The sequence below is a fragment of the Gluconobacter sp. P5E10 genome, assembly GCF_018812145.1.
GTDB lineage: Bacteria > Pseudomonadota > Alphaproteobacteria > Acetobacterales > Acetobacteraceae > Gluconobacter > Gluconobacter cerinus.
In genome coordinates, this window is the sequence record NZ_JACRVZ010000002.1 from 115,343 (window position 1) to 173,013 (window position 57,671).

A 57,671-nucleotide genomic window follows, 5' to 3' on the forward strand; every position below is an offset into this window, starting at 1 on the left:
GAAGGCGCTGATCTTTTGCGCTTGCACGTCATTTTGGCAAAAGGCGGCTGGTGGATTGATGCGGACCTGCGCATCAAGTCTGATGAAGAATGGCATGCTCTCGCCACCATTCCAACGACTTGCCAGCTATTCACCACTGACAATTACGTCCTTCACAATGATTTTTTTGGAGCGACTGCCTCGCATCCGGTCATCGCCAATGCCCTCATGACGGCTTGGGCCAACATGTTCCGTCATCCCGGCCTCTACATTGCCTTCAAGACCGGCCCAGGCGTTCTGAATCGTGCCGTGAGCCGGGCGCTCTTCCAGAGCCTGGAACTCAAGGCACAGCTTCCCGTGCTTCGGATAGATGACCAAGCCCGTTTCAATGACTTCGTTGAAGAGTATGAGGTGCATTACAAGGGTAACGCATCCTGGCACAGTCAGTAAGAAACTGGCTGTATCGTCAGCGGGGGTGCCCGCTGACGATCTCCTGCACCAGAGCGTCATAACGCTTCAGGTAACCCTGTAGACACAACTCAGCTTCAGCATAGCGGCGCGCATCCTGCCCCAAACGACGCGCCTGCTTGCGGTCTTCGAGCAGTTCCAGAACAACATCCGCAATACGATCCGGCTCAAGGAACGGTACTAGCCGCCCTGTCAGGCCATCTGTGATAAACTCACTGACAGGTGCTGTATCACTTCCAACAATCGGACAGCCCGTTGCCATAGCCTCTCTCAGGGACCAGGACGCAACGAATGGATATGTCAGATATAGATGCGCGTCTGAGCGCTTCAACAGAGCTCGGAAATCGTCATAGGCAACCTTGCCCACGAAATGAACTCTGCTGAGGTCCAGTTGGCCCTCAAGCTCCTTGAGCAGGATTTCACGCCAGCTTCCCCGTCCTGGCGGAGGAGCGCCATAGCTTACCTGATCACCGCCCACCATAATGATATGAGCATCTTTACGTTCAGCAAGAATACGAGGCAGGGCACGCATTACAGAGTGAAAACCGCGATACGGCTCCAGATTACGCGCGACATACGTAATAAGAGCATCCCTTGGACCGATCTTGACGCCATTAATGACGAGATTGCGCTTCCGAGCTTGTGGCTCTGGCTTGCAAAGATCGAGGTTTACACCTTCGCGAAGAAGCGAAATTTTCTCCTGTGCCCAAGCCGGATAAGTTGATCGCTGAAACTGCGTTGGCGTCTGACCGTAGCCATTGGTCTGGGAAAGAGCTTGTAGATTGATCGAATTCTTGATTCGTACCGCAGCCGCAAGGTCCGGGCTGGACGGAAATTCAGGGTCGAACCCAACATCGTTCCGGTCGGCGTGATAGAAAAACTCGAAATATCCGAGTATTGGACACCCTGGAAAAACATCTCCAAGGTTCAGGAGCTCCCCCCAGCCGTGGTGCCCGATGATGATGTCAGGCTCGTACCCCAACTGCTTGAGGGTTTTAGCAGCAGTCGCAACGGCTTCTGCTCGGAGTATCCCGTATTCAAATTCTCTGAGATGGGGATGCGTGGATGAGGATGGCAAACGAGGCACCCGATAGATGACGCGCCTGACTCCAGGCACCTCCCCCGCGTTCGCCTCGGAAATGAAAACAATTTCATGGCCACCCTGCTCATGCAGGTGACGCACGAAATGTAAGAACTGGCCGGGAAAATTCTGATGAACAAAAAGGAAGCGCACACCAAATCCCGGCTGCTGGAGGAGATCTAGCCCCTAAAAGGTCTAAATAACAAAAGACCTCAGGTGCCGTATGAAGCGACCCTTGTCATGTACAAGAGCCCGTAGAGGCTGTTCTCACTCCGGGGAGTGAGCAGCCTCTACTCAATTCAGTCTGCAGAGCTTGCCTTGCGTTTGGCAGGCACCTTGGTTGTTTTTGCAGCCTTGCTCGCAGCGGTCTTTGCCGGTGCCTTCACCGGGGCCTCTTCGGCGGCATCATTCGGAATAATTTCAAGCAAGAACGCCTCAAGCGGAGCAAGGCTGTCTGCTTCAAGTGCATCCGTTCCGTCTACAGGGCCCAGACGTGTGCCATCCGTGAACGTGGAAGACAGGCGTACATGATGCGTCTGCGCTGACTCGCCCTTCAACCGCACGCGCAGTCCGAGAATTGGCAGTGCCATTCCACGGGAACCACAGTACTGACCGCCTTCGGACCAAGGGGAGAGCCATCCCTTACCAAGAACAGCCTGATACTCGATGTCGGACGTCGGAATACTGGTTTTCGGAGCGATGGCAAAACCTTCGATCCACGCCTGACTGCCCGGCGTGCCCATCCATTCCCCGATCGGAGCAGCGACGTCGCCTTGACGCTGAACATGGGCAGAGATTTCTGCCACGCCAGATGCTGCTGGTGCAGGAGCCGTTGCAGATTCTGCCGCAACAACAGCAGCAGGAGCTGTCGACGTAGGACCGGCGAGCTGAGCGACCTGGATCTTTGGGGCTTCGGCTTGACTATTCGGCTCCTGATACGTCGTCACCAAAACAGCAGCAGGGCCACGCGTCACGCGGACCAGAGCAGCACCACTGGATGCACCGATCCAGCCATCTTCCTCAAAGGTGCTGACTGTTACGATGCCAGCGGGCGTCCCGGGTGCGCGGGAGATACGGACGCCAGGCAGACCGGCAGGACCCGGTGCAGGTTGCCCGGCGGCATGGAAGATGCAGAAGATACCTGCATCCAGCACCATCATGTGAGCACCAGCCTTGAGGTCAATGACCCGATTCTGCGTCGGTGCTTCAGCCGTCTTTGACATTCCCTACTCCACTTGTTCCCGTCTATCGGGAGGAAAAAAATCTTCAGGTCCGCGCTACACCAGACACTCCATAACTGGAGGACCAGTCTATGAGCTGTCTTCAGGAAGGATGATCTGCTCTGTTCCTGTTTTATATTTTACTCTTTCCAGTCGAAGCGTAAACCCGTTCATCTCAACTTCCCTCGCGCCAGCAACGCAAAATAAAAGCCAGCATTAACTCAACAGGCATACCCAAGGGCATGACGCCCCCGCGACCACTACGTTTCACACGCTCTGACTGCGCACCGATATCGAAGCACACCACAGGCAAGGCGCTTTTCCATAATAACCCCAGTGCATAGCACCAGGTTTCAGGCGCAATAGAAGGAATAAGGCCTATATCGGCATATTGCTTCTGAACAAGGCTGACAGCCTCATCCTCCCGGTATTCTCCTGTAACTCGGACGCCAGCTGCAATTAAAGCTTCATCATCTGGCGTATGCCCCACAAGTATCAACTCGATCTGGACCGGCATTCTTGCAACATGATGGGCCATTGCCAGAGCAACGTCATAGCCTTTCCATTGACTCAACCCACCGACAATACAGATTCGCAATGGGCGGCCCGGCACAATCATTGTCTTTTCAGGCAAATTGGCCAGCAGAGCGACATCGTCTTCCAGGGGCGTGACACGGAAATCCATGTCAGGAAAATGGCGTGACAGGCGCTGTGCAGTATCTCGTGACGGCACCAGTAGTTGCCCTGCGCCACGAAACTCCCGGTCAGATCGCTCGATCAACTCGGGGACGGTGATATTTTCCCCAAGATAGCTTCCCCAGCGTGAGACACAGGCTTCACATCCAGCGACATCCGGTTCCCCGCAATATCGACCCTCCCCATTGAGAAGCGAAATACGGGGACAGAACCAGATATGATCATGAATGAAGATATCATACGGAACGTTCAGCGCGTGATGCAGCGTTCGAATGCAGGGCGCATGACCAACAAGATGGTGCCACTCCACTTTCTGCACACCAAGCCGAGACAGGACATCCACAAGAAATGGAAGCTCTTCCGGCAGCTTGAATTTCAGATTGGGAAAAGTCTCCGTCTCGTCCGACAAACACTCTAGCAGGCAGCCCTGCTCCGTCGGCCGCAACCCGAGAGGCAAGAGACCCCGTCGCTCAAAGTCGACTGCTCTGTGATGAACCGCACGCCCTACGCCACCGCCAGCATCATGTTGAATAAGTAAAATTGACGGCCGGTTACCTCGGCGTTGCGCCAAACGATCTACATCCAGTGTTCTGCGGAGCTCCAAAAGAGGGTCAGACTTCAGAAAAGCGGCAACTACGGCATCATATCCGGGATGCAGGGCATTCAAAATATCGAGGTTTCGCGCCATCAGCGCCTTGCGGCTGCTTCCGAAAGACACTGACCCCACATGGGCGACATACACGTCAGGTGCGGGAAAATGACGAAAACCCAGAGCAGACGCTCGCAGGCAGAAGTCGTTTTCCTCCCCGTATCCCTGGCCAAACAGATCTTCGCGAAAGAAGCCTGTTTCAGCCAGACAGTCCGCCGTAATGGCCATGCAAAAGCCATTGCCCGTCGGAAGATCTATCTGGGCGGCATCCGTGGAAAACTGACGCGCGCACAAACGATCCAGTTCTCTAGCCTCCGCTCTGGCAGGGACGTCGTTCGTCTGGTCAACTGCCGGATAGGACAGGATACTGGCATCGTTCGAAAAGGGTGTCAGTGTGCCAACATCCGTCGTCGTCAGACGAGCGCGCAAACGCTCGACCCACCCCGGAAACACAATGGTATCGCTATTTAGGAGAATAATATCCCGGCCGGCCCCTGCCCGCATTCCATCATTCGCGGAGGTGGGAAAACCAAGATTGCAGGAGTGGCGAAGGAGAGTAATCTTCCCTTTTAAAGCAAGATCATCCAACGCCGCGGCCAAGGCAGGCTCTGGTGTGGCATCGTCCACCACAATGACATCAATATCCGCAGGGACGGTTTTCAGTACACTTTGCAGACAGGAGAGCGTCCCCGCTTTGTCACGATAGACCGGAATGACAATCGCGCATCCGGGGCTCACCCGACCATAAGCCGGGCGATGATTCCATGGCACAACCGGAGTGGGGGACAGGCGCGCTGGAAGATCATTACTTCCTTCCAAAAGCTGACCGATCATCGGATCAACTGGCGCACCGGACAACGGCCTCCCCTGTTCATCCTCGACCGTCAGAAGGCCGTTATCTCCAGCTGGCAGCGCATTCCTTGGAATGGCAAAGACACGAGGCCTTGAAAGGGGAACGTCACTATCCACGGTCGTCGCCAGGGCCGGAACCTGCAAGACGTCTCCGTCCCAAAGTCGAAGGGACGGCACATGATCAGGCTCGGCCGGATACCAGATCCAACCGTCCAGACCATTGGCTGTTGCCTGCACAAGAGACTCACAGCGCGTTAATGCCTGAATGTCGATCGGACTTCCCAGAACATGCTTTCGCCCTGACCGAACTTCCAGACGGCCACCCTTCTGCCACCCGTCAGGTAAAGTGTGGCGTCCACTGACCCCGCGCCCAACGACCACACCATCTAGTAGAACACGGCAGATTCCAGACGCCTGAACATCAATCCACCCACCATTTGACGCCGTGCACCAGCCCGCCAGCCCACTCTGTATCGAAAGCTGCGTCGCAAGGTCCCGAAGCTCTGGCAGGATATGGAAACGTGACAGGGTTTGCCCCATACGGGACGCCGCTTCTTCTGTCCGGTTTTGTCTGACCAGACAGACGACTGACAGAAAGGCAGCCTCACGCAGTCCAAAGACGTGATACAACTGCTCCATACGAATGAGACATTCAGCGACCCGGCCTACCTGCAAATAAGCCAGCGCCAGAGCCCATGTCACATTTGGGCTCTGGCGGGCCATGCGCTCGGCCCGTTCAAGCCAGAAGAGGCCATCCTGCAAACGCCCGGTCTGCATTGCCTCCTGACCACGCCTGAAAGCCGTCTGCGCCCGGGCGTTCATGACGTCCCGCCACTCTGCCCTTTCCTGATCTGTAACTTTGTGACCGTACCCACCAAAAGCCGCGCGGGAGGTCGTACCGGTCAGATCCGGGCGCTCTTTGTCAGAAGACACGTAAAATCAATCGTCCTCGTCGGCGCGGGCATCATCGAGATTAATAAGTTCGGCTTCAGCGTCCTGAATGCCCTGAGCCTTGGCGCGTTCCAGCCAGCTCCGTCCCTCAACGAGATCCGTCACACCCGCAATGCCACGCACCAGATATCGGCCCAACATCAGCTGCGCCAGGCCATTTCCCCGCTGGGCCGCCTTTCGAAACCATTTCTGTGCGTCTGACCGGTTCTCTTCAACGTCATGACCGCCGCCATACATTGCGGCCAATGAGAACATTGCGTCTGTATTTCCACTGTCTGCTGCTGCCTGGTAAAGATTCAGGGCCCGTGCATGGTCACGCCGACCATTGATTTGCCCCGTGACAAGAAGCTGCGCAACGGCGACCTGAGCTTCAGCCATACCCGCTTCGGCAGCTTTTTCCATCCAGTGCATTGCCTGTGTCGGATCAGGCTGAACGCCACGCCCTTCCAACAACATCCGCCCGTACCAGAACTGCGCATTCACAACGCCATCCGTGGCTTTCTGCATCCAGCGGGCTGCTTCCGCTGCATCCTGCGTGCTGCCGACCCCTTCCGCAAAGCATACGCCCAGATTAAAGGCACCAACCAGATCACCCTTTTCGGCAGCGCGCTCGAAACGTTCCTTCAGGGCCTGCTTCTGATCATCTGTCGCAGACGCACCCGTCAAAATCAGATTGCCGAAATCTGCATCGGCATGGTGGTCTCCGGATTCTGAGGCCACACGAAACCAGTACGTCGCTACATCTGGGTCTCGGTGGACACCATTCCCCGTCAGGTAAAGCAATCCAAGGGCGCGTGCTGCCCCACCGTGTTTCTGCTCTGCAGCCAGCCGATACCAGCTCGCCGCCTCCATAAGATTAGGTGGCAGCTCTCCACCCTTGGCATAAAGGTCACCCAGGAGCGCAGCAGACTCTGCATCTCCGTTCAGGGCAGCACGGCGCAACCAGGTTTCAGCACGCCCATAGTGCAGCTCAACGCCAACGCCTTCCAGCAAAAACAGGCCATAGCGTGCCTGTGCGCCGACAATGTTGCGCTCAGCAGCCTGACGATAATAGCGCGCAGCAGCCCCCATATCCTGAGGAACACCTGCACCGGCCTCACTCATGCGACCAAGAATATCGAAGGCAGTGCCTAAGCCGCCCTTGGTTGCCTCTTTCAAATGGGATGCCGCAATCTCCCGGGCATCCTCCGTCTCGGCTGAATGTAAAATAGCCAATGCCAGCCCCAGATGCCCTTGAGAGCATCCGGCTGCAGCAGACTGTTCGTACAAAGCACGAGCACGAGGAAGATCACGTAGGTCTTCCGGACCATTCGTGAGAATATAGCCCAGCAAAGCTTGAGCATCGGCCGAACCCGCATCTGCGGCGACCTGTGCCCAGTGACGGCCCTGATGAAAATCAGCATGCCTTTCGCCAGAGACGGGACGGGCAGAAAGATCCAGTCCTGCCGTTTGCGCACGGATTTCGAAGCCTTCGGGAAGACCAACGGTATAAAGCGTAGCCAGCACGAAGGTCGCTTCGACATGACCGGCTTCCGCAGCGCCCAGAATCCAGCGAGCACCTTCTTCCAGGCTGGGGGGAACACCAGCTCCGTCCAGATAGGCCCGCCCGACACGAAAGGACGCCTCCATGTCGCCTTGAGCCGCCATACGGCTCAACAGAGCGAAACCACGAACGGTTTCCCCCGTCTCCATCAAATGGATCGCCTGTTCCAGCTTTCCTTTGGAAGAGAGGAGAGACGTAATGCGGCGCTTGAATGTCATGTTGCTCAACTCGGGTACGGCAAAAATGTAAAACGCCCGGACTAGCCGGGCGTTTTCTCAGCCTTATGGCTCTCTCATACCTTCTGTCAGGGTCGGGGTCAGACGACTGAAGAGGTATTGGAGAATGGTCCGCTTTCCAACGTCGATATCAGCTGTCGTCGGAACACCAGGTGCCGGATGGAAGAAATCTGGCTGCCCGTGGAGCGTGTAACGATCAATCCGGAGACGGACCCGGTAATAGACATCATCACTGATGCCACCGGAAACCGCACTGGCATCACCTCCCGCTCCAGCGCTGGACTTATCGAAGGAGTCTGCGCTGATCACCCGCACAGTTGCCTCAGCTCCGCCGTATTGGGTGAAAGGAAATGCAGCAAACTTTACGAGAGCATGATCACCGATTTTGATGAAGGCCGCGTCAGAGGCGCGAACCACTGATTCCATCTCAACGCCATACCCCGTGGGGACAAGCGTCATGAACTGACCAGCCGACTGAAGCACGGAGCCAATGGATGCCTTCGCAATCGTAAGGACAACGCCATCTTCCGGTGCCTTCAGCAGAATCAGGTCCTGCCGCAGACGCGCTTTCTCGTAGGAGCTGTTGTATTCATCAAGATGATGCTGGGTCTCGGTCAGGGTCGTGTAGACCTGCGCCTTCCAGTTCTCGATGTAGCTGTCGCGTTCCGCCCGCATGGCTGCAAGCTTGTTTTCGGCAGAATTGGCGTTCTGCTGGGCAGAAATTTCAGCCCGCTCTGCTTCCATCATGTCGTTCTGCGCGGCAAGCGTGGAAAGGCGTGATCCAACCTGATCCGCCTGCTCATGCTGCCGCATTTTCAGAACTTCATCGGCGACCCGCATCTTGCTGGCATACATGGCTGCGTTGGCACGGTATCCCTGCATATCGCTTTGCAAGCCAGCGATCTGTTGATCGTAATTCTGGATATGGGCGCGATATTCATTGCGACGACGCAGGAAAGCTGCACCCTGCCGAACAGATGCAGGGTTTGACGTATCAACATGGTAATCCTGATCGTCAGCTTCTGCTTTCAGACGATCCAGTTCAGCCTGATATGAATCTCGCTGCTCGGCCATATTGGTCATGTCAGCTTTCGTGATGGTCGGGTCCAGATGTGCGAGCACCTGGCCTTTCTTCACAAAATCGCCGACCTGAACATCAATCGAATGAACAATCGACGTTTCCAGCGGCTGAACAACAATGGTCGGCTGGGTAGAAACCAGACGTCCCGTCGTGCTGACAATTCGATTGAGCGGAAACAAAGCCATTCCTGCCAGACACGCGAGGAACAGGCCTCCAATCAGCCAAATTGTGTAACGTGCAGAGGCCGTGGCGGGCAGATTGACCAGACCAGCCGTCGGAGAATGAAACTCCAGAAGCGCAATAGGCATGCCCTGTGGAGCAAACGGATCTGTTGCCGTCCGCGGAACATGGCTGGTGTAGTTTTCACTACCATTCTCTTCAGGAGACTGGTCGTTGTTCGGGATCATGTCGGAGGAGCTCATGTCTTATTCTCCTTCGGCCAGTTGGTCTGCATCATCTGGAGACGCCGAAGCATTCATATGACGGTTCTGCTGCATCCAGAGCGTGCGATAGATTTCGCAGCGTTCCAGAAGAACATGATGCGGTGCGATATCCATGAGCTTGCCTCTGTCCATCACAGCGATCTGATGGCAGTTCACAAGGGAAGAAAGGCGATGGGAAACGATCACCATCGTGCGCCCCTTACCAATCCGCTGAAGATTGGCATTCACCAGCGCTTCGGATTCCGGATCGAGCGCCGACGTCGCCTCATCCAGAATCATCAGTTTCGGATCACAGATGACAGCACGGGCAATCGCCAGTCTCTGTCGCTGACCACCAGAGATATTGGTGGAGCCTTCTTCAATCCAGGTATCATACCCGGCTGGCATTCTTTCGATAAATTCCTCTGCTCCCGCGAGGCGAGCAGCACGAACGACATCGTCGATCGTCAGGCCTGGGCGACCTGCTGTGATGTTATCACGCACTGTTCCACGGAACAGGAAGTTATCCTGCAGAACCACACCGAAAGAACGGCGCAGATGGGTCAGATTGATCTCACGCAGGTCCACGCCATCCAGCCGCAGATACCCGGTATAATTGCGGCTGACACCCTGCAAGAGACGGGTAACGGTCGATTTACCCGAACCTGAACGTCCCACCAGCCCCAGCATGGTGCCGGCAGGAACTTCGAACGCTACATTATCCAGAGCCTTCGTAGTCGACCCCGGATAGGAGAAGTTGACGTCCATAAAGGAGAGGGCACCCTTGATCCGGGGCCGCATCCCTGTCGTCAGAGCCTTGGTTTCGGTCGGCTGGTTAAGCACTGCACCCGCCTCAACCAGCGAGACCGTTACTTCATTGATGGCTTCCATCAACTTCGCCAGCCCCACCAGAGGGGCTGCGACACGCCCACCCAGCATCATGAAGCCTGCCAGCGAACCGGCCTGCATGTTGCTTGCATTAGTCAGCACAAGATACGCACCAACAAGGATCACACCACGGTTGATGAACGCATCAAACGGCATGACCAGCGTCTGCGGCCAGTTGGACATACGTCCCGCTGCCAGCTTCCAGCGAACCACCTCAGCAGTTTTCTGATCCCACTCTTCGCGACGGGTCGATTCCAGCGCAAGGGTCTTGACGGTTCGAATACCAGCGACCGTCTCATAGAGGGTCGATCCACGATTCATTTCAGCGCGGATCTGCCGCCCCATAACGCGCGTCACAGCAGGAAGGAAAAGAACCACGATCAGGCCGATACAACCTGCGGAAGCGATCGTCAGCCAGGCTAGTGTCGAACTCAGCAGGAAAAGAACCGGAAGAATCACAACCAGTGTAAAGAGGTCCAGCATTGTGGACATCAACTGGCCGGTAAGAAAGTCACGGACTTTGAAGACCGCAACAAAACGCCCCAGAATTTCACCCGTCTGCTCGCGCTCATAGAATTCCAGCGGCAGGGCAAGCAGACGATTGAAAGCGTGCAACGAAATTCTTGCGTCCAGCCGGGACGAAAGAACAAGAGACAGTTCCCGCCGCGCATACGTTAGAAGAATTTCGTAGAACGTCAGAATCAACACAAAAGACGACAACGAGACCAGCGTCGCCATGGAATGGTAATTTACGACGCGATCCAACACCTGCATGACAATCAGAGCCGGGAAGATCTGAAGAATACTCAGGATCATGGATGCGAAGGCGATGTCCCGAAGGATCTTCTTCTCTCGCATTGCCATCTTGGCAAACCAGAGCAGATCAAACCGTGCATCAGCCTCGGATTCATCACGACGACGCTTTACGAGAAGCACATCGCCTGTCCAAACCTGCGACAGACGGAGCTCATCTACCGGGATTGGCGTGTCGCCATCCCCTCCCATCGGATCACGGAGCCAGACAACGCCTTTTTCAGGGTTTGTCGCCACCATGAGGCCAGCCGAGCCGTCCTTGAACATCAGAACAACAGGAGGAGAGTTCTGCAGACGCAAAAGATAGCGCCACTTCAGACGCATTCCCTTGGCAACCGCGCCCTGTTCGTTCAGCCAGCGCGCAAGAGATGCGGGAGACGGTGTGTTCTCCCCAGGCTCCGCAGCAAAATCTCGGATATCGAGTTCAAGCCCATGAAACCGGGCTGCAGCCAAGGCGGCATATAGTCGGATGACTGCCGGGCTTACGTCCCTTCCGGGGCCAGACACGCGCTGGGTTTGATCCACGAAACGTCCTCTATGCTGTGGTCCCGCACAGGCGGCATCAAAGGCAGAAATGCCCGTTCATATTTCATGAATAGAGAATACTGTCTTTTCCGTCACCTCCCCCTGTCTTCGCGAATGGAAAAATCTTTACAAAATACAGTCACTCCCGGCTCGAATCTGCTTAGGTTTACATAAAGATAAAGCCAACAACTGTTGGTTGAACTGTTGTGACCTCACATCTTTGCATCCGGATGCCCATGTTTTCCGAACAATGAGTGACCGGAAAATTTCTTGATTTCTTTTCTTTCTCCATCGGGAAACCTATCTCTCGAAGCTCTGTCACACGGGCACACAAGGATGTTGCATGCAGATCTCCCGGCATTATGCCTCCCTGCCCGAGCGCTTTTCGAGCGCATTGGCCCCTCGTCCCTTTCGTAATCCGCAACTGGTTGCCCTGAACGAACCGCTCGCCACACGTCTCGGGCTCGATACTCACTGGCTTTGCCAAAAAGATGGCCTTGCCTTCCTGAGTCAGGGTCAGCGCCCTGACGGAGCGCCACCCGTTGCTATGGCCTATGCCGGGCATCAATTCGGGCATTTTGTTCCTTCGCTCGGGGACGGCCGTGCAATGCTGGTCGGAGAACTGACGGACAGACAGGGCAAAGTGTGGGATCTGCACCTCAAGGGATCAGGCCCTACGCCATTTTCCCGTCGGGGAGACGGCCATGCGGCTTTGGGGCCTGTTTTACGGGAATACCTGGTCAGCGAAGCCATGGCCGCACTCGGCATTCCCACAACACGTGCGCTTGCAGCCCTCACGACAGGTGAGAACGTCGTTCGAGAGACGCTTATGCCCGGGGGTGTAATTGCACGGGTCGCCTCTACGCACGTCAGGGTCGGGACATTCCAGTTTTTCGCTGCACGCCAGGATCGGGAGGGCCTGACGCTCCTCGTAGATCATGTCATTGAACGGCTCTATCCTGAGTTAGCAGACAGCCCAAACCGGGCCTTGGCGCTTTTAAATGCCGTCGTTGACCGCCAGGCTCGGCTGATTGCCCAATGGATGCTGGTCGGATTTATTCATGGCGTCATGAACACCGACAACATGTCCATTGCCGGAGAAACGATCGACTTTGGCCCCTGCGCCTTCCTTGATAGCTACGACCCCGGAAAAGTCTTTAGCTTCATTGATCAGAATGGCCGGTATGCCTACGGGCAACAGCCAGATATGGCGCTCTGGAATTTGGGTCGTCTGGCAGAAGCACTTTTGCCATGCATTGATGCGGATACTGATCAAGCGGTCAACCTTGCGACAGACACGCTGAGCCGTTTCGATAGCATTTTCGGGGAGGCTTATCTTTCCGGATGGCGTCGAAAGCTCGGCCTGTTTTTGGAAGGTCGGACGGATACGACCCTTATCTCCCGTCTTTTAACCATGATGCATCGTGACGAGGCGGACTTTACGCTCACTTTCCGGCACCTGAACACCGTGGCCCGCACAGACGACGCCACAGGTTTTCTGGCTCAGTTCAAAGACAGGGAAGCTGCCATTTCGTGGCTACAAAGCTGGAAAGGAAGACTGGATACGGAAGATCAAACGGCTAACGCGCGTTTTGCGCTCATGCAGGCAAGCAACCCTCGCATTATTCCCCGTAATCACCGGATTGAAGCAGCCATCAAAGCCGCATTAACGGGTGATTATACCCTCTTCCATCAGCTCGCCGCAGCCCTCGCTCGCCCGTTCGAGGATGCCGATGACGGGCTCGATCTGCCACCAGCCTCGAACGAGCATGTCCGCAATACGTTCTGTGGGACCTGAAAATATTCAGGCTGGCTGAAATGTCAGGCGACTGTTGTTGAACAGGCGTCTGACCTGACAGTACAGAGCCAGAAGATCCGGCATGCAGGTGTTGTGGAGTGCGCGCACACTTTCATGCGTTGCGTAGAACCGGAGAGTATCCATCCCACGATTCATGATGGCCGTGCCCAGAAACACGCCGTTCACATGAATAACCTTGGAATTCAGCATCAGTCTTGACCTCAGTTGCCCTTCCGCCCCAGGAAGAACCTATCTTTCCACGCCACTGACACCAGCCAGGGCGCTGCAATAACGGGGTTCATGCCAGATCGTTTCCCGTTAGAGCGTGACCTTTTTATGATAACCTGTGACAGCATCATGACCGGGGGGATGGACTTGCCTCCAGCCATGCGGGAAAACGCTGGCATGTCCTGCAAATCATCATCCGCCGGGGCGAACCGGTCCGCTGCCGACCTTCCCCATCTCTGGCTGCCCTACACCCAAATGCAGACGGCCCCTTTTCCTGTGGAGGCCATCCGCACGTCCGGAAGCCGGATTACGCTGTCAGACGGGCGCGAACTCGTGGATGGAGTCGCTGCCTGGTGGACTGCCTGCCATGGCTATAGCCACCCTCACATTCAGCAGGCACTGGTTCGGCAGGCCAGCGACATGCCTCATGTAATGTTTGGAGGCATGGTTCATGAGCCGGCCCGGCGTCTGGCAGCACGTCTGGCTGAACTTCTGCCCGGCGATCTTGAACGCACGTTTTTTACAGATTCCGGCTCGGTGGCGATGGAAGTCGCCGTTAAAATGGCAGTTCAGTATCACATCAACCGTGGCACGCATGGTCGGACAAAGATGCTGTCTTTCCGGGGCGGCTATCACGGGGACACGCTGGGCACGATGTCCATCTGCGACCCGGAAGAGGGCATGCACAGCCTTTTCGCGGGCGTTCTTCCTCGCCAGATCCTTGCTGATCTTCCAGTTGATGATGACAGCACGGCCAGACTTGAAGCCCTGCTGGACGCTGAAGGGCATACAGTAGCTGCCATCGTCACGGAGCCGCTGGTTCAGGGGGCAGGCGGAATGCTGTTCCACAGCCCGGACGTTCTGCAGCGCCTTCGCAGCATTTGTGACCGATACGGCATTCTGCTCATTCTGGATGAAATTTTTACCGGTTTTGGCCGAACCGGAACGATGTTCGCCTGCGAGCAGGCTGAGATCGTCCCCGATATTATTGCTCTCTCCAAGGCCCTGACCGGCGGGACGATGGCCCTGGCTGCAACCGTGGCGAGACGAGGCGTTTTCGAAGCGTTTCTCTCCACGGAAGCTGGCAAGGCTCTCATGCACGGGCCAACATTCATGGCCAACCCACTGGCCTGCGCCGTGGCGAATGCGTCACTGGATCTGTTCGAACAGGAACCCAGACTGGAACAGGTTGCTCGCATCTCAGCTCAACTCCAACGGGAGCTGGAACCATGCCGCGGACTTCCCGGCGTAAAAGATATTCGCGTGTTGGGTGCAATTGGCGTGGTGGAACTGGAAAACATTGCAGACCCTGACGTCCTCCGCCGCGCGTTCGTGAACCAAGGGACATGGATCCGCCCCTTCCGGAACATTGTGTATCTGACGCCAGCATTCACGATTAGCGAGGAAGATCTGTCTCTTCTGACAGCCAGCATTGTCACTGTTCTCCGGAACAACACATGAGCCTGTTTGACGCCCACTTCACATCCGCCCTTCACGACCGAGAAACTGCGGGAACACGGCGAACACTGCGTCCGGTCACTCGGGACGGACAGGCCATCCTGCGAGACAACCGTCGCATGATTGATGTGTCCTCAAACGATTATCTGGGCCTTGCCGACCATCCGCTGCTCAAAGAACGCGCCTCTGACTGGGCATTACGCTTTGGAACGGGGGCACGGGCGTCCCGCCTTGTGAGTGGAACGTTGGAAATCCATCAGGCTGTCGAGCAGAAGATGGCGCGCTTCAAAGGATATGAGGCCGCGCTGCTCTTTGCATCGGGCTGGCAAGCCAATGCCTCGGTGGTCCCTGCCCTGTGCGCCCTTTCGACCGCTCGGACCGGTCATCCCATGCTGGTTTTTTCCGACCGGCTGAACCATGCCAGCCTCCATCACGGATGTGCAGCAGCGGGCGTCCGACAGCATCGTTTTCGCCACAATGATCTTACGCATCTGGAGACACTGCTCAAACGGGAAGCCACCAAGCCTGGCTTGCGGATGATCGTAACAGAGAGCGTGTTTTCCATGGATGGGGACCGCGCAGACATTCCCGCCCTGCGCGCTCTGGCTGATCGCTACGATGCGTTCCTGTATGTTGATGAGGCCCATGCCACGGGCGTTCTTGGGGCCCATGGGCATGGGCTTTCCGGCGGTTTGGCTGACCTGACAATGGGCACATGCAGCAAAGCCCTTGGGGGAATGGGAGCTTATATCGCGGGCTCCAGGTCTCTCTGTGACTATCTGCTCAATCACGCTTCAGGCTTTATCTATAGTACGGCCCTTCCGCCCGCTGTCCTGGGGGCCATTGATGCCGCACTGGACATTATTCCGACGATGGATCGTGAACGGCAGACCCTGCTGGGTCAGGCAGGACACCTTCGAACGGTTTTGAACGCGGCTGGTCTTTCGACAGCAGAGTCGTCCACGCAGATTGTGCCGGTCCTGATCGGTGAATCCCAGCGAGCGCTTGATGTTGCCAGAGCATTGGAAAACGAAGGTTTCCTCACCGTAGCCATTCGTCCACCAACCGTGCCTCAGGGAACGGCACGCTTGCGTCTGGCCCTTCACGCTGGACTGACAGATTCACAAATTACCCAGTTAGGCGAGGCTGTTGCCCGGCTGGCATGTGAGCACACGCCATGACTGTCTCCCTTTATCTCGTTCATGGCTGGGGATTTGACGCGTCTTTCTGGGCCCCGATGCTTCAGCACCTGCCTGACCTCAAGGCGTCCGTTGTGGATAAGGGATATTTCGGATGCCCTTACGCAGCCCCTAAACCGGAGCAACCTTATCTGGCGATCGGCCATTCCGCAGGAACACTGGACCTGTTGGGGCAGGATCTTCCCGGATGCCTGGGGCTCATCATGTTCAATGGGTTTGGACGGTTTTCTGAGAGCAACGATTTTCCGGAAGGCGTGCCCCTTCGCGTTCTGGAAAGAATGAAGCGCCAGTTGCAACGCTCCCCTAAAACGGTCCTGAACGATTTCCGGCAAAGATGCGGAACGGACAAACCCATTCCGTCAGATCCCGTGACGGCCGTTCTGAATCAGGGTCTGGAACATCTGATTCAAAACGATGAACGAAATGCAGCGACCCGCTGGGGGAGCCAGCTTCACTGGATGACAGGACTGTCAGATCCGTTCCCTCCTGCTCAGGCAGGTTTCAGTGTTCCGGGTAAAAGGGTTGAAGGCAGCCATCTTCTGCCTCTCGAACAGCCAGAACTCTGTGCTAATTTTGTGCTGCGTCAGGTCAAACAGCATGGATGAACGCAAACGCCAGATCGTCACCCGGTTTAATGAGGCGGAGGACTATGACGCTGCGGCAGATATCCAGCGCCGTTGCGCCGCTTTTCTGGCCGAGCGAATTGTCGCTGAGGTGACCGAGACTCAGCCTGCCCATATTCTCGAATTCGGGTGTGGCACGGGTTTTCTCACAGAGCATCTCTCCAGAAGCTTTCCTAATACCGCCATTCTCGCCACCGATCTCGCTCCGACTATGCTCGCACGCGCCAGATCGCGCCTTCACGGGCAGAAGAACATCGCCTTCACGGTCATGGATGGAGAGCGCCCGGATGCGACGGGACCATTTGACCTGATCGCTTCGAGCCTGTGCTTCCAATGGTTTGAAAACCGCAGCAAGGGGCTCGAACGTCTTTGCCGCTTACTGGCGCCAGGTGGCACTCTGATGATTGCAACGCTCCTTGAAGGGAGCCTGGAAGAGTGGCGCTCGACTTGCCGGAAGACAGACACCCCGTGCGGCGTCCCATTCTATCCCGGCGCAACCATGCTTCAGCAGGAATGGCCCTCTGGAGGGCGCGGCCAATGGCATACGGCAAACATGCAAGATCCGGTCCCAAATGCCAGAACCTTCCTCCGCAGATTGCAGCAGATCGGCGCGTCTCTCCCTGGCAAAGGAAGCACTCCCGCGGGAATACACGCACTCAGGCGCGCCATGTCCTGTTTTGACAAAGAGCACACCAGCGTCACCTACGCCTTGGGGATCGGAATTTTCAGAAAGGATATGCCATGAACAGCTTTCGCGGTGTGTTCGTCACCGGGACGGACACCGAAATCGGCAAGACGCTCGTCAGTGCCATCCTGACGAAAGCCTGGACTGCGACGTACTGGAAGCCGCTTCAAACGGGCCTTTCTGACGAAGCAGGCGACACCTCTACCGTCAAAACTCTGGCTGCCCTTCCGCCTGATCGGATTATTCCTCCGGCATATGCGCTTCAGGCCCCTCTCGCACCCTACGCAGCGGCGGCGCTGGAAAACGTTACAATCAATCCCGGACGTCTTGTTCTTCCCGCCGTCAAAGCGCCCCTTGTCGTTGAGGGTGCGGGCGGCCTGATGGTGCCTGTCCGAAGCGACATGATGATGATTGATCTCATGCAGCGACTGGATCTTCCCGTCGTTCTTGTTGCGCGCAGCGGGCTGGGAACCATCAACCATACGCTCCTGAGTCTCGAAGCGCTTCGTCGCAGAGGTATTCCTGTTCTGGGGGTCGTCCTCAGCGGGCCTGAAAATCCAGGAAATGCACGCGACATTGCTCATTTCGGGAACGTTCGGATCCTTTTCAGCGTTCCACGTCTAGAGAGCATAAATGAAACCGTCGTTTCTGAAATTTCTGGCCGTGTACCGCCGCTTTGTGTCTTGCAGCAACAGAATTCACAATGATGTGTTCTTTTTGGGATGTGCCATGAAAAGAACACATCCGACCCTTGTGAAATAGCTGCGTAATCATAGAACGTCTCTTCGCAACGAAGTGCATCCGGCGTATCGCTTGATCAAAGACCGCCCTCTGATTTCAGGGGGAGGCATACAACTGGGACTGTTGGGAAAAGTATGAGTATCCTGCGTCGTGATCTGGTAAAGCTTGGGGCAGGCCTGTCCCTGATGGGAACGTCTGGCCGCTTCGCTTATGCCCAGTCCGCGCCGCCTGCTGTCAAGCAGGCTCCAAAGACTGTTCCGTTCGACAATGGAACTGTCCGTGCCATTGCGCAGAAACTGGCCAGATCTCCTTACGCTCCACCTCCGCAAAGTTTGCCCTCTGCCATTTCCAATCTGGATTTTGACCAGTTCCGGGGCATTACGTTTAACCCGGACCGCGCCCTCTGGCATGGGCAGAGCCTGGCGTTTGAGGTCGAATTTTTCCCGCGCGGCTTTCTCTACAAGCCCCGGATCGCGATGAATGAAGTCATCGGTGGCCAGTCGACACCGATTGCCTACGACCCTGACCTGTTCAGCTATGCCAACCCGATGCTGCGCGTCACCGATGATCTGGGGTTTGCCGGTCTTCGCCTTCGCTACGCCATCAACACACCGGGCGAAATGGAAGAATGCGCCGTCTTTCTCGGCGCATCCTATTTCCGTGCGGTGGCCAAGGGGCAAAACTACGGCTTGTCCGCCCGCGGCTTCGCCAACGGCACTGGCAACACGAAAGGCGAGGAGTTCGCGTTGTTCCGCGAATTCTGGCTGGAAAAGCCGGAGCCTGGCGTTCAGTCTGTTGTCATTCATGCCCTTCTGGACAGTCCGTCCGTCACGGGAGCTTTCAGCTTCACGATCCGCCCCGGCGACACGACCGTCTTTGATGTGCAGTCATCGCTCTTCCCCCGGCAGGATATAACCGAGTCCGGCATCGCGGCTCTCACGGGCATGTTCTATTTCGATGCCAACGAACATAACCACGTCGATGACTGGCGCCCGGCCGCTCATGACAGCGAGGCGCTTCAGGTGTGGACCGGATCTGGGCAGCAGCTCTATCGTCCACTGGTCAACCCGACGGACCTCCAGTTTTCGGCCTTCCAGGATAGCAGCCCGCACGGCTTTGGCCTGATGCAGCGCAAGCGCTCCTTCCATGACTACGAAGATCTTGCTCTCAACTACGAGAAGCGCCCGTCCCTGTGGATCGAACCTATTGGTAACTGGGGTGATGGAGCGGTTGATCTCGTCGAAATTCCGACGCCCAATGAGGTCAACGACAACATCGTGACGTTCTGGCGTCCGAAAGACGCTCTTAAGGCCGGCCAGGAATACAATTTTACCTACCGGATGTACTGGGGTTGGGATACGCCGTGGCCCACACCGCTGGCACGTGTTGCTGGGACCCGTATCGGTGCAGTCACTGACCACGCCGATGCACGAATGTTCGTGATCGACTTTACGGGCGCGCCATTCCAGAACATCCCGCAAGACGCACATTTCCACCTGATTTCACAGGCTTCACCCGGCACCATCCGGAATGTGGTTGTTGAGCCTAACCCGAACATCAAAGGCTGGAGAACAACCTTTGAATTCGTTCCGGGCGATGCCAAGGCCTCTGAACTCCAGGCGCAGCTTGCGAGCGATCAGGGTCCGATCTCAGAAAAATGGATGTACCGTTGGACGCCGTAACCAATATGTCTCCGTCCGAAGCACCATTCCTGCCTCATGAGGCTCCGCTCAGGATGGAGCCTCAAAACCTTCATCAGCAGCCTGACCGGCATGGTCGCCCTTTCAGGGTTCTGGACACGACGCCGAAGACACTCTGGCTGCGACGGCTTTTCGTGTTTGGGTCAGCGCTGGCGCTGACCGGGTTTGGCATCTACAGGATCAATCAGGTTTTTAACTCGTTAGGCGTGTCTACGCTTGGCGTGATTGTGCTGATTCTGTTCGCTATTCTCGGTTTCTGGATCGCGCTTTCCTTCACCTCAAGTCTTGGTGGGTTCGTCTCCCTGATCACACGCGGAGGCCTTGGGCTCGGCATTCATCGGGATGGTGCTCTTCCGGTGCTCAAAGCACGGACTGCCGTGCTGATGCCGACTTATAATGAAGATCCGGAACGCGTTCTGGGCGGCCTGAAGGCCATCTATGACAGCATTCTTGCCACCGGCCAGATTGATGCGTTCGACTTCTTCATTCTGTCTGATACGACCAATCCGGACGTATGGTTACAGGAAGAGCGTGCCTTCCTTGCCCTCCGTCGGGCCACTGGCGATGATCGGCGCATTTTCTATCGCCGCCGCCATCAGAATACAGATCGCAAGGCAGGCAATCTGGGCGACTGGGTGACACGCTTTGGTGACTCGTACCAGCAGATGCTCACCCTTGATGCTGATAGCGTGATGGACGGCAGCCTGATCGTGCGTGTCGTTTCCGCCATGGAGAACCATGAAGGCGTCGGGCTGATCCAGACCCTTCCGGTTATTGTGGGCGGCCGGACATTATTTGCCCGCATGCAGCAGTTCGCCGGCCGCGTATATGGCCCACTCATTGCCCATGGCATCGCTTGGTGGCATGGCTCGGAAGGAAATTACTGGGGCCATAACGCCGTTATCCGGACGCGGGCTTTCGCCGAACAAGCGGGCCTACCGCATCTGAAAGGCAGACCACCCTTCGGCGGCCATATTCTCAGCCATGACTTTGTCGAAGCAGCACTCATGCGACGCGGCGGCTGGGCCATTCACATGGTGCCTGGCCTGTTCGGGTCTTATGAGGAAAGCCCTCCGTCCCTAACGGATGTGGCCATCCGTGACCGACGCTGGTGTCAGGGCAATCTCCAGCACGCCAAGATTATTGGAACCAAAGGCCTGCACTGGGTCAGCCGTACACACATGCTGACGGGCATTGGTTCCTACATCATGTCTCCGCTTTGGCTGTTGTTCCTGCTGTTCGGGATCCTGATTTCCCTTCAGTCGCATTTCTATCATCCGGAATATTTCGGCACGAAGCCTACGCTTTATCCGCACTGGCCACGCGTCGATCCTGTGCAGGCAAAGTTTGTGTTCATCGGCACGATGGGCATTCTTCTGGCGCCAAAGTTCCTAGCGTTCATCGCCATGATGTTTGATCGCGCTGCCTTGCGCGGCTCCGGCGGTGCTATCAGGCTCTTCCTTTCCATCATTCTGGAAACCCTGATTGGTGGCCTGATTGCGCCGATTGCCATGCTGATCCAGACGTCTGGAGTTATCTCCATTCTGTTGGGCCGGGATTCTGGCTGGAATGCCCAGAACCGTGAAGACGGGCGGGTTTCACTCCGTGAAGTTGCACGTGGATACTGGGTTTATACAGTGTTCGGCCTTCTGCTGGCCGCAGCCGCATGGTCCGTTTCACACGCACTCTTTCTGTGGATGACACCGGTTCTGTTGGGGCTTGTGCTGGCTATTCCACTCGCGGCCGTTACAGCCAGTCGCGACGTTGGGCTGGGACTCCGTCGGGCTGGATTTCTGCTGATCGAGGAAGAAACGGCCCCCCCGCCTATTCTTCGTCTTGCAGAAGAGAACGAACGTCTGCGCACAGAAGCCCTGCACGCCCCTCATCAGCCGCCCAGCGAGGCATTCGCCCTTCTGCGGACGGATCGCATACTTCTAGACGCCCACCTTGGCGCACTTCCGCCAACCCGTAAGGCTGGCAGTGCGATTGATGCCAACCTGCTGGTTGGACTGGTCAAGCTGAAAGAGGCGCCCTCTATAAAGGCTGCCCTTTCCAAACTGACCCGACAGGAAAAGGCCTCAGTCCTCGGGGCGGCCGAAGGCGTCGCACTCGTCAAGAACCTGCCGGACTAACTCTCTCTGTGGCTGGCAAAGTATGCCAGCCACAGATTATTTGCTGTCAAACGCACTCCGGGCTGCTTCCACTTCAGACAGATTTTTCTCCGCCCAGATCCACACCCCACAAAACGCTGCGCCCAGACTTAGTCCCAGCGGTGTAAGACGATAGTCCACCCGTGGCGGAATAACCGGGTGAATCGTACGGGTCACCATCCCGTCCCGTTCCATTTGCCGGAGTGTCTGGGTCAGCATCTTCTGGCTGATACCCTCGACTTTTCGTGCCAACTGCGTGAAGCGCAATTCCTTGTGCTCTTCCAAAACCTCCAGAATGATCATCGTCCATTTGTCAGCAACGCGACCAATGAGCTCCGTCACCAATCGCTCAACGCGCGCATCGCACTCCGTAGGTGGCGTTGCTTCGGCCAAACGCTTGGCACGGCGTTCAGGCGAGGCTTCGTAGGGGTTATCCGTCATAGGGGTCACTCTCTTTTCGGTGCGTATAAATCTTTGAGGTGCCTTCTTTCGAATTGACGATAGCCCGCTAGATAGAGTGTTCCAATTCTCAATGGAGCAAATCCAATGAAACCGAGTGGCAACACAATCCTGATTACCGGTGGCGGCTCAGGCATAGGCCAGGCTCTTGCACAACGACTGCATGATGCTGGCAACACGGTTATCGTCGCCGGGCGTCGCCAAAATGCTTTGGATGAAACGATCGCCGGTCGGGCGAACATGCATGCACTGGTGCTGGATATTGAAAGCCCAGAGGGGATTGCCGATTTTACAGAACGGCTTCTGCGCGCATACCCGTCACTTAATGTTCTGATCAACAATGCCGGCATCATGCGATTTGAAGATTTGGCGCAGACGCATGACGTGGCGGACGCCGAAGCGACGATTACGACCAACCTCCTTGGGCCAATCCGCCTGATCAACAGCCTGACGGATCATCTGGTTAAGCAGCCGGATGCCGTCGTGATCAATGTGACATCCGGGTTGGCATTCGTGCCGCTGACGACAACACCCACCTATAACGCCACCAAAGCCGCGATCCATTCCTACACGATTGCCCTCCGAGAGGTTCTGAAAGGGAAAGTCGAGGTTATCGAACTTGCACCACCCGCAGTGCAGACAGGCCTCACGCCTGGCCAGGAAACGCGCCCCGGCTATCAGCCCCTGACGGACTTTACGGATGAAGTCATGGCGTTGCTGACGCAACAGCCCACGCCACCGGAAATTCTTGTCGAACGCGTGCGCTTTCTGCGCTTTGCAGAGGCCAATGGTCAGTTTGATGAAACACTGACCAAGCTCAATGCTTTTGCCGCGCAAGCCCGCAACGGTTAAGAGGCCAATACTCATAAAAAAAAGCCCCGGGGCAGTTGCTCCGGGGCTTTTCGCAGGACGAAAACTCAAAAGAATCAGTTGCCGAGGCTCTGAGCCTTTTTGAAGAGATCGCGGCAGACCAGAACCTGCTTGTCCTTCGGGAGCGTGGAGATGTCGAACGGCGTGTTGCTGCTCGTCTGGAGCAGACCGCGGCCACCCAGTGAGTAGTACTGGTCATTCTGGACATCAGAGCGCTTGGCAAGCTTGCGGGATGCCGAGCGCGGCCCTGTACCCAGCGAGAGCTTCTTATGAATACAATAGGACGTCAGGCCTGCCACGTTGCCAGCTTGGGCATTATCGATGGACGGCATGCCGTTCTCGCCAAGCGTGCCAGGTGTTGATGCAGTTGCAATACCGTTGAGATTACCGACGGCCTGCACATGATTTGGCGTAATCACGGCCTGAGTTCCCGGTGGAACAATCGGCTGTCCTGGCTGCGGTGCTGTCTGTGCAAAGGCAGCTCCGGAAACAGCGAGGCCAAGTGCGGCTACGGCGGCAAAATACTTATTGGTATTCATGGATGGAGTCTTTCCATGTTCGATATTATTACACAGCGGCTATTCAGAAATATAATCACCAGAGTAATACTCTGCTGGCTATCTCACGGCCGTTTTCTAGAAACACTTGAGAGCCGGCTTGGTTTCTTTTCGAATCATCTTTCCCGATTTTATAACGCCATGAGGCCCCGCATTCAGGCAGTCCATTAACGCTGGATTGAGTCCCCGGCATTTCTGCGCCAAGGTTTCGGATATGTCAGACGCGATGCAATCCCTCCCCGTTCCGCCGGCTCCAAAGCAGGAGCCCCTGTCAACAACGCAGCTTGGCCGGACCAGAACTGACTCCTACGCTTGGATGAAGGACGAGAACTGGCAGCAGGTTCTGCGGGATCCATCTGTCCTTCGCCAGGACATCACCGATCACCTCAAAGCAGAAAATGCTTACGCCGAAGCCGTGCTCTCTGACATGGAACCACTTCGCAAAGAGCTTCTGCAGGAAATGATCGGTCGTATTCCCCCTGCCGAAGAATCCATTCCCGTGCCTGATGGTCCTTGGGCCTATTACAGCCGCTTTGAAGATGGGGCTCAGCATCCTCTCCGGGCACGGCGCCCGCGCGACGGCGGAGAAGAGCAGATCCTTCTGGATGTGGACGCCCGCGCCAAACAGTTTGACTATTATGCGCTCGGCGGGACGGCCCACTCTGCAGATCATCGCTACTTCGTCTATTCCGAAGACGTGCAGGGCTCTGAAGTTTATCGCATTCAGGTCAAGGACCTGAAAACCGGAGAACTTTGCGCCGACGCGGTTGAGAGCACGACTGGAAGCTTTGCTCTTTCCCCTGACAGTGCGTGGCTGTTCTGGATCTTCAGGGATGACAATGGCCGCCCCTCGCGGATTTACCGCCGTCCTCTGACCGGCGGGGCGGATGTACTCGTCTTCGATGAAACCGATGCAGGCTTTTTCCTTAGCATCGGCACCAGCGCCTCACGCAAGTGGATCGTTATCGAACGCGGGGATCACGATACGAATGAGACGCTTCTGATTCCTGCTGCCGAGCCGACAGCAATGCCTGTTGTTGCGGCCCCCCTGGTCCGGGGAGAGCGCTATTCCTTCACGCACTGGAATGATCGTTTCATCATTCTCACCAACGCGGGCGGCGCTGTCGATTTCCAGTTCATGCAAACGCCCGATACGGCCACAGATCGGGAAAACTGGCGCCCGTTTGTCCCGTACCTGGAGGGGCACTACCTTCTGGCGGCTACGGCGTCGCGTGATTATCTGGCATGGGCAGAGCGAAAAGACGGAAACGTTTATATTCGCGTCGTAAAGGCAGGCGTAACAGGAGATGTTCGTGCGCAGGCCGCCACGATCGGAATGGACGAACCCGCATATGATCTGACCCTTCAGGGCATTCTGGAATATGACGGCTCTGTTCTGCGCTACGTCTATCAATCCCCGACAACGCCAGCGCACTGGTATGACTACAACCTGGCAACCGGCGAGCGAACCCTGAAGAAGGTTCGCGATGTCCCGTCTGGCCATGATCCAGCGCGGTATGAAACGCGGCGTCTGTTCGCGACGGCGGCGGATGGCGAGCAGGTTCCCGTCACCGTTCTGATGCGGAAAGGCCAGCCGCTGGATGGCTCTGCCCCCCTCCTGCTCTACGGATATGGCTCCTACGGCATTGCGATGGACGCAGGGTTCTCCACAACAGTCTTCAGTCTCGTTGACCGCGGATGGGTTTATGCCATCGCGCATATTCGTGGTGGGTCCGAGAAAGGCTGGAACTGGTTTCTTCAAGGACGTGGCAAAACCAAACCCAACACCTTCACGGACTTCATTGCTTCCGCAGAGTATCTGGCCAAAGAGGGCTATGGCTCAGCAGGGCGCATCGTTGCTCATGGGGGCTCAGCCGGGGGCCTACTGATGGGCGCTGTCGCCAACATGGCACCCGACCTCTTTGCCGGGATCGCCGCGCAGGTGCCGTTCGTGGACATGCTCAACACCATGTCTGACGTTTCCCTGCCGCTGACGCCGCCAGAATGGCCGGAATGGGGAAACCCACTCGAAGACGAAGAGGCCTACGATCTCATTGCCAGCTATTCCCCGTATGACAACATTCAGGCGCGCCCCTACCCGCCCATTCTTGCCATGGGAGGCCTTTCAGATCCACGAGTGACATATTGGGAACCTGCAAAATGGATTGCCAAGCTCCGTAAAGTGGCCTCAGGCGGCCCATTCCTGTGCCGCATCAACATGGATGCTGGCCATGGTGGATCATCCGGGCGCTTCAAGCGACTGGAAGAAGTTGCACTGGTGCAGGCTTTCGCCATCTGGGCAATGGATCGCGCGCCGCTGCGTTAAAGGGATGACAGTCTGGCCCACACCTACAGTGGGTCAGACATCACTCGGGTTTCGGCTTCCCGATCCGTCCGCCAAACATCCAGACCCCGGCAAACCGCGACAGTAAGATAGCTGCGTTACAGGCAGCCGTCGTCAGGCAGGCACCGGCGAGACCAAAATGCATGGTCAGGACATAGAGCGCGGGAAAATAGATCGCCATAATGGCCGTGCGGCTGGTCATCAGGAACTTCACATGCCCGACGACGATCAGCAGGGGCTCCAGCGGAATAACCAGCAGGCTGAAAACGGCTGCCATCAGCATGATGGAAATATAAAGCGATGTGTGATGCACATGAACATGCAGCATCAGACGGAAAATCTTTGAGCCAAAAAACGCAGACAGCACCAGAAGCAGCAGGGACAGTGCGGTCAGCACGCCAAACATTTTCCATGTAACGCGCTTGAGGCCTTTCCAGTCCTGCTTATCCCGCATCTTGACCAGCTCCGGGTAAAGCACCGGCGAGATGAGCTGGGCAGGCGTAACAATCCCGTCCGCAATCTGGCGACAAACGCGGAAAACAGCAGCTTCCGCCGGGCCAAGGCCGTTACCGACCAGAAGCGTTGCAACATGCCCGGAAATGTTACCGAGTGTCTGGTTTACGCTGGCTGCACGCGTAAACTGCCACATGCCGGGGATCTGCCAGCGCCAACTGCGATAGGCTTGGAAATAGCGGAATCGGAACTTCTTTCGCAGGATATCCATCGCGTAATAGAAGTAGAAACCGTAATCGATGATGATCGCGAGCGCCCACATCGCAAGGAAATATCCAAGCTTCAGATGCAGGGCATATCCGACCAGAACTCCCACCGTCTTTACGATCGCGGCACAGGTATCAATGATCGGGACAAGGTGAAATTTCCCCGCCATTCGCAGAATACCGTTGGCCCAGCCTGAATACATCAGTGGGCTCACGATCACGTATAGATCCGCCAGAAACCGGACATGTCTGGACCAGTGTGCCGTCACACCATAAATCTGCACGGCGACCAGCCCGAAAATAATGGACCCGGCCGCAGACATCGTATCCAGCCGGATACAGAAATGAACGACCTTCCGTAGCAGGTCTGTTTCGTTCTTGCTGAATGCGTCGCTGCCAAAGCGGATCAGCGTCTGCCAGGACTGCATCCGTGACAGAACGGATCCGGTCGAGGCCAGAGAATGGATGAGGATCAGCAATCCGAAGTCAGAGAGACCCAAAGCGCGCACGGTAAACGCGATATAGACAAAGCTGCACAGGGCATTGACCACACGGCCAAGGGTGAGAACACTGACATTTCGGAAAATGGATCTGAAAACAGAGCGCTCGGCGGACATGCGGGCTTTCTGACCACAAAGCCCCGGGAGTGTCCATGCCAGAACATGCATCCCTGCGTTTTGCCGCGTTCTTGACAGCGAGGACGCGAGGGCTATGAACAGGGCCCTATTCCGAGCCTCCGAAGTGTTTCAGAGGCACTTCATAACCGGGATGGCGCCCTTCCAGCAGACGGCGTTCCGGACAAGAGCAGCAGGCAGTCTGCTCCGGGCAGGACGCAAAAGACGCTCATGAAAATCGCCTTCATTTATATTGCCGAGCCTTATCAGTGCTATCACACCGCATCCGTTGCCAGTGCACTTGCGGCAATACCGGGATGTGACGTCACGGAATACTACAGCTTTCCAGAGACCATTGATCATCTGGTGCGCATCAGACGCGCCCTGAATGTTCCGCCGCTTCCGCTGCTGCCGTTTCCCCGATCCTGGAAAGCAAACATCCTGAAACGCGCACGGCGGCTGGATCAGGAGCGACTGGTCATTCTTCAGGAGAACGTTGAAGAGTTAAACCAGTACGATGTGGTCGTCGCAACGGAATATACCGCAGGTGTCTTGAAAGATATGGGGCTGAACGGCCCGAAACTTATCCTGCTGATGCATGGCGCCGGAGACCGTTACGTTAATGACGAGCATCTTGTTCGAGAGTTTGACCTAACGCTTGTGCCCGGTCCGAAAGTCGAGACTTACTTCCGGGACAAAGAGCTTCTCCAGAACGGTGCATCACGCATCGTGGGTTATCCCAAATTCGATGTATTCGAAGCCGTCCGTCGGGAAAATGCCGTTTCTTTCAGCAACGAACGTCCCTTCGCGCTCTATAATCCGCACTATCAGCGTGTCCTGACATCTGCCCCCACGTGTATGGACACCATCATCAAAGGCTTTAAGGCACAGAACGAGTACAATCTGGTTGTGGCCCCCCACATCAAGATGTTCCACAAAGGCTTCGGCATCCGGGAGCGTCTGCTTCAACGCCAGCAAAGCCCCGAGGTGCTCGTGGACACTGGCTCAAATGCCATGCTGGACATGACTTACACGTCTCAGGCGGCCCTTTATATTGGGGATGTCAGCAGTCAGGTTTATGAGTTTCTGGCCATCCCGCGCCCCTGTATTTTCCTGAATCCTCACAAGCTCCCATGGCGTGACGACCCGTATTTTTTACACTGGACACTCGGAGAGGTGGTCGATGACCCCGCAGACATTATGCCTGCGGTTGCAAGGGCGAAGGAACGCCATGCGTTCTATCGGCCAGTGCAGGAAAAACTGTTCCGGGAAACGTTTGGGGAGCCCTTGCTCGGGGCATCGCAGAGAGCGGCTGACGCGATCGTCAGTTTTATGAACAACGTCTGAAAATCCCTGAGGAAGACGGCTCTCCCTCAGGGTGATCATCTGATTATTGAGGAATCGGCGTGCACTGCGGTGTGACAGGCTCACCCGCCATCACAGCCTTCGTGAAAGCCGCAGAGTCCGGCAGGGACGCATTGACTGTCTGGGAGTGGTCCAGCCCTTTATACAAATGCGCCTGAACTGTTGATCCAGCGGCACAGGCTGCCTTGACCAAACCTTCCTGAAGCTGCGGCGGAACGTCCTGATCCGCGGTGCCCGTTCCAACAAAAAGTGGCTGGGCCAGTTTCAGGGTCGGGTACGTCATTGTTTTGAATGCAGGCGTCATGGCCTTCACAAACGTAGGCTGAAGCGCATTCGCAAGCGTCAGACCGTCTTTCTCCGCCATGTCTGACAGGCCCGTCAGGCAGGAGTCAGCCGCTGCCTTGAACGCCGGCATAGCCTTGGACGTAAAGGCGTCTTCGGGACGGAAGGTCGGATGCAGACCAGCATAGGACGAACCAATCAGCAGCGTGTAAGCCACCAACGGGCTATATCCCAATGACTTGCCAGCTTCCTGCAACAGGCCAGACAGTATTTCCGGCGTCATGTACGGGATGCCTGTCGCCACAGTCCCGCGCACATTGATATCGGGAGCGTAAGTCGGTGCAAACGCTGCAGAGGCAAAAGCTGCACCACCGCCCTGAGACTGCCCGACGATCATCACCTTGTTCTGGAGGCCCGGCACAGACTTCAGCGCCGCCCGTACAGAGTCCAGCACGCTGTAAGCTTCAGCCCGTGTATTCAGATAAGGGTGTACACCCGGTGTGCCCAGCCCCTGATAGTCCGTTGCGACGATGGCAAAACCGCGCTTCATCCATTCGGACAGGTAATGAGTATTGCGCTCGCTATAGGGGTTCAGAGACGGTGCGCAGCTGTCATCATTTCCAACCGTACCATGCGCCCAGGCGACAATCGGCCACCCGCCTGCAGGGGCTTCGCCAGCAGGAACAATGACTTCGGCAGTCACGGGGACAAGCCCCTTCCCCGTAACACCATCTGTGGAAAGATAGGTGATGCGCAGGGAACGAGCAGCATTCGGAAGGCTCAGGGTCTCTGCCAGCGGAGCAGAGTTCAGCAGAACACCCGGCTTCTGTGCGCTGTTCTGAGGTGCGGCATTCGCCTGCGCTGTGATGGCAGCCATACAAACGCCACCCATAACCAGACTGATCGTCTTACGGGAAAAAGATACGCGCACAATTCTTCCTTACCTGAAATGCTCTGTGGGCCTGACGAAGTAAGGTACGGGTTCTGACGGAAAAAGTTGTGTGAAAATCTTGTGCCAACCAAAATCGGGGCCTTTTCGCCCCGGATACTGGAATTTCGGTTATTTGTGACCAAAGAGATGACGAACATCATCACCGAAATGCTGAAACGCATCCTGCGTTGAACGATGACGACGATTTCCCGTCTCTGAAACGACCGTCACGGTTGCGGTCATGCCAGCGGCCAATGTGAGATCGGACGGGACCTTGTCGATTTTCACGCGCACAGGAATACGCTGTGCCAGACGCACCCATGTATAAACCGGATCAACTGTCGGCAGACCCTGCTCATTCACCAGTGCATTGTTACTGGCAATACCGCGCGTAATACTCTCGATATGTCCGAAAAGCGGGTCGTGGTAGCCCATCAGATCCATGCGAACGAGATCGCCTTCATCCAGATCATGAACCTTGGTCTCTTCGAAATAGCCGTCGATCCAGTATGAGTTGGTATCAATGACGTGCATGTTCACGACGCCAGCCGTTGCAAAGTCACCCGGTCGCATGATCAGGTTTGTGACAATACCATCAATGGAACTGCGGACTTTTGTACGGTCCAGATTAATCTCTGCCTGACGCAGGTCTGCCTGAGCAGAAGCGTATTGCGCTGCTGCCTGCTGCGACAGTGCAACGTACTGCTTCTTTTCTTCCTGTGAGACCGCCACACCGGGAATGGCCTTACGCCACTGGGCCTGAACTTCCTTGAACTCCATGTCTGCCTTGCGTTCGGCCACCTTGGCTTTGGCCGCATCCACCGCAACCTGGAAATCGAACGGGTCAATTTCGTACAGGACGTCTCCATGGTGAACCGGCTGATTGTCCAGCACATTCACATGCAGGATCTGCCCTGAAACACGTGGCGCGATATTGGCGACCTGAACACGCACCTGGCCATTCCGGGTCCAGGGAGAGGCCGTGTAGTAATCCCACAGGATAACCACCACGACGGCAGCCACCACAAGAATGGAGATCGTAATGGTCAGGCGGATCAGACGATGGGCACTGGATAGCACTTGAAACGGCCTTGTATCAGAGGATCAGGGTATAGAGCCCGAGCAGGCAGATAAGAATGCCGAACTGGGCAAGCGGCGGATCCCAGACGAAACGCCACAGATCAAGCCAGCCCATGAGCCAGCGGAGAATGGCCAGCGTCAGAAGTGACAACGCCAGATTGACGACGAACGCGGACACAAGCAAACCGCCAAGGTCTACGACCTGTCTCATCACCATCGTTTGCGTCCTATTCCATAATGATGAACGGCTGTCCGATTTCGCAGAAGCATGACGCGCACGGACTCCAGCCCACCAACACAGTTGAGGATCAGAATTTCCTCACTGGGGGCGCCCAGACGCAGACGGTCAAGGAAGGCCTGCGTCATATCTGCCAGCTCACTCTCAAGCAGCGCCAGACTATCCTGTGCGAGCGCTTTACGCGCAGGCCTCACAAGGTGCCTGAGAGACGGCATCCGCGCCGCCTGATCGAGGTACAGACGCACACGGGCAATCGTGCTGGACAGATCCTCCAGCGCGACAAGGCGCTCAAAGACGTGCTCTGAGGCCGTACCGCGCTTCGGGAGACGCTTTGTCCACAACAGGAGCTGGCTCAGACGATCATATTTCCGGCTGAGCAACGCGGGGCCCATAGCCTCACCATGACCGCTCAGCTGTGATTCCAGATCCGAAGAAATGGTCACGGCAATGCGGAACCGATGGCGGCGCGCAGTTGGGGGCCACAGCAGAACCAGAAGGATGAATGAAAGAACCGCTGACAGGAAATAGAACGTGTTGCGTTCGAGGAAAGCGCCTGGGTCGTAACTGTGGTGGTTACCCAAGCCCACGAAAACGAGAAAGAACGCACCATAGTGAAAGCCCACAGCGGTTGTTTTCGGATTCATCAGAAGCAGGCAGGCAATAACGGTCTGGGGAAGCAGAACAAAAGCCAGCCCCTGAAGCGTATAGACGTGGGGTAAGACCCAGAAAGACAGAAACCCGGCCGCAAGGATTCCCAAAGGCGTCCCGATCATCGCGCCCTTACCGAACACGGCCGTGTCTAGTGACGAAGATGCAAGGACAAGAACGAGTGCGCTCTGGGAAAGGGCCGTAGCAGAAGCTGGCTGGCCCGTTCCTACACAGAATGCTGCTATAAAACTGAAACCAAGCAGCACACGCATGCTGTTGATGAACGCTGTAATATAGTCTGGATTATTTGAAAGCGTCGCCAGTTTCAGCGCCTCGCCTGCCGGTGTCGCCTTCATGAGTGTACTGATACCCGTGCGAATATGCAGCCGGTTACTCAGAAGAGTCGCAGCACGCTCCAGAAACCAGGCATCCCGAGGTGTCGGGAAATACTCCGGATCTTCCCGTCGGATGTTGGACAGGATGGTGCCCATCGTTTCCTGACGGTTCGTGCCATCCTCAACACGCTCGTGCCACTGGCGCACGTAGCGGACCAGAATGTCCGTTACCCCACCTTCACTCAGCAACGTAGAAATCGCACGGCTACAGGTGAGAACCGTCAACATACCGATGATGCTGAGTTTGGCTCCTGCCATCCGCAGGCGGCTACGATCCAGCTCCGTCCGGGCGTAAGAAATCTGCGTCATCAGAGACAGGATTTCGGAAGCCAGCGCAGTAGTGCCCTGCGCGGAGGGGGATGGCTCTCCCATGATGGCGGAGTGGCTCAGGCCACGGATTCTCTGCCCCAGATTCTGGAGCCCCTTGGCGAGATTGCGCCAGGCCTGTGGTGAGCCAGAGAGCAGATTGACAACCGCAATGGATGCAACGCCTATAGCGACCGTTGAGGCACGCGCCACACTGACATGATAGATGTTCTGGGGCGCATCGATACTGGCAACAGCAACAAGCGCCACCATGTAGCCAGCCAAAAGGGCACCATAAGCCCGGAAGTCGCGCTCCAGCGTCCCCACGAAGGCACAACCAGCCATCCAGAGAGCGACGCCTCCCAGAAAGAGGCCACGATCCTGGCTGAACATGGAAATCAGAAGGATAGAAACGCCGACACCCAGCAGGGTGCCGAGAAAGCGATAAAATGCCTTGGAAAGGGCCTGCCCTCTCAGGGGCTGGGCAAGAATCATGACAGTCACGCCAGCGCCGGCCGGTGTATCAACCTGAGCCCAGAACGCCGTGGCCAAAGCCAGCACGAGCGCAATCCAGGTTCGGAGGCTGAACTGGATCCATCCCGGGCGAAAGACCGACTGTAACGTGGCGGTCAAGACAGATTATCCCTGCCAGGCAAACGGGTCATTCCGGCGCAGCTTACAGTTCCAGTCATCAACTCAGACTGAAAACCCTACTCCTCACTTTAGAAGAAGGTTAGCCCTGTATTGCCTCTGACATGATTTGACGGATTTTATCGCCTGAACGTGATGTACCGAATCCTCAGTCGTCTTCATGGGGCAAAGCATGACACGCTGCGTCGAGCTTCGGATTACTTTCCGCTGACTCCCTGCACAGCGTCCGTGCATCCGCACCACAGATCGTTGTCACGTCTTCCATGGTGGACGATGTCACGTCCCGCGCCACCTCAACGTCCTGATTGTTTTCATGGCCCTCTTCCTTGCTCAGCTGGTCCTGCGCAGCATGCATTTCCTTGAGGGCGTTGATGCAGGCATCCGTGGCAGAATCGGGGTGAGTCTGCAGAACCTTGAGGACCTGATTGACCCCGATGCCCAAAGCATTGATCGATGGGTCGTCATCATTGGTTTTGGCCCCTCCATCCTCGGCGTGAGCCAGGGATGGAAAGGCGAGCGGGACGGCCAGAAGGAGGGAGGCCACAAAGCGACGCTTGATCATGACGGCATGATTAGGGGAAAATAATCTCCGGACAAGCCTCATGGCATGATAGTCACACACCGTTGCAGAACGCATTCTGGCAGCTTTTCCGCGCTGCGGGACGCTGTTGACCTTGACTCCTTAAGGGACGGTCGTTAAGCGAGGCCATCCTTTTGCGGGCGTTTCGGCCCGCTATCCGGTCCATTGTGGGCCATACAGTCGAGAGCCTGGAAACATCATGAAGATCCGCAACAGCCTGAAGTCCGCAAAGGTCCGCGACAAGGACTGCCGCGTTGTCCGCCGTCGTGGACGCGTTTACATCATCAACAAGAAGAACCCGCGCATGAAGGCACGTCAGGGCTAATAGCTTTGATCCGCCGGATATCAAACAGACGGCGCTGGCTGATGGCTGGCGCCGTTCTGCTTTGTGCACCGGCCATTTCCTCTGCCACACCACCGACCCCTGCCCCGTCCCAAACGTCCGGACCGGCCAGCGCTCCTCCCCCTGCAAAAAACGATTCCAGCAAGACACATCCACACCACAAGACCGTTCAGGAACGTCTTGTTGAGGCGGAAAAGGCTCTCGCTCTCGCTGGAAATGAAAAAATTGCACGTCAGCTTGCTGACCAGGCTGAAAGCCTGCGCAGCCGCAGCCTGACAGGCGCTGTACGGATGCTCCTATCCGATTCGCAGGACGCACTCGGCAAACACGATTTCCAGAACGCGGAAGACGACCTCACCTCTGCCATCACCATCCAGCCTGAGCAATCCATTCTCCGCCGTTATCGTGCTGCCGTGCGCCTTGCCGCAGGCGACAACAATGGTGCGATTTCCGATCTCGGGGTGGTTATTCAGGCAGACCCCGGTGACGCAACGGCATGGGGAATGCTGGCGGATGCAGAGCGGGAAAGGCACGAGCCAGACGCTGCCCTTCGTGCTTACAAACAGATGATGCAGCTTGATCCGCATGCTCCTGATGCAGACAAGCAACTCAAAATCCTTCAGACAGAGAAAGACGGACAGGAAGACTGACGAACACAACCTCTTGTATTCGTCAGCGTTCATTCCCTGATTCACTCTATTCAGGAGGACCTTCATGAAAACCAAAACAGTTCCCACCGATCAGGCTCCCGCAAAACAGGGTTGCTGCAGCAAAGTCAAAGCCTGCTGCAAGCATGCTGGTCGCGCCCGCGAAATCAGTCTGGCAGTCATGACGGGCATGGCCACGATCGGCCCCAAGCGTTTCCGCCCCTATTTCCAACAGGCACTCGCCGTGATTTCCGTCGTGGCAGCAACCATCCAGTTCTTCCGCAACCGGAAGGCCTGAGTTTGGTTTGGCCAGACACCTTTTCAGGTTGCTGGCCAGATCACCTTTCCCCGTTCCTCGCAGCCCTTAGAGGAACGAAATTGGATCAATATCAATATCGATCCGGGCACTGCCAGTCGGCTTGATATCCTTCAGCCAGTCTCGCAGAATCGGCTGCACGGCGATGCCACGCATTGTTCGCAGCAACAGTCGCCGACGGTGTCGCCCTCTCAGCACAGCCAAGGGCGCGGGGGCTGGGCCAAGAACCTGCACCCCTTCCCGTTCCGGCGCCGCAAACGCAATTTCTTTTGCCAGCGCATCTGCCGCATCTGCCGTCGCAGCACTGATGATCAGCGCCGCCAGACGGCCGTATGGCGGCCAGAAAGAAGGGCGTCTCTGCTCAGCTTCCTGCTCCATGAAGGTCTGGAAATCATTGGAAACAAGCGCCGTCATGACAGGGTGCTCACCCACGTAGCTCTGAAGCAGGACACGGCCAGGACGCTCAGCACGCCCTGCACGACCCGCGACCTGATGTAGAAGCTGAACCGTGCGTTCCGCTGCCCGTAGATCGCCGCCACCTAACCCCAGATCCGCATCCACGACACCGACGAGCGTCAGCTTCGGGAAATGCCAGCCTTTGGCGACAATCTGTGTTCCGATGATAAGATTGACCTCGCCATCCGTGATCTTCCGTACGGCTTCCGCCGTAGCCGCCGGGGAGCCCAGCGTATCCGAAGACATGACCAGGATCTTCGCTTCAGGAAAACGTAGCTTTGCCTCTTCCGTAATACGCTCAATCCCCGGCCCAATGGGTACGAGTGAGTGTTCGGCGTGGCATTGCGGGCAGTCTGACGGAATACTCTCGGTGTGACCGCAATGATGGCATGTCAGGATGCCACGCGCGCGATGTTCCACCAGCCAGGTGGAGCAGTTGGGGCACTGCATCCGGTGCCCGCAGGCACGACAGAGCGTCAGCGGTGCATAGCCACGGCGATTGAGGAACAGCATTGCCTGCTCCTCGTTCTTAAGGGTCTCATCAATGGCATTGCAGAGCACCGGGGATAAAAAGAGCCCACGCTCTGGCGGATCAGCCCGCATATCGACCAGAGAGACGTCTGGCATCGTCGCGCCACCATGGCGGGCCGTCAGAAGCTCATGATGGTACCGGCCGCTTTCCACATTCGCCAGCGTCTCCAGTGACGGCGTGGCAGACACGAGAATGGCAGGAGCGTTCGCCAGACGGGCGCGAACCACAGCCATGTCCCGCCCATGATACATGACGCCTTCTTCCTGCTTGAAGGCGCTCTCATGCTCCTCGTCCACCACGACGAGTCCAAGATCTTCAAACGGCAGGAAGAGCGCTGATCGCGCGCCCACAACGACACGGGCCGTCCCGTCCGCTACAGCGCGCCATGTTTCGCGTCGACGCTTGGTTCCGAGGTCGGAGTGCCATACGGCTGGGTCTGCACCGAAACGACGGATAAACCGATCCGTCCACTGAGCTGACAGAGCAATTTCCGGCAACAGGACCAGAACCTGTTTCCCTTGGGCCAGACAGGCCGCGACAGCCTCGAAATAGACTTCGGTCTTTCCCGATCCTGTCACACCCTCCAGCAGAGTGACGTCAAAACGCTGCTCTTTCACCGGGCGGCACAGCTGCTCGGCAACGTCTGCCTGCTCTTCAGAAAGCTGCGGTGCGCCGTGAGTTGGGTCCGGCGTTGCAAAAGGAGCCGCGACAGAGATGACGGCTTCCCGAAGGAGCCCCGCAGTCGCAAGCCCTCGGATCACGGCGGAACTGGCACCGCTGGCCGCCGCAAGATCAGATGTCGTCATCGGTGCATCGGAAGCCGCATTGAGGACAGAACGACGGGCCGGAGTGATGCGCAGGCCTTCTTCCGGTTGTTCCGTTCTGACCCAACCCAACGCAGGCTTTGGTGCGTCCTTCAGGTGAATGCGGGTTGCCATCGCCAGCACCAGACCAGGCGGCGTCAGGGTATATGCAGCAACCCAATCAATAAACCGCCGCAGACTGCCCGGCAGAGGGCGTACGTCCAGCTTTTCGACAACTGGACGCAAACGGGACAGCGGAACCTCGCGCCCCGGAGCCGTCGCGAAATCAGCAGGGACTGTGCTGGTCGTATCCCAGACACATCCGACCGTCTCCCGCTTTCCCAAAGGAATTGACACCAGATCGCCCGGCTGAAGCGCCATGGGTGCCAGATAGTCTAACGGACCCGGAAAAGGCAGCGGAACGAGCACCGAGACACGCGTTCCGGTGGGGGGTGGCTTTCGCCAGAGGTCAGGCTTGGGTAGGCTGCTGGATGCCATGCCTGTGTCTAACCTCCCTGAGCCCCAAATGCCATGATGGCCCATGACGCATTACGCGACTGGACCGAATGGCTGACCCATGAACGACGCTCCAGCCTGCGAACGGTTGAGGCCTACCGCCATGATATCGTTATGGCCCTCTCCTTCTTTGAGCAGCATCTGGGGGGCGAGGTTGATCTGACTGCTCTGGCAAAGCTCTCCCTTGCTGATCTCCGGGCGTGGCTGGCTCATGAAACAGCCCGCAGCGAAAAACCCACACGTCGCGCCACGAATGCCGATGCGCGCGCTCGTTCCAGAGCACGACATGTTTCGGCCCTGCGATCGTTCTTTCGCTATCTGGCCATGCGCCATGATGTCTCGAATCCTGCCCCGGGGCTCCTCGCGACCCCTCGACTGAAAAAGCGCCTTCCACGTCCTCTTGGGCAAGAACAGGCCCTGGCCGCGCCGGAAGGGATTTCCGACGATGCTTTTACGAGCGCTGCTGCCATCCGGGACAAGGCACTCTTTACGCTTCTGTATGGTACCGGCTTGCGGATTGGTGAAGCATTGGCTCTTGATGTGCGGGACCTGACCAACGCTGGGGAGAACATGCTGCGTGTGGTGGGCAAAGGGGGGAAGGAACGTCTGGTTCCACTGCTTCCGGCTGTCCGTGACGCGTTGGAGTTATGGAAAGGCGTTCACCCTTCTCCGGCCCCGGACGCTCCGCTGTTCTGCGGTGTGCGGGGAGGCCGCCTGAATCCCGGTGTCGCCCAGCGGGCCATGCGCGAATGGCGCAAAGGCGAAGGCCTGCCCGATTCCGCCACACCACATGCTCTTCGCCACTCTTTTGCGACCCATTTGATGGAAGGTGGCGCTGATCTGCGTGCCATTCAGGAACTCATGGGCCATGCCAGTCTTTCCACCACCCAGGCTTATACTCTGGCAGACGAAAAGCACCTGCTGGACGTTTGGCGCAAGGCACACCCACGGGCGGAGCAGGAATGAAAAGACTGACATGGGGCATTCTGGCTGCTCTTATGGCTCTGACCGGAAAGGCTGAAGCAGTGCCATGCCACACGGTACAAGCGGCCGTTCTGCCGCTGCGCGATGATGGTGGATATCTGAGCATTCCTGCCCAGATCAACGGTCATGCGGTCTCCATGATCGTAGACACAGGCTCACAGGGTAGCCTGATGACACCGCAGGGCGTTGCAGCGCTTCATCTACCTCAGGACCCTGACCGTCACACCGTTATGCAAGGACCCAACGGAACACCTCGTCTTGTGGCCAATGTCCGTATTGCCGATCTGCAACTGGGCCACCTTTCTCTGGGCGCGGGGTCCATGCCCATAGGCTCTCTTCCCGGTTCCCCGATGATTCATCCGCCTATTCTGGGGCTTCTCGGGGCAGATGTTCTGGATGGGTATGATCTGGAATTTGACGTTCCCCATCAGAAGCTCATTTTCTGGAAAGTTTCCTCAAACAGCTCGTCCTGCCAGCTTCAGCCCACATGGAAAGGCCAGTGGAATACGGTTCCGGCCCGACAGGTTGACGGGCGCCTGATGGTAACCTTCACGCTTGATGGGACGCGCGGAACAGCACTTCTCGATAGCGGTGCGCGCTCCCATATTGTCAGCACCGACTTCGCCTATCGCCTCGGTCTCACGGATGAGCTGCTCGCGCTCGACCCTGGCGGTATTACTGCCGGTGTGGACCTGCATGAACGCCGATACCACTGGCATCGCTTCAAGCGCTTTTCCATGGGGGGGACGGTCTGGGTTGATCCCGTTCTGACTGTCGCCCCGGTTCATGATCAGGCTGACATGCTGCTGGGCTCAGACTGGTTCGCCAAACACGACATCTGGCTCTCTTACGCCACAAACCAGATTTTCGTTCGTTAAGGAGTTGGGAGCGTACAGAACGTCCCGGCTTTCATCCGTTCCTTGCGAGCAGGCGTGAAAGCCCACCAGTTCAGGGCTTCTCCCGTTTTCGCCTGATGGATGGTGGCTGCAAACACGTCATGCACACAGGGATCATGGCGTTGCTGCGTTAGGTGACAGAGCTTCAGATAAAGATCGTCCGGCTCACAGGATGCCAGTTGCGCAGTTGAGGTAATCCCCAATATGGCAAAATCTGCGAGTGCTGCTTTGCCAACATTCTTCAGCATTGTGAGATCACTCATGCCTGCGCGCCCTTTATTTGAGGCAACCATTGTAGCGAGCGGCACTTTAAAGTCCTAGCAACAAAAGGACATTATTCATGGCGACGCAGGGACTATCACGTTTCACTGGCCGCAAGGTTCTCGTGACGGGGGCGGCATCGGGTATTGGTCACGCGACAGCCCTTCGTTTCCTTGACGAAGGCGCGCATGTCATTCTTGTGGACCGGGATCAGGAAAAGCTCGACGAGGTCATGAAGAGCCTCGACCCGAACAAAGCTACGGCCTCTCTGACAGACATTTCCAAACCCGACGAAGTTCAGAAACTGCTGGACCTCACCAAACAGACGTTTGGCACACTGGATGTGCTGGTGAACAACGCCGGTGTCACCACAATCGGCACGGTTCTGGACGGCGATCTGGACGCCTGGCAGACCGTGTGTGCCACAACCCTGACCGGAACCCTGAATGTCAGCCGCACCTTTCTGCCCTTGCTGATCCAGAGCAAAGGCAACATCGTCAACACGGCCTCCGTCTCTGGAATGAGGGGAGACTGGAACACGGCCTATTACGATGTTGCCAAAGGCGGCGTTGTGAACCTGACGCGTGTTCTGGCGATGGATCACGGAAAGGACGGCGTTCGCGTCAATGCCATCTGCCCGTCGGTCACACGCACTGCCATGACGGCGGATGCCCTTAAAGATCCAGCTTTCGTCAAAAGCGTCGAAGGCCGCGTTCCGTTGCGGCGTCTGGGAGAGCCGGAAGATATGGCCGCAGCAATCACATTCCTGGCCAGTGAGGATGCGGCTTACATTACCGGACTGATTATGCCTGTTGATGGCGGCGTGACCGCATCAAACGGGCAGCCACCCTTCCCTATGAGCTAACCTGCAGAACATTACTGCACGTCTCCGCGCCGGTCGCGCACGGAGACGTTTCCTGAATGTGTGGCGAAGAAATGCAGCCCCTGCCCTTTGGAAAGAGGGCGCATATGGGCCGGGATGGCGAAATACATCCGGTTGTTTTCCAGACTCCAGATGATGATTTTGTCCGTAAAGAACGGAAGTCCCAGACTTCCAATTTCTACTTCATCCTGAAAGACAACTTTTTCATTTTCTATCGGCGCGCCGCCCATAAAAAGGTTTTTGACAAGCGCGCCCTGCCCCACACTCAGAAAATCATCATAGTGAGTAAATTTCTTCTGATCCCCCAGACCTTCCAGGTTTTCCTTTAGTGATGAAATCCAGAAAGACGGAAATGTCGTGTATGTCAGATCAGGATCAAGGCTGACGCGCTTCTTCTTTTCGCCAACCCGAATATGAACTGTGAAGTCATCTTCCATGTCCACGGAATGACTGTCATTTCCCAGGAATGTTTTAAACGCCAGCTTGCAGGCTTTCGTATCTTTGACATCAAGATACGCGAATTGTCTTTCCGGAATATCTATCAGAACTGCCAGGCGGGATAACGCCGCGCGTCCGAGCACACCCACAATCGGTCGCCCGTCAACCACCTGCGTACTGGCCTTCGCGAGCAAGACAACGTCTACATCTTTCAGCGGAATATCATCCAGAACCAGTTCATTAATTTTGGAATGAAAGGCGCTTTCCTTATAGGTGCCGTTAATGACGACTTTGGCGTCATCATAGCCCTTGGGAAACTGTATTCCTTCAGAATTCCGGACGTAAATGTAATCGAAGGCCGGGCTGACATACATCGCAGCGGGTTTGCCGTTGATTTTCACTGGTATCAGCGGCGCATCTCCCTCCCCACCCAGTAATGGGAGAATAACTGGTGCAGTGACACAGTCCGCCTGCTCTTCCGCAGACGCAGGCGGCATCAGTCCCGGGATGATCGTAAGAGCTACCAGCCCAATAAAGAGAAAGCCTCTATTGATCACTGATCGTGACTTTCCGAACGCGACCAGAACATGACACCTCATGATGACACCAACGCCTGACCATTTTCCTTACACCGAAACTCTCCAACAGCATTCTCAATCCTGAATGACCGGCATAAAAAAACCTCCATCCCGGTAAAGGAACGGAGGTTTCTGACACCCACTGGAGCGTAAGGAGTTATTCGCCTTTGAGGCGGCTGTTGCACTGGGACCAATACCCGCCACCCTTCTGGATCCACTTCAGGCTGCCATTGCCGCCGTTCGCCTTGTTCGCATTGTACTGGGCAACACAGGTCTTCATGCGAGCCTTGCCAGCGGACAGGCTGGAGAACTGGGACGACACAGCCGTTGGGAATACAACGTTTCCAGACGTGACCGGAGCACTCTTGGATGCAATCGGTGCCTTCGTGCCTGCAACAGACGAATCAGGCGGGTTCGCCTTACCCGTCGTGACAGGTGCCGTCGTTGTTGGTGCTGTCGCAGCCGTTGCCGGGGCAGCAGTTGTCGCGGGCGCGGCTTCAGCCGTTTCGCTACCACAGCTTGCAGCCTTGAAGGCCTTGTAGCTCTGCCCGTTCAGGGTGCCGCCCTTCTTGGCGGACTGGAATGCAGCATGGCATTCCTTGGCCGTCATCGCGTGTGCAGGAACCGAGGCAAGACCGGCAGCCAGAACAGCGGCCAGTGAGAGGCGGGACAACATACGGCTGGAAACCATGAAAAATATCCTTGTCTGTCAACCGGGAAGTCGCAGCCTCCCGGTTCAGAAACGCCGGTGACTACGATCAGTTGATGCGTTCACCATGCATGGTCGTATCGAGGCCTTCAAGTTCCTCTTCTGCAGAAACACGCAGACCCATGACACGATCCAGAACCTTCAGGATCACGAATGTCATGATGACGCACCAGACAATCGTCACGCAGACAGCTTCTGCCTGAGCCAGAAGCTGTGAAAGGCTTCCAACCGTACCAGCCGGATTGGCGTCCGTCGCAGAGAGCGGCCCATAGGCCAGAACGCCTGTCAGCAGAGCCCCAATAATACCACCCGTACCGTGAACACCGAACGCATCGAGGCTGTCATCATAGCCGAGAGCGTGCTTGAGCCACGTTGCACTCCAGAAGCAGACTGCACCAGCAATCATACCAATCACCACAGCGCCGCCCGGCAGGACAAAGCCCGCAGCTGGCGTGATGGCGACCAGGCCGGCGACCACGCCGGAAATAATGCCAAGTGCCGTCGGCTTACCCGTCCGTGCCCATTCAACAGCCATCCATGCGACACCACCGGCGGCGGCAGCAAGCTGCGTTGTCAGCATGGCCATGCCTGCACGACCGTTAGCGCCCAGCGCGGAGCCTGCGTTGAAGCCAAACCAGCCGACCCAAAGCAGGGACGCACCGATAATGGCATATGTCAGGTTAAACGGAGACATGTCATCCGTTCCGATGCCCCGGCGCTTGCCAAGAACATACGCACAGACAAGGCCAGCCACACCGGAGTTGATGTGCACCACCGTGCCGCCGGCAAAGTCCACAGCGCCCAGGCCCGCGACCCAGCCCGTTGGGCTCCAGACCCAATGAGCAACAGGCGCATAGACCAGCAGCAGCCAGAAGATTGTGAAGACGCACATGGAAGAGAACTTCATGCGTTCCGCGTAGGCCCCTGTAATCAGGGCTGGCGTGATGACGGCGAACGTCATCTGGAACATCATGTAAACGCTTTCCGGGATCGTCATCGGAACGGCGGCTGCGGTTCCTGCCCCAAGCGTGAAAGCGGAATCAACGCCGTTATGGAAGTTTGCTGCCACACCGTTCAGCAAAGCGCGGGACAGATCACCAATCCACGGCGTGCCATTCGAGAAGGCCAGGCTGTAACCTGCAACCATCCAGACAAGGCTGGCGATACAACAGATGGCAAAAGACTGAATCAGGGTCGCGAGAACGTTCTTCTTGCGAACCATGCCGCCGTAGAACAACGCAAGACCAGGCACTGTCATCATCAGAACGAGTGCCGTGCTGATCAGCATCCAGGCCGTATCGCCTGTATCAATGGCCGCAGGCGCATCAGCAGCCATCGCGGATACTGGCAGAAGTGCGCCAGCAGCCATGACCGAAAGACCGGAACGTCTCATCACAGAGCGCCCTCCCCGGTCTCTCCCGTGCGGATGCGAATGAGCTGGTCGAGATTGGAGACCATGATCTTGCCGTCCCCGATCTTGCCGGTACGCGCTGCCGTCATGATTGCTTCAATAACATCTTCCACAACGGAATCCGCCACTGCGATCTCAATCTTGAGCTTCGGAAGAAAACTGACGTGATACTCGGCGCCGCGGTAGATTTCCGTCTGGCCTTTCTGACGGCCAAAACCTTTGACTTCCGTCACGGTCAGACCTTGCACGCCCAGTGGCGTCAGCGCCTCCCGGACATCGTCAAGCTTGAAGGGTTTGATAATTGCGGTGACGAGCTTCACGAACGGCATATCCTCGTTGGGAATCAGAAGACTGGTGGCCAGTATGGCCCAGATTGTACCAGTTCAACAACAATATACGAAACAGCCCGGAGGCACCGGAAAACCGGCACCTCCGGGCATTTCTGCTCCGTCTGGGTCTTGAAGGACAATCAGAACGTGGCGTTGATACGGCCGTAATAATAACCGCCAGCAATGCCAATACCGGAAGAGTCCGTGTCGTAAGCATTCGCCCCGAGGTAGTTCAGATACTTGGTCAGACGACGCGGACGCTGGTTGAAGATGTTATTGGCGCCCACGGCGAAGTGCCACATGTGGTTGAGACGGTACCCAACCTCAAGATCCGTCAGCCAGACCGGCGTATTCTTGAACTGTCCCCAGCAGACGTTGGAATACTGAAGGCTCTGCCCCTTGCAGGTCAGGCTGGCAGGCGTCTGATCCTGATAGGTCAGCATGGACGTGGTCTCGCCGTAACGCGTCTGACGGAGGTTCACATCCCACTTACCAATGGTCCAGTACGCGTTCAGGATGATCTTGCTACGCGGAGAGGTGGACGTCAGATACGCGATGCTCTGCTCATTAAGATACGAATTGCCCTGAGAGTTCGTGTTGATGTGGCTGACACGGGTCCGGTTGAGGTTGAGAGCCATGGTCAGGTCCAGATTGCCATACTGATGCATGTGCAGCAGATAGTCAGACTGAATATCGAGACCCTGGGTCCGGGTGCTGCCAACGTTGGCAAAGTAATTGGCAGACACGTCAGACGTATCAATACCCACTGGTAGGGTCGCACCCGTCATTCCAATTGCCGAGATTGCAGAGGGACCATAAACAGAACCGGCGCCGGAAATCCGATCACGAATGTTGATCTGATAGACGTCCGCCGAGAGATGCCAGCCATCAACAGGCTCAAGAATAATACCACCCTCAGCACTCGTGGAGCGCTCAGGCTTCAGATGCTGCGCGCCAAGGCTCTTGCCAGCCGCACCGGACGTGGACAGCAGACCGGATGCACCCGTCGGCGACACATTCAAAGAGCTGAAATTTTCTTCCGGCAGGGTCGGAGCACGGAAACCATTGCTGATTGTAGCGCGAACGGCAATGCGCTTGGTGATGTCGTACCGTGTGGAAACCTTGCCATTCTCGGTATTGCCAACGTCCGTGTAGTGCTCAAAACGGCCTGCAAAATCGAGATCCCAGTGCTTCAGCGGATGGAAGTCACCATCAAGATAGGCAGCCCAGACGTCACGGCTCCACTTACCGGCGTTCTCTGGCATCAGGCCCGCATAACCCTGCGTTCCACCGTCAGCATAAGATCCAACTTCGCCCGGCCAGATCTGGTAGGTTTCAAGACGATGCTCGCCACCGAAGGCCACCGTGACCGGTACAAGATCAGCGATCTTTAACTGCCGGCGAAAATCCAGATTGTTGGTCCACTGGGACAGGCGATACGTTTCGGCACGAACCGTTGTTGGAGACGTTCCCGTAGCTGCAATCAGATTCGGGTTGGCGGTGTTTTTGTTGCCGACATCGTCTTCATCCGCACCATACGTGGAGCTGAGGTCCCAGGAGAAACCGAAGAAATTGTCCCCCTTCAGACCCAGGGTCGCGGCATAATCGTTCTCTTCAATGGTTTCGAGCGGAGAGAAACCATAAGGATACAGCGTCGGGGCAACAGACGGCATACGATAGTTTTCGTAAGCCTCGGAATGACGGTGAGCATAGGTGATGAGGCCATAGCCAGTCACACCTTCCGTCAGCGTCTTGCCAAACTCGATGCTGAGATTTTCGCGGGTTTCTTCTGGTGTGCTCAGGATCTTGTTGGAATCGTGCGGGACATTATAGCCCTTGTATTCAGAATTCCCCGGAACAGTTCGCACGTCCGTCGTGTTCGGGACCATGTGATCGGTGTGGTACATCTGTCCGCTGATGTGGACATATCCGTCACCCAGGAAGCCGAAGCCACCATCCGCGCCAAGCTGATACTGCCAGCCATCGCCGTTATAGGCGTTTGCACCCGTCTGCGCGGTCATGTTCAGGCCATGCGGCGTCTTTTTAAGAATGATGTTCACAACGCCTGCAATGGCGTCTGAGCCATACATGGCGGCCGCGCCATCGCGCAGAATTTCGATATGATCGATTGCAGAAGCCGGGATCATGTTCAGATCGACCGGCGTTGAGCCCTGCTGCGGACCGGCATCGGCGTAGATGTTGGCTGTCGTATGACGGCGCTTTCCATCCACGAGAACCAGAACTTCGTTCGGGTTCAAACCACGCATACGGATCGAGGACGTCAGCGCACCGGCATCACTCCCCATAGCGTTCACTGTGATCGACGGGTCCGTGCGGACGATAGCGTCCGCAAGGTTCATCTGACCGGAACGACGCAACGTGGCAGCGGTGAGAACGCTGATCGGGCTCGTGGAATCACGGGCGCGGCGGTTAAACGCATGCGTTCCCGTCACGATCATCTGTTCATTGCTGTTGCTATCAACCGCATGTGGGCGACGCGGCGTGGCGGCAGCCTGGCGGACGACTGTTTTCTTCCCTGTGGTCTTGGCCGTCACCTTTGCAGGCGCCGTGGCCTTGGTCGTTTTATGCACGGCAGCAGAGGCCTGATGTGCTGGGTGCAAAACCGTAACGATTGTAGTAGCGAGAAGAAGTGACTTGAGGCGCATTCAGGCAGTCCTAATCAGATCCGGTGTTCGGTTCAGATTAGAAACGTTTTAAAATGTGTCTACGATTATTCCTTTGTCAGAATGTATCACAGGATTTCTAGTGCATAAATGCCACACTCCCATGGGGTCAAAAAGAAACTTTTGAACCTAGGAGTGTGGCATTAAGAAATTTCAGGAAACTGCTGACGTGTTCAGGTCCGGTCCGCGATATTTTCCGTCGCCTGGCCGGTTGACGGGCGGTGACATGAGGCTTTCGGGCCACGGCGTGTCAGACGGAGAATCCGATACGACCGCAGTCCGTCCACGCGGCAGGCATTCCGGCATTTCCACCTGGATACGACGCAGCATGCGTTCGCGGATATCGCACGACAGGTTCCACATGTTTCCTGCATCCGCCGCCCCTGCGATCATGCGGATGGAAATGACCTGAGCATTACTGTCTGCAATCTGGCAGGCAATGGAGGAACGGTCCTTGTCCCAGTCCGGACAGTGCTCGATTTCTTCCATAAACATTGCCCGCAAGCGGTCCATCGGTGTGCGGTAATCCAACCAGAGAAAGATGGAACCAATCAAAGACTGCGAGCTATGCGTCCAGTTCTGGAACGGGTTTTCGAGGAAATAGGAAATAGGCACGATATAGCGCCGACGATCCCATGTCCGCAGGACGACGTAGGTCGCATTGATCTCCTCAACCCAGGCCCAGTCACCGTTCAGGATCAGCATATCTTCCATACGGATCGGCTGCGTAATGGCGATCTGAATACCCGCAATCAGATTGGACAGGGCCGGTCGGGCGGAGAGACCCACGATCAGGGATGCGGCACCGGCAGAAGCAAAGAGCGAAACGCCAAATTTCTGAACGGAATTGAAAACCATCAGAGACGCAGCGACGGTCAGCACCCCGAAGGTGATCTCAATCAGACGACGGAGCACCCGGATCTGCGTCTGATGAGACCGGACCGTGATATCATCCACGTTTTCCTTGGCACTGATCCGGTTCAGGTACTGATCGGTCGCCAGACGAAACGCCCTGATAATACCGAAGCCCAGGTTCATAATGAACAGGCAGGCCAGCACGTGCGCGAGAAGCTTCTCCGTCTCGGGAGAGAAGCCCTCCGTCGCCGGCAAAGCTGCGCTGGCGGCTATGATCATCAGAAAATAGCGGACATTCATCCTTAACCTGATGGTTAGAGCATGAATGAACTGGATCTTCCTCAGACCCGGCAGGCGGGGCAGCGCATCCGTGATGATCCGACTGAACAGAAGAGCAATCAGCGCCGCTGCAATCAGCAGAAGAACAGAACCCAGCGGGTCAGGCAGCCAGTCGAACTGGTGACGAAGGCTGGACATTGAGTCCACATAATTCTGTCTGAACATTGGTCTCCCTAGACGATCACCTGTCATCCACCATCAGGTCACGCGGAGGCTGCATCCTGAGCGAATGAAATGCTGTAAGCGGCGTCCCTCAGCGCGCATTTGGCCAAGGACGTCAGACTACAACAGCAGGCAGACCCAACTGTTCCCGAAATACGAACAGTTCCGTTTTCACTATTTTAAATTGTTATTATATTGTTGTACGATTTATGTTGCCGAAATGAGACACTGATTTACCCGTCTTTTCGGCTCCACAGATACCAAACAGCCAAAGCGAAAACTTTAAGAGAAAATCAGTATTTTTAAGCCTTTTCAGTTCTTTATCACAACAAACCACAAACACCGATTCATGTTGTCATTTATCATTATAAACATATTTTAGTGGTTGTTTCATATTATAACTATTTGGTGTAGTTTTATGGCCGCCGCCACTTCCGTTCTGTCATCTGTGTTTTCGTTTGCTCTGCTCATGTCAGGGACCTCGGCCATTGCGCTGGCAGCAGACGCTCAGGACGAGCATTCTCAATCCGGGCGAAAACCCTCTGTTGCGCCCCGTCATAACGGACATTCCAAACCTGTCCCCACGCCCCATAAGCAGCCCAGTGCAAAAAGCGAAAGCGTGACGGTTCTCGGTCATGCCCATCAGGCTGACGGCGGAGCGCTCGGGACGCGCCGCCTTCTGGATACGCCATTTTCGATCAAAGTTGTGACGGCCGCAGAACTACAGGAGCGGCAGGTCAAATCGCTGGCACGCGTTTTTTCACAGGATGCATCAGTCATTTCAAACGGCGACACGTATTCGTTCAACGCCTATTCCGTCACGGTCCGGGGCGTACCGCTTGACGATTACAACGGCTACAAGATCAACGGTACGCCCTTCTTCATGACAACCGTGGAACTTCCGCTTGAGTCATTCGAAGCGGTGCAGCTTCTCAAGGGTGCTTCCGGTTTCATGTACGGCTTCAATGCGCCCGGCGGCATCATTGATTTCCAGACGAAAAAGCCAACCGACGCCCGCACATTTTCCTTTGATGCCGGATACAGCTCAGGCGCCGTGGGCAGTCAGCACATCGACACGGGCGGCCGCCTTTTCCGAAACGATATTGTTGGATATCGCCTCAACCTCACCCACGAAAATGGCGAAACCTATAACGGATCGCACGTCACGCGCTTTTCAGGCTCCCTATCCACGGATGTGCGGCTGGCTCACAACCTGCTGTGGACCGCTGACGCCATTTATCAGGACCGTCAGGTCCGTGGTGGCGTGCAGGACTTCTTTATTGATGACCCGTCCGCCTATGGCAGCAACCGTCTTCCCGATGCCATCAGCGGCCACAAGAACCTGACGGCATCTCCGGCAAGCATGTTTACGTCCCACACCCTGTTTGTCTCAACCGGGCTGCATTGGGACATTACAAAGAACTGGACGGCGCGCATCGATTACAGCCACAGCATGGACTATCGCCGCTACCGCGGAGAGTGGATGTCCCTGCAGGATCAGGGTGGCAACTATGACACCTATATGAGCACCAATCCTGGAAGCTGGGCACAATATGATCAGGTTCAGGCCATTCTGGAAGGCAAGTTCCGGACAGGCTTTATCCGGCATGATTTCACGATGGGAGCGGCCTGGCAGGGGCTCAGCAAATATCTTCCATATGCCTCTGATTACGTGAACATCGGAGGCCAGAACCTCTACTCGCCGATCACCAGCCGCTCTTATAGCGGAAGCTGGGACACCGCGACCTATCGTAATTATCGTTCCGATCAGGTTGGTCTTTTCGGCAGCGACACCCTGACATTTGATAAACACTGGTCACTGCTCGCCGGCATCCGTTTCACCGATTTCCACCAGCTGACCTGGACGTCCGCCGGAACAAAAACAGCGCTGCGCACTACGCCACTGACACCAACTGCCGCCCTGATGTTCCATCCGTGGAAAGACACCACCATTTACGCCAGCTACGTTCAGGCGCTGGAAAACGGTGGAACCGTGGGAGACACCTATAAGAACGCACGCGAGACCCTTCCGCCCATCCGTTCCGATCAGGTTGAAGTGGGCGCAAAAATTGCGCGCCAGACCTGGGACCTGACAGGCGCGCTCTATCGCATCACACGTGGGGCGCAGTATGCCAATGCGGACAATGTTTATGTGTCGAACGGTACCGTCACATATCAGGGCGCAGAACTCAGCGGTCATGTCGATCTGCCGTTTGGCATTACCCTCACGGACAGTCTGGGTGCCGAAGGCGGAAAATACAGCAAGGCAGATGCCAGCGTTAAAGGAAACAAGATCGAAGGCATTCCGCTCTTCCAGAATGTCTTTCAGCTGACGGACCGTATCCCGGGCGTGCCGGGCCTCTCAGCGACTGCGGAAGTTCATTATACTGCGTCAATGTGGGGGGACAGTTCCAACAGCTTCCATGTCCCGAGCTATACGCTGCTCAATCTGCGGGCCAGCTATCGCACCAGCATCGGCCGTCACAAGGTGACGCTACGCGCTGAACTCGATAACGCCACGAACCTTCATTACTGGGGCTTTCTGGCCTCTGATTACTTCTTTGTCGGGACACCGCGCGCTGTCTTCCTGAACGCACGCTTCGATCTCTGATCTTTTCTGCCCCTTCCTGCCCTCTTCCGCTCCACACGTCACAGGAGTAGGACAGGGGCAGGGAGATGAGCACGATGACCAAGACACATTACGACCTGTGCATTAACGGAGCTGGTCCTGTTGGCGCGACACTGGCCTGTCGTCTGGCAGCCGAAGGTGTGCGGGTCCTGCTCATTGACCGTGCGGCGCTCCCAGGCATGGAAGATCCCTCTCTTGATGGCCGGGCATATGCCATTGCGGAAGGCTCACGCCAGATGCTGGAAGCCGCGGGTATCTGGGACAATCTTCCCGGTATTTCCCAGCCGATCCGTGAAATCCGCGTCTCGGATGGCCGCCCGCACGAGGCTCCCTCACCGCTTTTCCTGCATTTCGGTGTGGACGATGCCCCTGAAGGCATGAATTTCGGCTGGATGGCAGAAGCACGCGATCTGCGTCTCGCCATTAACCGGACGCTTGAACAATACGAGACGCTGGACGTCCGCGCGCCAGACACAGGAACCTTCACGTTCCACCCGGATCATGTGTCGATCCGTTTGGCATCGGGTTCAACCGTAACGGCCAAACTGGCTGTCGCCGCTGAGGGACGTCGTTCTCCATTGCGCGACCAGGCCCGCATCGGCCTGACCAAACTTCCTTATCATCAGTGCGGTATCGTTGCGACAATCGCACATGAAAAGCCTCATGACGGCGTGGCGCTGGAACAGTTCCTGCCCGAAGGACCCTTCGCCCGGCTACCAATGCCAGGAACGGCTGAGCATCCGCATCGGTCCGCTATTGTCTGGGCAGAAGGCGAAGGCCGCGCCCAGCGCTTCCATGACCTCCCCGATGAAATCTTTGCCCGCGAAATCCGTGCCCGCATGGGCGATGAGGATCTGGGCGCCATCACACCTATTGGCCGCCGCTGGATTTATCCGCTGTCAGCGCAATATGCGCAGACATATATTGCGCCGCGTCTGGCTCTCGTTGGAGATGCGGCCCATGGTATTCACCCGATTGCGGGTCAGGGGCTGAATATCGGTTTTCGGGATGTCATCGCTCTGGCAGACCTGCTGATTGAAGCCCATACGAAACGTACAGATCCGGGCAGCCGGGAACTCCTTGTCCGCTATCAGCGCCGAGCCCGGCCCGGCAATATGGCCATGCTGGCCGCCACGGACATTCTGGAACGTCTCTTTGGTAACGATAATCCGGTTCTGCGGCGCGTGCGCGACCTGGGCATTGCGGGCGTTCATCGCCTGCCCCGCCTGAGACGTGCCTTTGTTCGCAAGGCGATGGGCGTATGAGTTCAACTGTAAATCTTGATCAGCTCTGGCGGAATATGCAGGCACAGGCCTGCAGTTGCCATGACCCTCTGATTCAGGATGTTTTCGCCACGAATATTGGAGACCATCACAGCTTCAGTTCGGGCCTCGCGTCCCTTCTGGGTACCAAGCTGGCGGATCGATCCATTTCTGCTACGGCCATCACACGGCTGGTCACTTCCATTCTTCTGGAAGTCCCCGGCATAGCCGAGTCAGCCGCCGAAGATATTCTGGCAATCCATGACCGTGATCCGGCCTGCCCGGATCTGGTGACACCGTTCCTGTTCTTCAAAGGCTGGCAGGCGTTACAGGTTCATCGTATCGCGCATCACCTCTGGCAGAAAAACAGACGGCATCTGGCTTATCATTTTCAAAGCCGGGTCAATGAGCTGTTCGCAATCGACATTCATCCGGCCGCGCGCCTTGGTCGACGCCTGAGTATCGACCATGGAACGGGGATTGTGATCGGGGAAACCTGCATCATCGAAGATGACGTCTCCCTGTTTCAAGACGTCACGCTGGGTGGCACAGGGAAACTGACCGGAAACCGACATCCGATCGTACGCCGAGGGGCCATGATTGGATCGGGTGCCAAGGTGCTGGGGCGCCTCATCATCGGCGAAAATGCCCGTATTGGTGCGGCATCAGTTGTTCTGGAAGATATTCCGGCCAATGCGACGGCAGTCGGAAATCCGGCCAGGATTCTGGAGCCTTCCAAAGTCGCTGCTGCAACAGACGCCAAACTGCCGTCCTGAGCAGATACAGGAAGAGGCTGTCTCCTTTCGGAGAACAGCCTCTTCCTCAAGCAAGGCCTTGTCGGCGTTACGCGCTTACTGATTCGAGAACTTGAACGTCGTCGTGTAGTCGAATGTCTGACCTGGCTTCAGTTCTGTCGTAGGAAAGGACGGATGGTTCGGGCTGTCTGGATAATGCTCGGCCTCAAAGGCGATAGCGTCTGTCTGACGATAAGCGTGACCGGAAATCCCTGCATACCCACCGTCCAGTGAGTTGGACGTATAGACCTGTAGCCCCGGCTGGTTGGTCAGAACTTCCATGCTGCGGCCCGAGCGTGGGTCATAGACTTTTCCAGCCAGACGCGGAGCCTGTCCGTATGCTCCGTTGACGACCCAGTTCATGTCGTAACCACGCGCATACATCATCTGGGTGTCATTGCTGCGGAGGCGTGCACCCACTTCAGTTGGCTTGCTGAAGTCCAATGGTGTGCCTGCAACGGGTGCAAGCTGGCCCGTTGGGATCGAGGTGCTATCAGTCGGAGTATAGCTGTCTGCGTTGATCTGAAGGATTTCCGGCTCAATGCTGCCGGAGCCTTCGCCATTCAGATTCCAGTAGCTGTGGTTCGTCAGATTCAGAACCGTCGGCGCATCGGTTGTCGCCACATAATGCAGTGACAGAGCATTGTCGTTGCCCAGCGTGTAGGTCACGTGCGTCGTCAGTGTTCCGGGGAAGCCCTGGTCTCCGTTCGGACTGACCAGCTTCAGCGTCACATAGGAGCCGCTTGCAGAGACGCCTGTCTTTTCAAGCGTCCAGACGTTCTTGTCGAATCCCTTTTTGCCACCATGCAGAGCGTTCGGAGCCGCCGTAATGTCAGTGTGGTAGATTTTCCCATCTACGGGGAAGCTGCCGCCTGCGAGACGGTTTGCGTAACGGCCGATAATCGCCCCGAAGAACAATCCACCCTTGGCGCTATCGACGGTGTATCCCTTGAGATCGCCAAACCCGAGGACGATGTCCTGCGGATGCCCGTTACGATCCGGCGTTTCAACAGATTGAATAATGCCACCATAGGTAATGACGCGTACCGTCACGTTATGGTCATTCTTCAGGGTAACAATACGGACAGGCTTACCATCGGGCGTGTTGCCCCATGGCTGAGAGAGTGCCGTTGGACGCGCCTGAGCAGCCCCAAGAGACAGGCCAACTAGGGCCACGGTGGCAAAAAGCGGTGCTTTGCAGGCAGAAAATCTGGACACTGGAAAATTCCCTGGTGTTGAGTTGCCGCCACACTGCTCTCAAAATATTTCAGCCGTCAAAGTGGCCGGAGTGTCCTTCTGACTTCTGGATCGTTAAAGGATCTCGTCCCTTCCCTGTGTCATAATTTGGATACATAGAGGGGTGCAGCTTGGCACAGTATAGGCTATGACTACGGCCTTCCGCAGTTTTCCGCGACGGACGGCTCATGGCTCCGCTGGCGGCACACCAATTGAATGGGAACGGATTTCGAAAATTTCCGTTTTCAGATGAAGTCTTTGTGAGCACGCCCGCGGAGTGGGGTTTTTGAGGAATGGTTATGGACTCTCGGCAGGACAGAATCGGTATCAGGGCGACGCGCTCGCGTCGTGGCAGAGCCATTGCAGGCGTTTTGGCACTGCTGACGCTGGGGGCCTGTGGCTCCCTGCATAATCCCCCGCCGAAAGATCCGGACGACCTTGCTGATTACAAGGCTGCCAACGATCCGTATGAGCCGCTGAACCGGAAGATGTATAACGTCCAGATGTGGGCTTATCACGTGGCCCTGCGTCCCGTGGCCAAGGCCTGGATCTGGGCTGTTCCGAAGCCGGTTCGGCACAGTATTTCCAACATCAATGAAACCTGGCGTGAGCCTGCGGTGTTCTTCTCTGATGTTGGGGCTGGAAAGCCCCGTCGTGCGGGTGACTCGTTCATGCGCTTCACGATCAACATGAGTGCGGGAGTGGCGGGTTTCTTCGATGTTGCCAGTCTGGTCGGTTACAAACAGCATGAGACTGACCCGGGGATGACGATGGGAACATGGGGCGTGAAGAGCGGCCCATACCTCTTCATTCCGTTTGTCGGCCCCAGCAACTTCCGCGATGGTATCGGCTATGGGATCGGGCAGGCTCTGACCCCGATCAATTATGTGCCAAGAGGTTATGGTCTGCTGACATTCAACTGGGCCTACAATATTCTTGGAACGGTTGATGGCTTTGCCAACAGTGTGGATCAGATCGACCATCTGGAGCAGGACAGCCTTGATCCGTACTCCTACGTCCGTAGTGCCTGGCAGCAGAACCGCCAGAGCCAGATTGACGCTATGACGAACGATCACCGCGCCACCACCCCAGACTGGTACAACTGAGGACAAACGCATGCTTAAAGCCTTTTCGCGCCGGGCCCTTCTTGGTGCTTTTGCTGCAGCCCTCACTTTCGGGGCTGGCGTCGCTCATGCCAATCCGGCAACAGATTTCGTGAATTCCTTTGGTGGCCAGCTGGTCAGCATCGTTAATTCCGGCAAGCCACTGGGTGAAAAGAAGCGCGAAGTCCTTCCGCTTCTTCAGTCCAATGTGGATATTCAGGGCATTGCCCGCTACTGCCTCGGCCGCTACTGGCGCACCGCTACTCCTGCTCAACAGCAGAAGTACCTGCAGCTTTTCGATCAGGTTCTGGTCAACACGATCACGGATCAGATCGGTAACTATCAGGGCGTAAGCTTCCGGGTTACCGGCACCAGCTCAACGCCGGATGGCGAACGGGTCAATGCACTGATTGACCGTCCGGGCCAGCCAGAGGTCAACATGCAGCTCATCATCGGTGGAAACCCACCGAAGGTCGTGGACATGTATGGTGAAGGTGCCAGCCTGCGCATGAATCAGCGCGGCGATTATAGCTCCTATCTGGCTCGCCACGGTGGCGATGTTGGTGCTCTGAACTCCGCTTTGGAGCGTCAGCTCAGCAATCACCACTGAGTGCTGCACATCGAAGCTAACACTCTGAAAAAGGCCTCCTGAACGGGAGGCCTTTTTTGGTTCTACACTACAAGCCTTTATCGCGGGGCGACGTGCTGCACGGTGATGTGGAACCGATAGATTGTGTCTTTCCCGGTGAACAGCACATCTGTCCGGCCTTCCTGATGGGCCAGAATTTCCGCCACTTTCTGGGACACGAGATTGATATGCACAATTGCAGGCAGGCTGATAGACGCCGTCTGCAGGTTAGGAGGAAGAGCTACGATCTCCGTTCCTCCCAACGTCATAACGAGCGTATGCTCAATGATGCGCATACCACCAACCGCCGACTCAGCAGGTTTGGGGTCTGCGGCCCGAGCGGCCGATAGAGAGGCCATGCCCAAGGCCAGCACAACAAGACCTGCTGTTCGTATGTTTTTCAGAAAATAGACCATATTTATTCCTCGACGACCGCGTCGCCTTAATTCAAACGCCAGCACCTAAAAGCGAAAGGAAAATTCCCTGCTTTCTGCACCTTTTCAGGCAGGAGCAATTTCGTAGAGGAACATCGTATCGCCATCCCGCTTGAAAGTATCGATATGACGCATGCCGATACTTCCCAGCACCATACGGGACGCAAGATTATCTTCACGGGCAACGGCTACGATCCGAGGCTCCCCCTCATCAAGGACATACCGGATCGCTGCACCTGCAGCTTCACGAGCAAGTCCCCGGCCAGCAGCCCACGGAAAAATAGAGAATCTGAGGCCGAGGCCGCGCCCATCGGGGCGTTCATGCACGCCCGTCATGCCGACGAAGCGGCCATTTTCACGGATGGCAAAAATACCGATACGGCGGCGAGCCCAGAAGGCGACGTCTTCAGCCATATCCTGCTCTGCTTCGGTCCGGCTGCGCACACCACCAAGCATACGACCAAAGGCACCAGCATCAGCCTTCAGGGCGATCATGTCCTCAAGGTCCGGCCAGTTGACCGGAGTGAGGACGAGACGTGCTGTACGGAGTTCTCGCCCTAACAACCGGGCCTCCTCAAACCGTCAGAAACCGGGGCAGAATAGCCTACCCCGGTGACGTGCAAAAGGAACGGTCCGTCTTAGCGGGCCAGCGGACGATATTTGATGCGGCTTGGCTCAGTCGCATCCGGACCCAGACGGCGGCGCTTGTCTTCTTCATAGTCCTGGAAGTTACCTTCGAACCACTCGACATGGCTGTCGCCTTCGAAAGCCAGAATATGCGTGGCCAGACGGTCAAGGAACCAGCGATCATGGGAGATGACCACGGCGCAGCCAGCGAAGTCTGCCAGAGCATCTTCGAGGGCACGCAGCGTATCAACGTCAAGATCGTTGGTCGGCTCATCGAGCAGCAGAACGTTGCTGTCTTCCTTGAGCATCTTGGCAAGATGAACGCGGTTACGCTCACCGCCCGACAGGATGCCAACGCGCTTCTGCTGGTCAGAGCCCTTGAAGTTGAACGCCCCGACATATGCGCGGGACGGAACCGTCCGCTTGCCAAGCTGAATAACGTCCGTACCGCCGGAAATCTCTTCCCAGACGGTCTTATTACCATCCAGCGTGTCGCGGGACTGATCGACATAGCCGAGCTTCACCGTCTCGCCGACCTTCAGAGAGCCACCATCCGGCGTGTCCTGACCGGTGATCATCTTGAACAGCGTGGACTTACCCGCACCGTTCGGACCGATCACACCCACGATGCCACCAGGCGGGAGCTTGAAGTTCAGGCCATCGATCAGCAGACGATCGCCAAAGCCCTTCGTCAGATTCTCGGCCTCGATCACCGTACCGCCAAGGCGCGGACCCGGCGTAATAACGATGTCCGCCGTGCCACCAACCTTCTCGGAGTTGGCTGCCAGCAT

The 57,671-nt window shown here is 56.5% G+C and carries 50 protein-coding genes (2 of these 50 running past the window's edge); 23 read left to right on the plus strand and 27 right to left on the minus strand.

The genetic code is table 11. The features are described 5' to 3' along the window. On the plus strand, positions 1–429 hold the final stretch of the coding sequence (locus KP707_RS04520; protein ID WP_211502305.1) for a hypothetical protein. Its footprint begins 708 nt before the window's first position; only the last 429 of its 1,137 coding nucleotides appear in the window; its start codon lies beyond the left edge, outside the window; the stop codon is at positions 427–429. A gap of 16 nt (positions 430–445) precedes the next feature. On the opposite strand, the gene KP707_RS04525 is transcribed toward KP707_RS04520, so the two are convergent. From KP707_RS04525 to KP707_RS04550, 6 genes are all read right to left on the minus strand, one after another. Further along, positions 446–1,681 carry a glycosyltransferase family 4 protein gene (locus KP707_RS04525; RefSeq protein WP_211502306.1) on the minus strand — a complete coding sequence of 412 codons (1,236 nt, stop codon included), beginning with the start codon at positions 1,679–1,681 and terminating at the stop codon, positions 446–448. 146 nt (positions 1,682–1,827) lie between these two features. Beyond that, positions 1,828–2,751 carry a hypothetical protein gene (locus KP707_RS04530; RefSeq protein ID WP_211502307.1) on the minus strand — a complete coding sequence of 308 codons (924 nt, stop codon included), beginning with the start codon at positions 2,749–2,751 and terminating at the stop codon, positions 1,828–1,830. Positions 2,752–2,923: 172 nt separating this feature from the next. Further along, complete coding sequence (locus KP707_RS04535; protein WP_211506643.1) at positions 2,924–5,878, minus strand: glycosyltransferase; 2,955 nt, start codon at positions 5,876–5,878, stop codon at positions 2,924–2,926. A 6-nt stretch (positions 5,879–5,884) separates the two neighbouring features. Then, the gene (locus KP707_RS04540) at positions 5,885–7,657 is read right to left on the minus strand and encodes a tetratricopeptide repeat protein (protein ID WP_211502309.1); all 1,773 of its coding nucleotides are present in this window, start codon (positions 7,655–7,657) and stop codon (positions 5,885–5,887) included. A gap of 63 nt (positions 7,658–7,720) precedes the next feature. Next, the gene (locus KP707_RS04545; RefSeq protein ID WP_211502310.1) at positions 7,721–9,178 is read right to left on the minus strand and encodes an HlyD family type I secretion periplasmic adaptor subunit; all 1,458 of its coding nucleotides are present in this window, start codon (positions 9,176–9,178) and stop codon (positions 7,721–7,723) included. Between the two features lie 3 nt (positions 9,179–9,181). Continuing rightward, positions 9,182–11,404, minus strand: coding sequence for a peptidase domain-containing ABC transporter (locus KP707_RS04550; protein WP_373687775.1), 2,223 nt, complete (start codon positions 11,402–11,404; stop codon positions 9,182–9,184). 343 nt (positions 11,405–11,747) lie between these two features. On the opposite strand from KP707_RS04550, the gene KP707_RS04555 reads away from it, so the two are divergent. After that, entirely contained in the window at positions 11,748–13,202 is a 1,455-nt protein-coding gene (locus tag KP707_RS04555) for a YdiU family protein (RefSeq protein WP_211502311.1), read from the plus strand. A gap of 6 nt (positions 13,203–13,208) precedes the next feature. On the opposite strand, the gene KP707_RS04560 is transcribed toward KP707_RS04555, so the two are convergent. Further along, positions 13,209–13,412 carry a hypothetical protein gene (locus KP707_RS04560; RefSeq protein ID WP_046900711.1) on the minus strand — a complete coding sequence of 68 codons (204 nt, stop codon included), beginning with the start codon at positions 13,410–13,412 and terminating at the stop codon, positions 13,209–13,211. Between the two features lie 195 nt (positions 13,413–13,607). Between KP707_RS04560 and KP707_RS04565 the strand changes: the two genes are divergently transcribed. The 7 genes from KP707_RS04565 to mdoH all read left to right on the plus strand — a co-directional run bounded on the left by KP707_RS04565 (position 13,608) and on the right by mdoH (position 21,968). Next, entirely contained in the window at positions 13,608–14,891 is a 1,284-nt protein-coding gene (locus KP707_RS04565) for an adenosylmethionine--8-amino-7-oxononanoate transaminase (RefSeq protein WP_249202828.1), read from the plus strand. Then, a complete protein-coding gene (gene bioF / locus KP707_RS04570; RefSeq protein WP_211502312.1) occupies positions 14,888–16,069 on the plus strand; it encodes an 8-amino-7-oxononanoate synthase in 1,182 nt (393 codons plus the stop codon). The genes KP707_RS04565 and bioF overlap by 4 nt, the downstream gene beginning before the upstream one ends. Next, positions 16,066–16,692, plus strand: coding sequence for a biotin synthase (locus KP707_RS04575; RefSeq protein ID WP_211502313.1), 627 nt, complete (start codon positions 16,066–16,068; stop codon positions 16,690–16,692). Before bioF ends, KP707_RS04575 begins: the two co-directional genes overlap by 4 nt. Beyond that, complete coding sequence (locus KP707_RS16720) at positions 16,685–17,455, plus strand: methyltransferase domain-containing protein (RefSeq protein ID WP_244974358.1); 771 nt, start codon at positions 16,685–16,687, stop codon at positions 17,453–17,455. The genes KP707_RS04575 and KP707_RS16720 overlap by 8 nt, the downstream gene beginning before the upstream one ends. Beyond that, on the plus strand, positions 17,452–18,102 hold the full coding sequence (gene bioD / locus KP707_RS16725; protein ID WP_244974357.1) for a dethiobiotin synthase: 651 nt from the start codon (positions 17,452–17,454) through the stop codon (positions 18,100–18,102). Before KP707_RS16720 ends, bioD begins: the two co-directional genes overlap by 4 nt. A gap of 168 nt (positions 18,103–18,270) precedes the next feature. Beyond that, positions 18,271–19,818 (plus strand): glucan biosynthesis protein, encoded by a 1,548-nt coding sequence (locus KP707_RS04585; protein ID WP_211502314.1) that lies wholly within the window; start codon positions 18,271–18,273, stop codon positions 19,816–19,818. Then, positions 19,794–21,968, plus strand: coding sequence for a glucans biosynthesis glucosyltransferase MdoH (mdoH, locus tag KP707_RS04590; RefSeq protein ID WP_211502315.1), 2,175 nt, complete (start codon positions 19,794–19,796; stop codon positions 21,966–21,968). The genes KP707_RS04585 and mdoH overlap by 25 nt, the downstream gene beginning before the upstream one ends. Before the next feature lie 36 nt (positions 21,969–22,004). Here the strand turns inward: mdoH and KP707_RS04595 are convergent, their stop codons facing one another. Next, complete coding sequence (locus KP707_RS04595; protein WP_099211710.1) at positions 22,005–22,427, minus strand: helix-turn-helix domain-containing protein; 423 nt, start codon at positions 22,425–22,427, stop codon at positions 22,005–22,007. A 105-nt stretch (positions 22,428–22,532) separates the two neighbouring features. Between KP707_RS04595 and KP707_RS04600 the strand changes: the two genes are divergently transcribed. Next, a complete protein-coding gene (locus KP707_RS04600; protein ID WP_211502316.1) occupies positions 22,533–23,297 on the plus strand; it encodes an SDR family oxidoreductase in 765 nt (254 codons plus the stop codon). A gap of 74 nt (positions 23,298–23,371) precedes the next feature. Here KP707_RS04600 and KP707_RS04605 read toward each other — a convergent pair whose 3' ends face one another. Beyond that, complete coding sequence (locus KP707_RS04605) at positions 23,372–23,854, minus strand: DUF2501 domain-containing protein (protein WP_086633450.1); 483 nt, start codon at positions 23,852–23,854, stop codon at positions 23,372–23,374. Positions 23,855–24,086: 232 nt separating this feature from the next. Between KP707_RS04605 and KP707_RS04610 the strand changes: the two genes are divergently transcribed. Continuing rightward, positions 24,087–26,198 carry a S9 family peptidase gene (locus tag KP707_RS04610; RefSeq protein ID WP_249202790.1) on the plus strand — a complete coding sequence of 704 codons (2,112 nt, stop codon included), beginning with the start codon at positions 24,087–24,089 and terminating at the stop codon, positions 26,196–26,198. Positions 26,199–26,238: 40 nt separating this feature from the next. Here the strand turns inward: KP707_RS04610 and KP707_RS04615 are convergent, their stop codons facing one another. Beyond that, the gene (locus KP707_RS04615; RefSeq protein WP_046900700.1) at positions 26,239–27,552 is read right to left on the minus strand and encodes a lipopolysaccharide biosynthesis protein; all 1,314 of its coding nucleotides are present in this window, start codon (positions 27,550–27,552) and stop codon (positions 26,239–26,241) included. 228 nt (positions 27,553–27,780) lie between these two features. Between KP707_RS04615 and KP707_RS04620 the strand changes: the two genes are divergently transcribed. Beyond that, the gene (locus tag KP707_RS04620; RefSeq protein WP_211506641.1) at positions 27,781–28,896 is read left to right on the plus strand and encodes a hypothetical protein; all 1,116 of its coding nucleotides are present in this window, start codon (positions 27,781–27,783) and stop codon (positions 28,894–28,896) included. A 43-nt stretch (positions 28,897–28,939) separates the two neighbouring features. Here the strand turns inward: KP707_RS04620 and KP707_RS04625 are convergent, their stop codons facing one another. The 5 genes from KP707_RS04625 to KP707_RS04645 form a co-directional block, all read right to left on the minus strand. Continuing rightward, positions 28,940–30,127, minus strand: a complete 1,188-nt coding sequence (locus KP707_RS04625; protein WP_346343885.1) for a lipase family protein — start codon at positions 30,125–30,127, stop codon at positions 28,940–28,942. 129 nt (positions 30,128–30,256) lie between these two features. Beyond that, positions 30,257–31,207: an HlyD family secretion protein gene (locus KP707_RS04630; RefSeq protein WP_064274642.1), complete on the minus strand. Its 951-nt coding sequence runs from the start codon at positions 31,205–31,207 to the stop codon at positions 30,257–30,259. 16 nt (positions 31,208–31,223) lie between these two features. Further along, positions 31,224–31,424, minus strand: coding sequence for a DUF1656 domain-containing protein (locus KP707_RS04635; RefSeq protein WP_046900697.1), 201 nt, complete (start codon positions 31,422–31,424; stop codon positions 31,224–31,226). After that, positions 31,418–33,427 carry an FUSC family protein gene (locus tag KP707_RS04640; protein WP_099211696.1) on the minus strand — a complete coding sequence of 670 codons (2,010 nt, stop codon included), beginning with the start codon at positions 33,425–33,427 and terminating at the stop codon, positions 31,418–31,420. Before KP707_RS04640 ends, KP707_RS04635 begins: the two co-directional genes overlap by 7 nt. 166 nt (positions 33,428–33,593) lie before the next feature. After that, positions 33,594–34,082, minus strand: coding sequence for a hypothetical protein (locus tag KP707_RS04645; protein ID WP_233126102.1), 489 nt, complete (start codon positions 34,080–34,082; stop codon positions 33,594–33,596). Positions 34,083–34,224: 142 nt separating this feature from the next. On the opposite strand from KP707_RS04645, the gene ykgO reads away from it, so the two are divergent. From ykgO to KP707_RS04660, 3 genes are all read left to right on the plus strand, one after another. Next, positions 34,225–34,350, plus strand: coding sequence for a type B 50S ribosomal protein L36 (gene ykgO / locus KP707_RS04650; protein WP_007281615.1), 126 nt, complete (start codon positions 34,225–34,227; stop codon positions 34,348–34,350). Between the two features lie 41 nt (positions 34,351–34,391). Further along, the gene (locus KP707_RS04655) at positions 34,392–35,018 is read left to right on the plus strand and encodes a M48 family metallopeptidase (RefSeq protein ID WP_249195125.1); all 627 of its coding nucleotides are present in this window, start codon (positions 34,392–34,394) and stop codon (positions 35,016–35,018) included. Between the two features lie 64 nt (positions 35,019–35,082). Next, positions 35,083–35,313: a hypothetical protein gene (locus KP707_RS04660; RefSeq protein ID WP_211495501.1), complete on the plus strand. Its 231-nt coding sequence runs from the start codon at positions 35,083–35,085 to the stop codon at positions 35,311–35,313. Between the two features lie 66 nt (positions 35,314–35,379). Here the strand turns inward: KP707_RS04660 and KP707_RS04665 are convergent, their stop codons facing one another. After that, a complete protein-coding gene (locus KP707_RS04665) occupies positions 35,380–37,620 on the minus strand; it encodes a primosomal protein N' (protein WP_211502320.1) in 2,241 nt (746 codons plus the stop codon). A gap of 33 nt (positions 37,621–37,653) precedes the next feature. Between KP707_RS04665 and KP707_RS04670 the strand changes: the two genes are divergently transcribed. Both KP707_RS04670 and KP707_RS04675 read left to right on the plus strand, forming a co-directional pair. After that, positions 37,654–38,604 (plus strand): tyrosine recombinase XerC, encoded by a 951-nt coding sequence (locus KP707_RS04670; protein ID WP_202207114.1) that lies wholly within the window; start codon positions 37,654–37,656, stop codon positions 38,602–38,604. After that, positions 38,601–39,500, plus strand: coding sequence for a retroviral-like aspartic protease family protein (locus tag KP707_RS04675; protein WP_086633459.1), 900 nt, complete (start codon positions 38,601–38,603; stop codon positions 39,498–39,500). The genes KP707_RS04670 and KP707_RS04675 overlap by 4 nt, the downstream gene beginning before the upstream one ends. Here KP707_RS04675 and KP707_RS04680 read toward each other — a convergent pair. Beyond that, the gene (locus KP707_RS04680; RefSeq protein WP_099211684.1) at positions 39,497–39,781 is read right to left on the minus strand and encodes a helix-hairpin-helix domain-containing protein; all 285 of its coding nucleotides are present in this window, start codon (positions 39,779–39,781) and stop codon (positions 39,497–39,499) included. The two genes, KP707_RS04675 and KP707_RS04680, sit on opposite strands and share 4 nt — an antisense overlap. Positions 39,782–39,858: 77 nt before the next feature. On the opposite strand from KP707_RS04680, the gene KP707_RS04685 reads away from it, so the two are divergent. Continuing rightward, positions 39,859–40,644 carry an SDR family NAD(P)-dependent oxidoreductase gene (locus tag KP707_RS04685; RefSeq protein WP_211502321.1) on the plus strand — a complete coding sequence of 262 codons (786 nt, stop codon included), beginning with the start codon at positions 39,859–39,861 and terminating at the stop codon, positions 40,642–40,644. A gap of 11 nt (positions 40,645–40,655) precedes the next feature. Here KP707_RS04685 and KP707_RS04690 read toward each other — a convergent pair whose 3' ends face one another. From KP707_RS04690 to KP707_RS04715, 6 genes are all read right to left on the minus strand, one after another. Continuing rightward, positions 40,656–41,699: a hypothetical protein gene (locus tag KP707_RS04690; RefSeq protein WP_249202791.1), complete on the minus strand. Its 1,044-nt coding sequence runs from the start codon at positions 41,697–41,699 to the stop codon at positions 40,656–40,658. 136 nt (positions 41,700–41,835) lie between these two features. Next, positions 41,836–42,369 carry a hypothetical protein gene (locus KP707_RS04695; RefSeq protein ID WP_211495505.1) on the minus strand — a complete coding sequence of 178 codons (534 nt, stop codon included), beginning with the start codon at positions 42,367–42,369 and terminating at the stop codon, positions 41,836–41,838. A 67-nt stretch (positions 42,370–42,436) separates the two neighbouring features. Further along, complete coding sequence (locus tag KP707_RS04700) at positions 42,437–43,780, minus strand: ammonium transporter (RefSeq protein ID WP_256445601.1); 1,344 nt, start codon at positions 43,778–43,780, stop codon at positions 42,437–42,439. After that, on the minus strand, positions 43,780–44,118 hold the full coding sequence (locus KP707_RS04705) for a P-II family nitrogen regulator (RefSeq protein WP_029495718.1): 339 nt from the start codon (positions 44,116–44,118) through the stop codon (positions 43,780–43,782). The genes KP707_RS04700 and KP707_RS04705 overlap by 1 nt, the downstream gene beginning before the upstream one ends. A 149-nt stretch (positions 44,119–44,267) precedes the next feature. Beyond that, a complete protein-coding gene (locus KP707_RS04710; protein ID WP_211502322.1) occupies positions 44,268–46,793 on the minus strand; it encodes a TonB-dependent siderophore receptor in 2,526 nt (841 codons plus the stop codon). A 171-nt stretch (positions 46,794–46,964) separates the two neighbouring features. Beyond that, the gene (locus tag KP707_RS04715; protein WP_046900684.1) at positions 46,965–48,170 is read right to left on the minus strand and encodes a mechanosensitive ion channel family protein; all 1,206 of its coding nucleotides are present in this window, start codon (positions 48,168–48,170) and stop codon (positions 46,965–46,967) included. 415 nt (positions 48,171–48,585) lie between these two features. Here KP707_RS04715 and KP707_RS04720 point away from each other — a divergent pair, with 415 nt between their 5' ends. The 3 genes from KP707_RS04720 to cysE all read left to right on the plus strand — a co-directional run bounded on the left by KP707_RS04720 (position 48,586) and on the right by cysE (position 52,834). Next, the gene (locus KP707_RS04720) at positions 48,586–50,778 is read left to right on the plus strand and encodes a TonB-dependent siderophore receptor (protein WP_211502323.1); all 2,193 of its coding nucleotides are present in this window, start codon (positions 48,586–48,588) and stop codon (positions 50,776–50,778) included. Positions 50,779–50,843: 65 nt separating this feature from the next. Further along, on the plus strand, positions 50,844–52,061 hold the full coding sequence (locus tag KP707_RS04725) for a UbiH/UbiF/VisC/COQ6 family ubiquinone biosynthesis hydroxylase (protein WP_211502324.1): 1,218 nt from the start codon (positions 50,844–50,846) through the stop codon (positions 52,059–52,061). Continuing rightward, positions 52,058–52,834 (plus strand): serine O-acetyltransferase, encoded by a 777-nt coding sequence (gene cysE / locus KP707_RS04730; protein WP_211500494.1) that lies wholly within the window; start codon positions 52,058–52,060, stop codon positions 52,832–52,834. Before KP707_RS04725 ends, cysE begins: the two co-directional genes overlap by 4 nt. Before the next feature lie 75 nt (positions 52,835–52,909). Here cysE and KP707_RS04735 read toward each other — a convergent pair whose 3' ends face one another. Further along, on the minus strand, positions 52,910–54,070 hold the full coding sequence (locus KP707_RS04735; RefSeq protein WP_211502325.1) for an aldose epimerase family protein: 1,161 nt from the start codon (positions 54,068–54,070) through the stop codon (positions 52,910–52,912). Between the two features lie 317 nt (positions 54,071–54,387). Here KP707_RS04735 and KP707_RS04740 point away from each other — a divergent pair, with 317 nt between their 5' ends. Both KP707_RS04740 and KP707_RS04745 read left to right on the plus strand, forming a co-directional pair. Next, on the plus strand, positions 54,388–55,194 hold the full coding sequence (locus KP707_RS04740) for a VacJ family lipoprotein (RefSeq protein WP_046900679.1): 807 nt from the start codon (positions 54,388–54,390) through the stop codon (positions 55,192–55,194). Between the two features lie 10 nt (positions 55,195–55,204). Then, positions 55,205–55,801, plus strand: a complete 597-nt coding sequence (locus KP707_RS04745; protein ID WP_099211669.1) for a phospholipid-binding protein MlaC — start codon at positions 55,205–55,207, stop codon at positions 55,799–55,801. A gap of 77 nt (positions 55,802–55,878) precedes the next feature. On the opposite strand, the gene KP707_RS04750 is transcribed toward KP707_RS04745, so the two are convergent. The 3 genes from KP707_RS04750 to ettA form a co-directional block, all read right to left on the minus strand. Further along, on the minus strand, positions 55,879–56,235 hold the full coding sequence (locus KP707_RS04750) for a pilus assembly protein N-terminal domain-containing protein (RefSeq protein ID WP_211506635.1): 357 nt from the start codon (positions 56,233–56,235) through the stop codon (positions 55,879–55,881). A gap of 84 nt (positions 56,236–56,319) precedes the next feature. Then, positions 56,320–56,817 carry a GNAT family N-acetyltransferase gene (locus KP707_RS04755; protein WP_046900676.1) on the minus strand — a complete coding sequence of 166 codons (498 nt, stop codon included), beginning with the start codon at positions 56,815–56,817 and terminating at the stop codon, positions 56,320–56,322. Positions 56,818–56,891: 74 nt separating this feature from the next. Further along, positions 56,892–57,671: the 3' end of an energy-dependent translational throttle protein EttA gene (ettA, locus tag KP707_RS04760; protein ID WP_086633470.1), read on the minus strand. 900 nt of this gene lie beyond the right edge of the window; the window shows 780 of its 1,680 coding nt (coding positions 901–1,680); its start codon lies off the right edge, out of view — the gene reads right to left on this strand; it ends in the stop codon at positions 56,892–56,894.

What these genes read in the sequence shown, in the direction of transcription:
- KP707_RS04530 (WP_211502307.1), bottom strand. Translation starts at nt 2,751, where the DNA reads ATGTCAAAGACGGCTGAAGCACCGACGCAGAATCGGGTCATTGACCTC.
- KP707_RS04540 (WP_211502309.1), bottom strand. Translation starts at nt 7,657, where the DNA reads ATGACATTCAAGCGCCGCATTACGTCTCTCCTCTCTTCCAAAGGAAAG.
- KP707_RS04545 (WP_211502310.1), bottom strand. Translation starts at nt 9,178, where the DNA reads ATGAGCTCCTCCGACATGATCCCGAACAACGACCAGTCTCCTGAAGAG.
- KP707_RS04555 (WP_211502311.1), top strand. Translation starts at nt 11,748, where the DNA reads ATGCAGATCTCCCGGCATTATGCCTCCCTGCCCGAGCGCTTTTCGAGC.
- KP707_RS04560 (WP_046900711.1), bottom strand. Translation starts at nt 13,412, where the DNA reads ATGCTGAATTCCAAGGTTATTCATGTGAACGGCGTGTTTCTGGGCACG.
- KP707_RS04565 (WP_249202828.1), top strand. Translation starts at nt 13,608, where the DNA reads ATGTCCTGCAAATCATCATCCGCCGGGGCGAACCGGTCCGCTGCCGAC.
- bioF (WP_211502312.1), top strand. Translation starts at nt 14,888, where the DNA reads ATGAGCCTGTTTGACGCCCACTTCACATCCGCCCTTCACGACCGAGAA.
- KP707_RS04575 (WP_211502313.1), top strand. Translation starts at nt 16,066, where the DNA reads ATGACTGTCTCCCTTTATCTCGTTCATGGCTGGGGATTTGACGCGTCT.
- KP707_RS16720 (WP_244974358.1), top strand. Translation starts at nt 16,685, where the DNA reads ATGGATGAACGCAAACGCCAGATCGTCACCCGGTTTAATGAGGCGGAG.
- bioD (WP_244974357.1), top strand. Translation starts at nt 17,452, where the DNA reads ATGAACAGCTTTCGCGGTGTGTTCGTCACCGGGACGGACACCGAAATC.
- KP707_RS04585 (WP_211502314.1), top strand. Translation starts at nt 18,271, where the DNA reads ATGAGTATCCTGCGTCGTGATCTGGTAAAGCTTGGGGCAGGCCTGTCC.
- mdoH (WP_211502315.1), top strand. Translation starts at nt 19,794, where the DNA reads ATGGATGTACCGTTGGACGCCGTAACCAATATGTCTCCGTCCGAAGCA.
- KP707_RS04595 (WP_099211710.1), bottom strand. Translation starts at nt 22,427, where the DNA reads ATGACGGATAACCCCTACGAAGCCTCGCCTGAACGCCGTGCCAAGCGT.
- KP707_RS04600 (WP_211502316.1), top strand. Translation starts at nt 22,533, where the DNA reads ATGAAACCGAGTGGCAACACAATCCTGATTACCGGTGGCGGCTCAGGC.
- KP707_RS04605 (WP_086633450.1), bottom strand. Translation starts at nt 23,854, where the DNA reads ATGAATACCAATAAGTATTTTGCCGCCGTAGCCGCACTTGGCCTCGCT.
- KP707_RS04610 (WP_249202790.1), top strand. Translation starts at nt 24,087, where the DNA reads ATGTCAGACGCGATGCAATCCCTCCCCGTTCCGCCGGCTCCAAAGCAG.
- KP707_RS04615 (WP_046900700.1), bottom strand. Translation starts at nt 27,552, where the DNA reads ATGTCCGCCGAGCGCTCTGTTTTCAGATCCATTTTCCGAAATGTCAGT.
- KP707_RS04620 (WP_211506641.1), top strand. Translation starts at nt 27,781, where the DNA reads ATGAAAATCGCCTTCATTTATATTGCCGAGCCTTATCAGTGCTATCAC.
- KP707_RS04635 (WP_046900697.1), bottom strand. Translation starts at nt 31,424, where the DNA reads ATGGTGATGAGACAGGTCGTAGACCTTGGCGGTTTGCTTGTGTCCGCG.
- KP707_RS04645 (WP_233126102.1), bottom strand. Translation starts at nt 34,082, where the DNA reads ATGCGTTCTGCAACGGTGTGTGACTATCATGCCATGAGGCTTGTCCGG.
- ykgO (WP_007281615.1), top strand. Translation starts at nt 34,225, where the DNA reads ATGAAGATCCGCAACAGCCTGAAGTCCGCAAAGGTCCGCGACAAGGAC.
- KP707_RS04655 (WP_249195125.1), top strand. Translation starts at nt 34,392, where the DNA reads ATGGCTGGCGCCGTTCTGCTTTGTGCACCGGCCATTTCCTCTGCCACA.
- KP707_RS04660 (WP_211495501.1), top strand. Translation starts at nt 35,083, where the DNA reads ATGAAAACCAAAACAGTTCCCACCGATCAGGCTCCCGCAAAACAGGGT.
- KP707_RS04665 (WP_211502320.1), bottom strand. Translation starts at nt 37,620, where the DNA reads ATGGCATCCAGCAGCCTACCCAAGCCTGACCTCTGGCGAAAGCCACCC.
- KP707_RS04670 (WP_202207114.1), top strand. Translation starts at nt 37,654, where the DNA reads ATGATGGCCCATGACGCATTACGCGACTGGACCGAATGGCTGACCCAT.
- KP707_RS04675 (WP_086633459.1), top strand. Translation starts at nt 38,601, where the DNA reads ATGAAAAGACTGACATGGGGCATTCTGGCTGCTCTTATGGCTCTGACC.
- KP707_RS04680 (WP_099211684.1), bottom strand. Translation starts at nt 39,781, where the DNA reads ATGAGTGATCTCACAATGCTGAAGAATGTTGGCAAAGCAGCACTCGCA.
- KP707_RS04685 (WP_211502321.1), top strand. Translation starts at nt 39,859, where the DNA reads ATGGCGACGCAGGGACTATCACGTTTCACTGGCCGCAAGGTTCTCGTG.
- KP707_RS04690 (WP_249202791.1), bottom strand. Translation starts at nt 41,699, where the DNA reads ATGAGGTGTCATGTTCTGGTCGCGTTCGGAAAGTCACGATCAGTGATC.
- KP707_RS04695 (WP_211495505.1), bottom strand. Translation starts at nt 42,369, where the DNA reads ATGGTTTCCAGCCGTATGTTGTCCCGCCTCTCACTGGCCGCTGTTCTG.
- KP707_RS04700 (WP_256445601.1), bottom strand. Translation starts at nt 43,780, where the DNA reads ATGAGACGTTCCGGTCTTTCGGTCATGGCTGCTGGCGCACTTCTGCCA.
- KP707_RS04710 (WP_211502322.1), bottom strand. Translation starts at nt 46,793, where the DNA reads ATGCGCCTCAAGTCACTTCTTCTCGCTACTACAATCGTTACGGTTTTG.
- KP707_RS04715 (WP_046900684.1), bottom strand. Translation starts at nt 48,170, where the DNA reads ATGTTCAGACAGAATTATGTGGACTCAATGTCCAGCCTTCGTCACCAG.
- KP707_RS04720 (WP_211502323.1), top strand. Translation starts at nt 48,586, where the DNA reads ATGGCCGCCGCCACTTCCGTTCTGTCATCTGTGTTTTCGTTTGCTCTG.
- KP707_RS04725 (WP_211502324.1), top strand. Translation starts at nt 50,844, where the DNA reads ATGAGCACGATGACCAAGACACATTACGACCTGTGCATTAACGGAGCT.
- cysE (WP_211500494.1), top strand. Translation starts at nt 52,058, where the DNA reads ATGAGTTCAACTGTAAATCTTGATCAGCTCTGGCGGAATATGCAGGCA.
- KP707_RS04740 (WP_046900679.1), top strand. Translation starts at nt 54,388, where the DNA reads ATGGACTCTCGGCAGGACAGAATCGGTATCAGGGCGACGCGCTCGCGT.
- KP707_RS04745 (WP_099211669.1), top strand. Translation starts at nt 55,205, where the DNA reads ATGCTTAAAGCCTTTTCGCGCCGGGCCCTTCTTGGTGCTTTTGCTGCA.
- KP707_RS04750 (WP_211506635.1), bottom strand. Translation starts at nt 56,235, where the DNA reads ATGGTCTATTTTCTGAAAAACATACGAACAGCAGGTCTTGTTGTGCTG.